Annotated in this window: 49 protein-coding genes, 1 tRNA gene and 2 pseudogenes (2 of these 52 running past the window's edge); 42 read left to right on the plus strand and 10 right to left on the minus strand. The window is 65.5% G+C overall.

Features of this window, described 5'->3' with window-relative positions:
* The 7 genes from fdx to M0765_RS21510 all read left to right on the plus strand — a co-directional run.
* A protein-coding gene (gene fdx, locus M0765_RS21480; protein ID WP_258505820.1) for an ISC system 2Fe-2S type ferredoxin crosses the window boundary here: on the plus strand, nucleotides 1-314 show its 3' portion. 25 nt of this gene lie to the left of the window's left edge; 314 of the gene's 339 nt are visible here — the last part of the coding sequence; the start codon falls outside the window, past its left edge; it ends in the stop codon at nucleotides 312-314.
* A gap of 12 nt (nucleotides 315-326) precedes the next feature.
* Nucleotides 327-1034: a DNA polymerase III subunit epsilon gene (dnaQ, locus tag M0765_RS21485; protein ID WP_126747249.1), complete on the plus strand. Its 708-nt coding sequence runs from the start codon at nucleotides 327-329 to the stop codon at nucleotides 1032-1034.
* Nucleotides 1035-1112: 78 nt separating this feature from the next.
* Nucleotides 1113-1187 (plus strand) — tRNA-Val (locus tag M0765_RS21490).
* A gap of 170 nt (nucleotides 1188-1357) precedes the next feature.
* Entirely contained in the window at nucleotides 1358-1468 is a 111-nt protein-coding gene (locus tag M0765_RS21495; protein WP_082517415.1) for a stereocilin, read from the plus strand.
* A gap of 32 nt (nucleotides 1469-1500) precedes the next feature.
* On the plus strand, nucleotides 1501-2604 hold the full coding sequence (locus M0765_RS21500; RefSeq protein ID WP_258505821.1) for an NAD(P)/FAD-dependent oxidoreductase: 1104 nt from the start codon (nucleotides 1501-1503) through the stop codon (nucleotides 2602-2604).
* Nucleotides 2605-2749: 145 nt separating this feature from the next.
* Complete coding sequence (locus M0765_RS21505) at nucleotides 2750-3046, plus strand: glycine zipper domain-containing protein (RefSeq protein WP_126747251.1); 297 nt, start codon at nucleotides 2750-2752, stop codon at nucleotides 3044-3046.
* A 48-nt stretch (nucleotides 3047-3094) separates the two neighbouring features.
* Nucleotides 3095-3820, plus strand: a complete 726-nt coding sequence (locus M0765_RS21510; RefSeq protein WP_258505822.1) for a phage holin family protein — start codon at nucleotides 3095-3097, stop codon at nucleotides 3818-3820.
* Nucleotides 3821-3860: 40 nt separating this feature from the next.
* Here the strand turns inward: M0765_RS21510 and M0765_RS21515 are convergent, their stop codons facing one another.
* Nucleotides 3861-4940 (minus strand): quinone-dependent dihydroorotate dehydrogenase, encoded by a 1080-nt coding sequence (locus M0765_RS21515; RefSeq protein ID WP_258505823.1) that lies wholly within the window; start codon nucleotides 4938-4940, stop codon nucleotides 3861-3863.
* A 40-nt stretch (nucleotides 4941-4980) separates the two neighbouring features.
* Here M0765_RS21515 and rpiA point away from each other — a divergent pair, with 40 nt between their 5' ends.
* Nucleotides 4981-5709 carry a ribose-5-phosphate isomerase RpiA gene (gene rpiA, locus M0765_RS21520; RefSeq protein ID WP_258505824.1) on the plus strand — a complete coding sequence of 243 codons (729 nt, stop codon included), beginning with the start codon at nucleotides 4981-4983 and terminating at the stop codon, nucleotides 5707-5709.
* A gap of 48 nt (nucleotides 5710-5757) precedes the next feature.
* On the opposite strand, the gene M0765_RS21525 is transcribed toward rpiA, so the two are convergent.
* The 5 genes from M0765_RS21525 to M0765_RS21545 form a co-directional block, all read right to left on the minus strand.
* Nucleotides 5758-6402 (minus strand): glutaredoxin family protein, encoded by a 645-nt coding sequence (locus tag M0765_RS21525; protein WP_258505825.1) that lies wholly within the window; start codon nucleotides 6400-6402, stop codon nucleotides 5758-5760.
* A 30-nt stretch (nucleotides 6403-6432) separates the two neighbouring features.
* Nucleotides 6433-8493, minus strand: a complete 2061-nt coding sequence (locus M0765_RS21530) for a M3 family metallopeptidase (RefSeq protein ID WP_258505826.1) — start codon at nucleotides 8491-8493, stop codon at nucleotides 6433-6435.
* Between the two features lie 5 nt (nucleotides 8494-8498).
* A complete protein-coding gene (gene folD, locus M0765_RS21535) occupies nucleotides 8499-9350 on the minus strand; it encodes a bifunctional methylenetetrahydrofolate dehydrogenase/methenyltetrahydrofolate cyclohydrolase FolD (protein WP_258505827.1) in 852 nt (283 codons plus the stop codon).
* 80 nt (nucleotides 9351-9430) lie between these two features.
* Nucleotides 9431-10063, minus strand: coding sequence for a response regulator transcription factor (locus M0765_RS21540; RefSeq protein ID WP_012747279.1), 633 nt, complete (start codon nucleotides 10061-10063; stop codon nucleotides 9431-9433).
* Nucleotides 10060-12600 carry a PAS domain-containing sensor histidine kinase gene (locus M0765_RS21545; RefSeq protein ID WP_258505829.1) on the minus strand — a complete coding sequence of 847 codons (2541 nt, stop codon included), beginning with the start codon at nucleotides 12598-12600 and terminating at the stop codon, nucleotides 10060-10062. The genes M0765_RS21540 and M0765_RS21545 overlap by 4 nt, the downstream gene beginning before the upstream one ends.
* 216 nt (nucleotides 12601-12816) lie before the next feature.
* Between M0765_RS21545 and aceE the strand changes: the two genes are divergently transcribed.
* From aceE to lpdA (M0765_RS21565), 4 genes are read left to right on the plus strand one after another with little or no spacing between them, the layout of a single operon-like run.
* Nucleotides 12817-15531, plus strand: a complete 2715-nt coding sequence (gene aceE / locus M0765_RS21550) for a pyruvate dehydrogenase (acetyl-transferring), homodimeric type (RefSeq protein WP_258505830.1) — start codon at nucleotides 12817-12819, stop codon at nucleotides 15529-15531.
* 53 nt (nucleotides 15532-15584) lie between these two features.
* The gene (gene aceF, locus M0765_RS21555; RefSeq protein ID WP_258505831.1) at nucleotides 15585-17267 is read left to right on the plus strand and encodes a dihydrolipoyllysine-residue acetyltransferase; all 1683 of its coding nucleotides are present in this window, start codon (nucleotides 15585-15587) and stop codon (nucleotides 17265-17267) included.
* Nucleotides 17264-17857 (plus strand): MFS transporter, encoded by a 594-nt coding sequence (locus tag M0765_RS21560; RefSeq protein WP_258505832.1) that lies wholly within the window; start codon nucleotides 17264-17266, stop codon nucleotides 17855-17857. The genes aceF and M0765_RS21560 overlap by 4 nt, the downstream gene beginning before the upstream one ends.
* Complete coding sequence (lpdA, locus tag M0765_RS21565) at nucleotides 17854-19677, plus strand: dihydrolipoyl dehydrogenase (protein WP_258505833.1); 1824 nt, start codon at nucleotides 17854-17856, stop codon at nucleotides 19675-19677. Before M0765_RS21560 ends, lpdA (M0765_RS21565) begins: the two co-directional genes overlap by 4 nt.
* 98 nt (nucleotides 19678-19775) lie before the next feature.
* Here lpdA (M0765_RS21565) and M0765_RS21570 read toward each other — a convergent pair whose 3' ends face one another.
* The gene (locus M0765_RS21570) at nucleotides 19776-20360 is read right to left on the minus strand and encodes a C40 family peptidase (RefSeq protein WP_258505834.1); all 585 of its coding nucleotides are present in this window, start codon (nucleotides 20358-20360) and stop codon (nucleotides 19776-19778) included.
* Nucleotides 20361-20634: 274 nt separating this feature from the next.
* On the opposite strand from M0765_RS21570, the pseudogene M0765_RS21575 reads away from it, so the two are divergent.
* Nucleotides 20635-21731, plus strand: a pseudogene (locus M0765_RS21575) (PQQ-dependent sugar dehydrogenase).
* 9 nt (nucleotides 21732-21740) lie between these two features.
* Here M0765_RS21575 and M0765_RS21580 read toward each other — a convergent pair.
* Nucleotides 21741-22547: an alpha/beta fold hydrolase gene (locus M0765_RS21580; protein WP_258505835.1), complete on the minus strand. Its 807-nt coding sequence runs from the start codon at nucleotides 22545-22547 to the stop codon at nucleotides 21741-21743.
* Between the two features lie 75 nt (nucleotides 22548-22622).
* On the opposite strand from M0765_RS21580, the gene M0765_RS21585 reads away from it, so the two are divergent.
* The 7 genes from M0765_RS21585 to M0765_RS21615 all read left to right on the plus strand — a co-directional run bounded on the left by M0765_RS21585 (nucleotide 22623) and on the right by M0765_RS21615 (nucleotide 32896).
* A complete protein-coding gene (locus M0765_RS21585) occupies nucleotides 22623-23225 on the plus strand; it encodes an isochorismatase family protein (RefSeq protein WP_258505836.1) in 603 nt (200 codons plus the stop codon).
* Between the two features lie 125 nt (nucleotides 23226-23350).
* Nucleotides 23351-25303: a propionate--CoA ligase gene (locus tag M0765_RS21590; RefSeq protein WP_258508382.1), complete on the plus strand. Its 1953-nt coding sequence runs from the start codon at nucleotides 23351-23353 to the stop codon at nucleotides 25301-25303.
* Nucleotides 25304-25481: 178 nt separating this feature from the next.
* Nucleotides 25482-28358 (plus strand): 2-oxoglutarate dehydrogenase E1 component, encoded by a 2877-nt coding sequence (locus M0765_RS21595; protein ID WP_258505837.1) that lies wholly within the window; start codon nucleotides 25482-25484, stop codon nucleotides 28356-28358.
* A 54-nt stretch (nucleotides 28359-28412) separates the two neighbouring features.
* Nucleotides 28413-29675, plus strand: coding sequence for a 2-oxoglutarate dehydrogenase complex dihydrolipoyllysine-residue succinyltransferase (gene odhB, locus M0765_RS21600; RefSeq protein WP_258505838.1), 1263 nt, complete (start codon nucleotides 28413-28415; stop codon nucleotides 29673-29675).
* A 14-nt stretch (nucleotides 29676-29689) separates the two neighbouring features.
* Nucleotides 29690-31120: a dihydrolipoyl dehydrogenase gene (gene lpdA, locus M0765_RS21605; protein WP_157613537.1), complete on the plus strand. Its 1431-nt coding sequence runs from the start codon at nucleotides 29690-29692 to the stop codon at nucleotides 31118-31120.
* Between the two features lie 4 nt (nucleotides 31121-31124).
* Nucleotides 31125-32225 carry a cell division protein ZapE gene (gene zapE / locus M0765_RS21610; protein WP_258505839.1) on the plus strand — a complete coding sequence of 367 codons (1101 nt, stop codon included), beginning with the start codon at nucleotides 31125-31127 and terminating at the stop codon, nucleotides 32223-32225.
* The gene (locus M0765_RS21615; protein WP_258505840.1) at nucleotides 32222-32896 is read left to right on the plus strand and encodes a hypothetical protein; all 675 of its coding nucleotides are present in this window, start codon (nucleotides 32222-32224) and stop codon (nucleotides 32894-32896) included. The genes zapE and M0765_RS21615 overlap by 4 nt, the downstream gene beginning before the upstream one ends.
* 37 nt (nucleotides 32897-32933) lie before the next feature.
* Here the strand turns inward: M0765_RS21615 and M0765_RS21620 are convergent, their stop codons facing one another.
* Nucleotides 32934-33704 carry a PP2C family protein-serine/threonine phosphatase gene (locus M0765_RS21620; protein ID WP_258505841.1) on the minus strand — a complete coding sequence of 257 codons (771 nt, stop codon included), beginning with the start codon at nucleotides 33702-33704 and terminating at the stop codon, nucleotides 32934-32936.
* 106 nt (nucleotides 33705-33810) lie between these two features.
* Here M0765_RS21620 and M0765_RS21625 point away from each other — a divergent pair, with 106 nt between their 5' ends.
* Together M0765_RS21625 and M0765_RS21630 are read left to right on the plus strand one after the other, a co-directional pair.
* On the plus strand, nucleotides 33811-34014 hold the full coding sequence (locus M0765_RS21625; RefSeq protein ID WP_126747274.1) for a DUF465 domain-containing protein: 204 nt from the start codon (nucleotides 33811-33813) through the stop codon (nucleotides 34012-34014).
* Nucleotides 34011-36077 carry an ATP-dependent DNA helicase gene (locus M0765_RS21630; RefSeq protein WP_258505843.1) on the plus strand — a complete coding sequence of 689 codons (2067 nt, stop codon included), beginning with the start codon at nucleotides 34011-34013 and terminating at the stop codon, nucleotides 36075-36077. Before M0765_RS21625 ends, M0765_RS21630 begins: the two co-directional genes overlap by 4 nt.
* Nucleotides 36078-36158: 81 nt before the next feature.
* Here the strand turns inward: M0765_RS21630 and M0765_RS21635 are convergent, their stop codons facing one another.
* Nucleotides 36159-36968: an outer membrane protein assembly factor BamD gene (locus tag M0765_RS21635; protein ID WP_126747276.1), complete on the minus strand. Its 810-nt coding sequence runs from the start codon at nucleotides 36966-36968 to the stop codon at nucleotides 36159-36161.
* 56 nt (nucleotides 36969-37024) lie between these two features.
* Here M0765_RS21635 and M0765_RS21640 point away from each other — a divergent pair, with 56 nt between their 5' ends.
* The 20 genes and pseudogenes from M0765_RS21640 to M0765_RS21735 all read left to right on the plus strand — a co-directional run.
* Entirely contained in the window at nucleotides 37025-38008 is a 984-nt protein-coding gene (locus M0765_RS21640) for an RluA family pseudouridine synthase (RefSeq protein ID WP_258508384.1), read from the plus strand.
* A 129-nt stretch (nucleotides 38009-38137) separates the two neighbouring features.
* A complete protein-coding gene (gene scpB, locus M0765_RS21645; protein WP_258505844.1) occupies nucleotides 38138-39076 on the plus strand; it encodes an SMC-Scp complex subunit ScpB in 939 nt (312 codons plus the stop codon).
* A gap of 232 nt (nucleotides 39077-39308) precedes the next feature.
* Nucleotides 39309-40877 (plus strand): pseudouridine synthase, encoded by a 1569-nt coding sequence (locus M0765_RS21650; protein WP_258505845.1) that lies wholly within the window; start codon nucleotides 39309-39311, stop codon nucleotides 40875-40877.
* A gap of 150 nt (nucleotides 40878-41027) precedes the next feature.
* The gene (ndk, locus tag M0765_RS21655) at nucleotides 41028-41453 is read left to right on the plus strand and encodes a nucleoside-diphosphate kinase (RefSeq protein WP_258505846.1); all 426 of its coding nucleotides are present in this window, start codon (nucleotides 41028-41030) and stop codon (nucleotides 41451-41453) included.
* A gap of 21 nt (nucleotides 41454-41474) precedes the next feature.
* Nucleotides 41475-42626: a 23S rRNA (adenine(2503)-C(2))-methyltransferase RlmN gene (rlmN, locus tag M0765_RS21660; RefSeq protein ID WP_258505847.1), complete on the plus strand. Its 1152-nt coding sequence runs from the start codon at nucleotides 41475-41477 to the stop codon at nucleotides 42624-42626.
* 4 nt (nucleotides 42627-42630) lie between these two features.
* The gene (gene pilW / locus M0765_RS21665) at nucleotides 42631-43485 is read left to right on the plus strand and encodes a type IV pilus biogenesis/stability protein PilW (protein ID WP_258505848.1); all 855 of its coding nucleotides are present in this window, start codon (nucleotides 42631-42633) and stop codon (nucleotides 43483-43485) included.
* A complete protein-coding gene (locus M0765_RS21670) occupies nucleotides 43478-44458 on the plus strand; it encodes a helix-turn-helix domain-containing protein (RefSeq protein ID WP_258505855.1) in 981 nt (326 codons plus the stop codon). Before pilW ends, M0765_RS21670 begins: the two co-directional genes overlap by 8 nt.
* Complete coding sequence (ispG, locus tag M0765_RS21675) at nucleotides 44455-45732, plus strand: flavodoxin-dependent (E)-4-hydroxy-3-methylbut-2-enyl-diphosphate synthase (protein ID WP_126747283.1); 1278 nt, start codon at nucleotides 44455-44457, stop codon at nucleotides 45730-45732. Before M0765_RS21670 ends, ispG begins: the two co-directional genes overlap by 4 nt.
* 15 nt (nucleotides 45733-45747) lie before the next feature.
* Entirely contained in the window at nucleotides 45748-47058 is a 1311-nt protein-coding gene (gene hisS, locus M0765_RS21680) for a histidine--tRNA ligase (protein ID WP_258505856.1), read from the plus strand.
* 5 nt (nucleotides 47059-47063) lie between these two features.
* Nucleotides 47064-47756: a YfgM family protein gene (locus tag M0765_RS21685; RefSeq protein ID WP_126747285.1), complete on the plus strand. Its 693-nt coding sequence runs from the start codon at nucleotides 47064-47066 to the stop codon at nucleotides 47754-47756.
* Nucleotides 47757-47768: 12 nt separating this feature from the next.
* Nucleotides 47769-48911, plus strand: a complete 1143-nt coding sequence (gene bamB / locus M0765_RS21690; protein WP_258505857.1) for an outer membrane protein assembly factor BamB — start codon at nucleotides 47769-47771, stop codon at nucleotides 48909-48911.
* A gap of 48 nt (nucleotides 48912-48959) precedes the next feature.
* Entirely contained in the window at nucleotides 48960-50303 is a 1344-nt protein-coding gene (der, locus tag M0765_RS21695; RefSeq protein WP_126747287.1) for a ribosome biogenesis GTPase Der, read from the plus strand.
* A gap of 164 nt (nucleotides 50304-50467) precedes the next feature.
* The gene (gene hfq / locus M0765_RS21700; protein WP_012747311.1) at nucleotides 50468-50713 is read left to right on the plus strand and encodes an RNA chaperone Hfq; all 246 of its coding nucleotides are present in this window, start codon (nucleotides 50468-50470) and stop codon (nucleotides 50711-50713) included.
* Between the two features lie 52 nt (nucleotides 50714-50765).
* On the plus strand, nucleotides 50766-51935 hold the full coding sequence (hflX, locus tag M0765_RS21705) for a GTPase HflX (protein ID WP_258505858.1): 1170 nt from the start codon (nucleotides 50766-50768) through the stop codon (nucleotides 51933-51935).
* 74 nt (nucleotides 51936-52009) lie between these two features.
* Nucleotides 52010-53374 carry an FtsH protease activity modulator HflK gene (gene hflK, locus M0765_RS21710; RefSeq protein ID WP_342456075.1) on the plus strand — a complete coding sequence of 455 codons (1365 nt, stop codon included), beginning with the start codon at nucleotides 52010-52012 and terminating at the stop codon, nucleotides 53372-53374.
* Nucleotides 53375-53390: 16 nt separating this feature from the next.
* Entirely contained in the window at nucleotides 53391-54293 is a 903-nt protein-coding gene (gene hflC, locus M0765_RS21715; protein WP_126747289.1) for a protease modulator HflC, read from the plus strand.
* A 19-nt stretch (nucleotides 54294-54312) separates the two neighbouring features.
* Nucleotides 54313-54501 carry a DUF2065 domain-containing protein gene (locus tag M0765_RS21720; protein WP_126747290.1) on the plus strand — a complete coding sequence of 63 codons (189 nt, stop codon included), beginning with the start codon at nucleotides 54313-54315 and terminating at the stop codon, nucleotides 54499-54501.
* Between the two features lie 43 nt (nucleotides 54502-54544).
* Nucleotides 54545-55706 (plus strand): annotated as a pseudogene (locus M0765_RS21725) (ATP phosphoribosyltransferase regulatory subunit).
* 23 nt (nucleotides 55707-55729) lie between these two features.
* Nucleotides 55730-57061 (plus strand): adenylosuccinate synthase, encoded by a 1332-nt coding sequence (locus M0765_RS21730; protein ID WP_258505860.1) that lies wholly within the window; start codon nucleotides 55730-55732, stop codon nucleotides 57059-57061.
* 18 nt (nucleotides 57062-57079) lie between these two features.
* Nucleotides 57080-57410, plus strand: the 5' portion of a protein-coding gene (locus tag M0765_RS21735) for a phosphoribosyltransferase (RefSeq protein WP_258505861.1). Its footprint extends 194 nt past the window's final position; 331 of the gene's 525 nt are visible here — the first part of the coding sequence; the start codon lies at nucleotides 57080-57082; its stop codon lies off the right edge, out of view.

A 57410-nucleotide genomic window follows, 5' to 3' on the forward strand; every position in this document is an offset into this window, starting at 1 on the left:
ATCCCGAGTACTGCCCGCAGGGTGCAGAAATCACCGCGCCGGCCGGCACCTCCATTTGCGAGGCGCTGCTCGACAATCACATCAACATCGAGCACGCATGCGAGATGAGCTGCGCCTGCACCACCTGCCACGTCATCGTGCGCCAGGGGTTCAGTTCGCTGAACGAAGCCGAAGAGGGCGAGGAAGACCTGCTCGACCGCGCCTGGGGCCTGGAGCCACAATCGCGCCTCAGCTGCCAGGCCATCCTGGCGCAGGAAGACGTGACGGTCGAGATTCCCAAATACTCGATCAACCACGCCAAAGAGAACCATTGAAGAAGGCACCGAATGTCGCGCCAGATCGTCCTCGACACTGAAACCACCGGCCTTTCCGCCGAGAACGGCGACCGCATCATCGAGCTCGGCTGCGTGGAGCTGTTCGCGCGCAAGCTCACGGGCAACGACCTGCACATCTACTTCAACCCCGAGCGCGAGAGCCATGAAGACGCGCTCAAGGTGCACGGTCTCACGACCGACTTCTTGCGCGACAAGCCGAAGTTCGCCACGCTGGCCAACGACATCGTCGAGTACCTGCGCGGCGCCGAGCTGATCATTCACAACGCAGCCTTCGACGTCGGCTTTCTCAACAAGGAACTCGAGCTGGCCGGCCTGCCGCCGCTGCGCACCTTCGTCGGCGAAGTGACCGACACGCTGGCCATGGCCAAGCAGGTGTACCCGGGCAAGCGCAATTCGCTCGATGCGCTGTGCGACCGTTTTGGCGTCGACCGCTCGAACCGCACCTTCCACGGCGCCAAGCTCGACGCGCAGCTGCTGGCCGACGTGTACATCAATCTCACGCGCGGCCAGGACGCGCTGCTGATCGACGTGTCGTCGAACGAACCGGCGCAGGGCACCACGGTGGTTGCCATCGACCTGAGCCAATTCGACCTGCCGGTGATCATGGCAGCCGAACAGGAGCTTGCGGCACACGAGGCCGTGTTGTCGCAACTCGACAAATCCAGCAACGGGCGCACGCTGTTTCGGCAAAACGCCTGAAATGCTGTGGCATAATCGAAGGCTTCGCGCAACGCGATTAATTCAAAGGCACTGAAACACGGCGCCAGAGAATTGACAGGGCGGTTAGCTCAGGGGTAGAGCACAGCATTCACACTGCTGGGGTCGGAGGTTCGAAGCCTCCACCGCCCACCAAATTCCCCACAACGAAATCAGCGACTTGGATTGTCCAAGTCGCTTTTTTTTTTGCGCGCCGCTTTCAGCCCGCCGCACGCAACTGTCGACTCGTGCTGACGCCAGCTCCCGCTTCGCGCCGGCTCAATTCCGTGGCGGAGCGCGTACACCCAGGGGGAAGGAGACCGATCATGGCCACTCACCCCGACATCCCGCCCGACCTGCCCGTGGAGCCCGACGAAGGGCCGAGCACGCCGCCGGACGATCCGACCGATCCCGAACCTCCTCCCACCACCTCGTGAATCTGGCGCGCGAGCCGCGATAAGCTCGCGCCATGGATGAACTTGATTGCGCCGTCATCGGCGGGGGTGTGGTGGGCCTGGCCGTGGCGCGCGCGTTGGCGCTCGCGGGCCGGGAAGTGGTGGTGCTCGAGGCGGAAGGCGCCATTGGCACTGGAACCAGTTCTCGTAACAGCGAGGTAATTCACGCGGGCATCTACTACCCGCAGGGCTCGCTCAAGGCGCGCCTGTGCGTCGAGGGCAAACAGGCACTTTATGAATACGCCGGGGAGCGCGGCTTGCCGCACAAGCGCTGCGGCAAGCTCATCGTGGCGACTTCGCCCGAGCAGGTGGCGCAACTCGAAGTCATTCGCGCCAAGGCTGCGGCCAATGGCGTCGACGACCTCGTGCTGCTGACTGCGGACGAGGCCCTTGCCATGGAGCCGCAGCTGCATTGCGTGGCCGCATTGCACTCGCCGAGCACCGGCATTGTCGACAGCCACGCGCTGATGCTGAGCCTGCTGGGCGACCTGGAGAACGCAGGTGGAATGCTGGCACTGAAATCGCCCATTGCACGCGCGGAATGTGGCGCGGACGCTATCGTGCTGGTAGCGGCAGACGGCACTGCGCTGCGCTGCAGCACCGTCATCAATGCGGCGGGGCTCAACGCGCCCGAGCTGGCCAGGCGGTTCGAAGGCCTGCCCGGGGCGGCCATACCGACGGCGTACTTTGCCAAGGGCAACTACTTCACCCTGTCTGGACGTGCGCCTTTCACTCGGTTGATCTACCCGGTGCCCGAGCCCGGCGGCTTGGGGGTGCACCTGACGCTCGACCTGGGCGGGCAGGCCAAGTTCGGGCCCGATGTGCAATGGGTGGAGTCCGCCGACGACCTGGTGGTGGACCCGGCGCGCGGCGACGGCTTTTACGCTGAGGTGCGCAAATACTGGCCCGCGCTGCCCGACGGGGGATTGATCCCGGGCTATGCGGGCATGCGCCCCAAGATCTCGGGGCCGGACGAGCCGGCGCGCGATTTCATGATCGAGGGACCGGAATCGCATGGGGTAAGGGGCTTGGTCAACCTCTTCGGCATCGAATCGCCGGGGCTCACAAGCAGCCTTGCCATCGGAGGCTACGTGGCTCGCTTGCTTGAAAGCGCCTGAGGGATGCCGCGCAGCCCCTTTGTGTGCAGAAGTCTGAAGAACTGCCGCGCATGAGGGGCTTTTGTGCCTGTAACATGACACCACGCCATTTGCTGGCGTGAAGCCGCCGGCGCGGTGCCGGTGTCATCACGGAGGAAAGATTCCAATGAGTGCATCCAACAACATCGAGGCAGCAGCCGAAGACATCGCGAGCGACGTGCGCGGCGTGCTGGCCAGCAAGGACCTGGATTCGGTTCCCCACATCAAGGCGCTGCGCCAGCGCATCGACACCAAGCTTGCCATTGCACGCGAGCTTGCGGCGGAGAAGAGCAAGATCGCAGCCCAGAAGGCTCGCGAGGCGGCCAACACCGCCAACGCCTACGCCCACGACGAACCGTGGCAGATTGCCGGCGCAGCGCTGGCAGTCGGTGTGCTGGTGGGTTTGCTGCTTGGCCGCCGCTGACCTGAGCACACACCGCCGCGTTGTCCGTCGCCGAGCAGGAGCCGGCGCATGAGCTTGCTGTCCCTGTTCGGGCTCAATGCCCGTTTGCGGCGGCTTCGCATTGCCGCGGCCGAAGGCGCGCTGGCGGCCGAAGACCGTGTGCAGCTCTTGCGCATGGCCTGGGAGGACGAGAAGCAGCGCCTCAAGCTGATGCTCGTGCTGGTGGTGGCCGTGCTCGGGCTGACCACGGTGGCGGTGGCGTTGCTGTCGATGGCGGTGGTGGTGCACTTCTGGGACACGCCGCATCGCGTTGCGGCTGCGTGGGCGGTGGCGGCTGTGTGGATCGTGCTCTGGCTGGCCGCCGCGCTGGGTCTGTTTCTGACGCTTCGCAATGCCTCGAACAGCTTCATGCCGGCGCGCCATGAATTCGAACGCGACTGGACCTGGGTTCAGGACCGTTTCGGTCTCGGCAAGGACCCCGACCAGGACGAAGAGGCGCCGCGTCCCCCGCGGCCCGCCACGCGCGAAGAGCTGCTGGCCCGCATGGACCGTCAGCGCGAACGCATTGCCACCATGCAGGGCGGCCCGCGCAAGTCGCAGCCCGCCGGTGCGGCAGCAGCGGCTCCAGAAGCACCGCCCGCGGACGAAACGGCCTCCGCCGCTGCGCTGCGCATTGCGCGGGAGCATCCGGTGGCGACGGGTGTCGTCGCTGCGGTGGCGCTGGTGGTGATTCGTCCCAAGCGGCTGTTGCGCTGGGCAGCGGTCGTTGCGCCGGTGCTCTGGCGCATGCGTTGAAAACCGGCGCTGAAAACCAGCGCTGAAAACGCGCGAGCGCTCAGGCAGCGCTGCGAGCTTGCAGCAACGCCTGAGCCGCTTCGCGCACGAGGGCCGGGCCGCGGTAGATGAGGCCGGTGTAGATCTGCACCACGTCGGCGCCCGCGGAAATCTTGGCCTTGGCATCGGCTCCACTCAGGATGCCGCCCACCCCGATGATCGGAAAACCTGTTCCCAGGGCCGCGCGCAACTGGGCGATCACGCGGTTGCTCGCCTCGCGCACGGGGGCACCCGAAAGTCCGCCGGCTTCGTCGGCATGCGGCAGGCCCGCAACAGCGTCGCGTGCCAGGGTGGTGTTGGTGGCAATCACGCCGTCCATGCCGTGGCGCTGCAGCGTGGCGGCGATGACCGCAACCTGGCTTTCGTCGAGATCGGGCGCGATCTTCACGAACAGCGGAACGCGCTTGCCGCCGCGGTCGGCAAGCACCTGCCGCCGCTCGGCGATGGCACCCAGCAACGCGTCGAGCGCTTCGTCGCTCTGCAGCGTACGCAAGTTGGCCGTGTTGGGGCTCGAGATATTGATGGTCACGTAGTCGGCATGCGCATACACGCCGTCCAGGCAGGCCACATAGTCGTCCACCGCCCGCTCGATGGGGGTGCTGGCGTTCTTGCCGATGTTGAGGCCGAGCAGCATCGGCTTCTTGCCCGAGTTGCCGCCGTTCTTGCGGAAGCGCGCCTTCTGCACGTTGGCCAGAAAGGCGTCGAGTCCCTCGTTGTTGAACCCGAGCCGGTTGATCAGCGCGTCGCGCTGCGGCAGGCGGAATATGCGCGGCTTCGGGTTGCCCGGCTGTGCCTTCGGCGTGACGGTGCCGACCTCGACAAAGCCGAAGCCCATGGCCGCGAAAGCGTCGATGCAGCGGGCGTTCTTGTCGAGCCCGGCCGCCAGGCCGACGCGATTCGGGAATTGCAGCCCCGCGAGGGTGACCGAGTCTTCGACGCGCGAAGCCGCGTACGCGCAGGCCAGCGGCGTGTTCTGGGTGCGGGCCAGGCCGTCGAGGGTGAGTTCGTGGGCATGTTCCGGGTCGAAGCCGAACAGAAAGGGCCGGGCCAGGCCGTAGAGCGAAGAGGGGAGCAGGGGCATCGGATAATTCTCGACTTCAATGAGCCAAGGATTCTCCGCGATGACTGCACCCGTTTCCCCTTCTTCCGCTCCCGGCGCCGGCGCCACCAGCGCAATCTCCCAGGACGAGCTCAAGGCCCAGGTTGGCCGGGCTGCGCTGGCCTATGTGGTGAAGGGCGAAATCGTCGGCGTGGGCACCGGCTCGACCGTGAACAAGTTCATCGACGCCCTGGCCACCATCAAGGACGAGATCAAGGGCGCGGTGTCGAGCTCGGTCGCCTCGACCGAACGCCTGCGCGCGCTGGGCATTCCGGTGTTCGACAGCAACGAGGTCGAGGAACTCGGCGTCTACATCGACGGTGCGGACGAAATCGATCATCGCGGCTTCATGGTGAAGGGCGGCGGTGCGGCGCTCACACGCGAAAAGATCGTGGCGGCGCAGTCGCGGCGCTTTGTGTGCATTGCCGACGAATCCAAGCTGGTCGACACGCTCGGCGCCTTTCCGCTGCCGGTGGAGGTGATTCCGATGGCGGCGCGCCGCGTCATGCGGCAGTTCGAAGCCATGGGCGGCATTGCGCAGGTGCGGGAAAAAGACGGCGTGGCGCTGGTGACCGACAACGGCCAGCACATCGTCGACGTCACCGGGCTGCGGATCAGCGACCCGCTTGCCTTCGAATCCGAGGTGAGCCAGTGGCCGGGCGTGGTCACCGTCGGCGTGTTCGCTCACCAGAAGGCCGACGTGTGCCTGCTGGGCACGCCCTCGGGCGTGCAAACGATGACGTTCGAGTGAAGAGAAAAGCGGCTGCCGGCGTCAACCGGCGGCCCGCTCAGGAACCGCTCAGAACTTGATGCCTGCCGGGTTGCTGGGAGTCGGCCCGCTGGGAGCAGGCGCAGGCTGCTGCGGAGCAGGAGCGGCCGGCGCGGGTTCGCGCGCCACGGGTGCCGCCTGCACCGCAACCAGCGGTCGGGCCGGCGGGTTGCGGTACGTCGCCGGCAGGCTGTTGCTCTTCGGATAGCCCGCGGCGTCGAGGTACTGCGACCATTCGGTGTCGGAAAAGCCCTTGAGCTGCTGCGAGCCGATCGTCAGCAACGGCAGCGAGGCCTGGCTGCTCATCCGCTGCAGCGCCTCGACGTCCTGGTTGCTCTTGACGGTGCGTTCTTCAAAAGGAATGCCGCGCGTGGTGAGCAGCGAGCGGGCGGCGCCGCACGGCGCGCATTCTTCACCGGTGTACAGCGTCACGGGATAGCGCTGTGCCACCTGGCGCAGTTCATACGGCAAGCCGGCATTGGCCGGCGGCGTGATGCCGGCTTGCGGGCCTGCGGCGGGCTCGGTGCTGGCGGTGGGGGCCCGGTCCGAGAAAGTGACCTTGCCGTTCTTGTCGACGTTGCGATAGATCGGCTGGGCCATGGCACCTGCTGCAACGAGCAGCAGGGCGAGGCCGGACAGGCAATGCAAGGAGGTTTTCTTTTGGATCGAATGCATTGCCTGAGTATCGCAAGCTTCAGGCCCGCTTCAAACGGGCTGGGCCTGGGCCATGCCCTGGTGTCGCAGCAGCGCATCAAGCTGCGGCTCGCGGCCGCGGAAAGCCTTGAACGAATCCATGGCGCTGCGGCTGCCGCCCGCTTCGAGGATGGCCTGGCGATACCTGCGGCCGGTCTCGATGTTCGGCTGGCCGTCGGCGCCCACGGTTTCCTCGAAGGCGGCGTAGGCGTCGGCGCTCAGCACCTCGGCCCACTTGTAGCTGTAGTAGCCGGCCGCGTAGCCGCCCGAGAAGATGTGGCTGAAGGTGTTGGGCGTGCGGCTGAAAGGCGGCGCAGGCATCACGGCCACTTCGGCGCGTACCTTGCCCAGCAGCGCGAGCACGCCGCCCGGCTGCGCACTGGCGGCCTGGTATTCGGTGTGCAGCAGCATGTCGAACAGCGAGAACTCGATCTGGCGCAAGGTCTGCAGGCCGCTCTGGAAGTTCTTGGCGGCGGTCATCTTGTCGAACAGCGCGCGCGGCAGCGGCTCGCCGGTATCGACGTGGGCGGTCATGTGCCTGAGCACGTCCCATTCCCAGCAGAAGTTTTCCATGAACTGGCTCGGCAGCTCGACGGCATCCCATTCGACGCCGCTGATGCCGGACACGTCGCGCTCGTTCACCTGCGTGAGCATGTGGTGCAGGCCGTGGCCGAATTCGTGGAAGAGGGTGGTCACGTCGTCGTGCGTGAGGAGCGGCGGCTTGCCGTCCACACCGCTCGCAAAGTTGCACACCAGCTGCGCCACCGGCGTTTGCAGTGTGCCGTCGTCGGGTCGCAGCCAGCGTGCGCGCACGTCGTCCATCCACGCACCGCCGCGCTTGGCGGCACGGGCCGAGGGGTCGAGATAGAACTGGCCGACCTTCTGCACGCCGCCAGCCGTCTGGCGTTCGATGCGATAGAACTCCACGCTCGGGTGCCAGGTGGGGGCGTTGTCGCGCCGGATGGAAACCTCGAACAGCGTTTCGACGATCTTGAACAGGCCGGCCATCACCTTGGGTGCCGGAAAGTACTGCTTCACCTCCTGCTCGCTGAAGGCGTACCGCGCCTCCTTCAGCTTTTCGCCGATGTAGCTCCAGTCCCAGGCTTGCGGATCGGCAATGCCCAGTTGCTCTGATGCGAACACGCGCAGGTCGGCCAGATCGCGCTCGCCATAGGGCTTGGCCTTGGCCGCGAGGTCACGCAGGAACTTGACCACCTGCTCGGGCGATTCAGCCATCTTGGGCACGACCGAGAGTTCGCCGAAATTCCTGTAGCCGAGCAGCCTGGCTTCTTCTTCGCGCAGCGCGAGGATCTCGTTGATGAGCGCGGTGTTGTCGAAGGCCGGGTCGCCGAGCTCGCTGGCGCGCGTGACATACGCGCGGTAGAGCGTTTCGCGCAGCGCGCTGCTCTTGGCAAACTGCATCACGGGCAGGTAGCAGGGCATCTTGAGCGTGAGCTTGTAGCCTTGCTTGCCCTCGGCTTCGGCGGCCGCGCGGGCGGCGCCAATCACGTCTTCAGGCACGCCCTCGAGCTCGCCAAGCGCTGCGTAGTACGAGAAAGCGTCGGTGGCGTCGAGCGCGTTCTCGCTGAATTTCTGGCTCAGCTCGGCCTGGCGCTCCTGGATGTCGGCAAAGCGCTTCTTTGCATCGCCTTGCAGTTCCGCGCCGCCAAGCACAAAGTTGCGCACGGCATTGCGGTGCGCCTGGCGCTGCTCGGGGTTGAGGGTGGCCACGTCGATGGCCTTGTACTTGGCGTACAGGCGCTCATCGGAACCCAGGCGGGTCCAGAAAGCGGTGACGCGGGGCATGGCCTCGTTGTAGGCGGCGCGCAGCTCCGGCGTATCGGCCACGGCGTTGAGATGGCCCACGGCGCCCCAGGCGCGGCTGAAGCGTTCGGACGCCACGTCGAGCACCTTCGAAATCGCATTCCAGTCGGCCGGAAAGTCGGCCGCCGTGATGGTTTGCAGCGCCGCCTCGGCATCGGCCAGCAAGATGTCGACCGCGGGCGCGACGTGCTCGGGCTTGATGCGGTCGAACAGCGGGAGATCGGCGAAGTCGAGGAGGGGGTTGGTCATGGAAATCACTTTGCGGCGCGTTCCGCAGCTTCAAGGGTGTTGGCGAGCAGCATTGCGCGCGTCATGGGGCCCACGCCGCCGGGCACGGGGGTGATCCAGCTGGCCACTTCCTTGACGCTGTCGAAATCCACGTCGCCGGCCAGCTTGCCGTCTTCCTTGCGGTTCATGCCCACGTCGATCACCACGGCGCCCGGCTTCACCATGTCGGCCGTCAGCAGGTTGCGCTTGCCCACGGCGGCGACGATCACGTCGGCCTGCCGGGTGATGGCGGCCAGGTCTTGCGTGGCGCTGTGGCAGATGGTGACGGTGGCGTTCTTGGCCAGCAGCATCATGGCCATCGGCTTGCCGACGATGTTGCTGCGGCCGATGACCACCGCGTGCTTGCCGCGCAGGTCGTAGCCGATGGATTCGAGCATCTTCATGCAACCGTGCGGCGTGCAGGGCCAGAAGCCCGGCTGGCCGACCATCAGCGCGCCGGCGCTGGCCACATGGAACCCGTCGACGTCCTTGGCCGGAGAGATGGCTTCGATGACGCGGTGGCTGTCCATGTGCTTGGGCAGCGGCAGTTGCACAAGAATGCCGTGCACCTGCGGGTCGTCGTTGAGCGCCTCGATGCGGGCCAGCAGCTCGGGCTCGGTCATGCTGGCGGAATGGCGCTCAAGATGGGCGGTGAGCCCGGTCTGGCTGCTGTCGTTGACCTTGTGCTTCACGTAGACCTGGCTCGCCGGATCTTCACCCACCAGGATGATGGTCAGCGTGGGTTCCACGCCGCGTGCCTTCAGTGCGGCAATGCGGCCGGCAACATCGGCGCGGATTTTCTGGGCCAGCGCGTTGCCATCGATCAATTGAGCGGTCATCGGTTTCGATTTTCCAAGTAAAAACGCCCGCTTGCGCAGGCGTGGGGAACATTCGTCGCTATCGGGGAGATAGCTGGTTTTCAGGCTTTGGCTGCGGGCGCCGCCTGTCCGAGCGCGATCTTGAGCAGATCGGCCACGGTGTTGGCGTTGAGCTTTTCCATGATGTTGGCGCGGTGTGCCTCGACGGTCTTGATGCTGATGCCCAGGTCGTCGGCAATCTGCTTGTTCAGGCGGCCGGCGACGATGCGCTCGAGCACCTGGGCTTCGCGGCCGGTGAGCTTGGACAGCAGCGCATCGCGGCTGGCCGACTGCTGGTGCTGGGTGAAGGCGCCGCGCGCGTGCTCGAGCATGCGCTCGACCAGCGTGACGAGTTCTTCGTCGTTGAAAGGCTTCTGGATGAAATCCATGGCGCCCTTCTTCATGCTGTCGACCGCCATCGGCACGTCGCCGTGGCCGGTGATGACCACGATAGGCAGCGGGGAGCGCCGCTCGATCAGCCGGTCCTGCAGTTCGAGGCCGGTCATGCCGGCCATGCGAATGTCGACGATCAGACAGGCGACTTCGCGCGGGTCGTATCGGGAAAGAAAAGACTCGGCTGAATCGAAGCAGCGAACCCTGTAGTCCTTGCCCTCGAGCAGCCATTGCAGCGAATCTCGTACGGCCTCGTCGTCATCGACGACATAGACAGTGCCCTTCTTCGGAATCAAACTCATGCAGGTACCTTTGCCTCGTCGCTTGCTACGGAACTGGGAGCGTCCAACACCGGAATCCAGAAGGAAAAGCGGCATCCGATCACATCCGGGCCATTGTAGATGTTCTCCGCCTGCATCCGTCCACGGTGCGACTCGACGATGGTGCGGCACAGATTCAGCCCGATACCCATGCCTTCGGGCTTGGTGGAGAAGAAGGCCTCGTAGAGCCGGTCCATCACTTCGGGCGCCAGGCCCTTGCCGGTGTCCTGCACCGAAAATTCGATGGCGTTGTGGCCCTCGATCACCTTGGGCAGCACGCGCAGTTCCACGCTACGGCGCGCGAGCGGGCGCTCTGCAATGTCGATGGCTTCGGCCGCGTTCTTCAGCAGGTTGACCATCACCTGCTCGATCAGGATGGGGTCCACCCGCACCACAGGCAGCCGCGCCGCCACATAGTGGTTGAGCCGCACATTGCGCCGCCGCAGCTCGATGCCCGCCAGTTCGACCGCCTCGCTCACCATGGTGGCCACGTCGGCGGGCGTGCGATTGGGTTCGCTGCGCTTCACGAAGGAGCGGATGCGCTGGATGATCTGGCCCGCGCGCTGCGCCTGCTTGGAGGTTTTTTCGAGCGCTGCGAGCAGCGCCTCGGTGTCGATCGACTGCCCCTTGATGCGGGACATCATCCCGTTGCAGTAGTTGGTGATGGCCGTCAGCGGCTGGTTGAGCTCATGCGCCACGCTGGAGGCCATTTCGCCCATCGTGATCAGGCGGCTTGCGGCCTGGGCGCGGTCGGCCTGCGCGGCCGCCTGTTCCTCGGCGTCGCGCCGCGGTGTGATGTCGGTGGCAATCACCAGTTGGGCAAGCCGGCCGTCGACCCAGGTGAGATAGCGCGAACGCACTTCGAGCCACTTGCCCAGGTGCGGCACGAAGATCTCGTTGTTGGCGGTCTGGGCGGCGGTCAGGGTATCGATCGGCAGGCCGGCGTAGGGGTCGACGTCGTCCAGGCCCTCGTCGTGCGCATTGGAGGCCGGCACACCGGCCTGCGCCACCATGCCCAGGTGGCCCACGGTGTCGGAACCGAACCAGAGCCGGTACAGCTTGTTGGCGAACAGCAGCTCCTCACTGCCGATGGGCGCCACCGACACCGCGGCGTCCAGCGCCTCCAGCACCGTGGTGAAGCGCTCGTACGAAGCCGACAGCTGCTCGCGGATGCGCGTGGGCTCCGTGATGTCGGTCATCGAGGTCATCCAGCCCGTCTGGTGGCCGCGCGCATCGATCAGCGGCGACACATAAAGGCGCGCGTTGAACACGCTGCCGTTCTTGCGCTTCACGCGCACCTGGAAGCCGCCGGGCAGGGCGCGCCCGTGCAGCTCTTCCTCGAGCCGCTCGTTCATGACTTCGCGGTCCGACTCCAGCCAGTAGGGGAAGGGCGGCGTCTGGCCCACCAGTTCGGCTTCGCTCCAGCCCGTCATCGCGCAGAAAGCGGCGTTCACGTAGGTGATGCGCCCCTGCAGGTCGAGCACGCGCATGCCGGTGAGCATGGAGTTTTCCATCGCACGCCGGAAGTTGGTTTCGGCAACCAGCCGCTGCTGCGCCTGCTGGCGCCGCCGGGTGTGCCGCCAGGTACCGATCAGCATCCAGCTGGTGAGCACGCTGAGCGCGCAGACCAGCCAGAACAAGCCGTTGCCGACCACCCCCTGCGAGGTGCGGTAGGCCTGGGCGCGCAGCACCAGCGCATTGCCGACGGGCGACACCGGCACTTCGTATTCGTTGGTTCTTTCGGACCAGGGCAGCAGGCGCGTGCCGCCTTCCCTGGGGCTCACGGTGTTGCCCGCAATCGGATTGCCCTTGGCGTCGAGCAGCGACACCGCATAGCGCGCCTGCACTTCCGATGGCATGCCGTAGCGCAGCAGGCCGTCGATTGAAAACTCGCCCAGCACCACGCCCGCGAACAGGCCCTGGTCGAAAAGCGGAATGTGCAGCTGCAGCATGGCCGTGGGATCGCCGCCGGCCATGGGTTGGGAGAAAACCGGTTGGCGCAGCTCTCGCGCCAGCGCGTAGTTGCTCTCGATATCGCCGGGCCGCAGCACGTCGCCGATGAGGTGCTGCTGCGCGGGGTGCACGCTCGGCGCGGAGTAGCCAGCCTTGAAGCGGCGGCGGTCGTCGATCCACGTGACCGTCTGCAGTTCGGGGAACTGGCTCACCAGCGATTCCGCGCGGCTCGCGAACTCGACGGGATCGATTTCGCGGTTCGAGGCGTCCCGTGCGATGCGCATGAGCTGTTCCTGCCGCTCCAGGAGGCGCAGGCGCATGCGCTGCTGGGCGTATTCGACGTCCCGCCGCACCGACTCCTGCTCGCGCTCGACTTCTTCGGTGCGCAAGTACCAGAAAGCCGAAACGATGGCGGCAAGAAACAGCAGCACCGCCGCAATCGGCGCGAGCATGGCGACGGCGTCCTGCAGCACCGGCGTTTGCCGGCGCCACCAGCGGCGCCACCAGGACAGAGGGGACGCATTCACGGCGCTGCGGGCCACCGCCAGCGGAGAGGAAAGAGGCATCTTCCGAGTTTAGGGGATGCTCCCCCGCGAAGCGCGCCAAACGCCCGGTGCCATTGGTTCCGGCGCGGCTGCAGCCAGAACAACCCCAATCATAAATATCACATTAAGAAATGGATATGCGCCATTTGAAATAGAAGCATTTCTATGCGAAACTCGCCCGCGTTTATCGAAGACCGCACTTAAATTACAGCCACAGCCCTAATAGGAGAGACAAGCATGTCGGCAAATCCCGAGAACCTGTTCGGCTCGGCCGCGAACGACGCGGACGCCCAGGAGACCCGTGAATGGATGGATGCACTGTCCTCCGTTATTCAGAGCGAGGGGCCTGAGCGGGCTCACTTCCTTCTAGAGCAGTTGCTCGAGCATGCGCGGCAGCACAGCATCGACAAGCCTTTCTCGGCCAACACTGCCTACGTCAACACCCTGGAACCCGACCAGGAAGAGCGTTGCCCCGGCAACCTCGAGATCGAAGAGCGCCTGCGCGCCTACATGCGATGGAACGCCATGGCCATGGTGGTCAAGGCCAACCGCCATCATCCGCCCGAAGGCGGCGACCTGGGCGGCCACATCGGCTCCTTCGCCTCGCTGGCCAACATGTTCGGTGCCGGCTTCAACCACTTCTGGCACGCCGAGAGCGAAAACCACGGTGGCGACTGCCTGTACATCCAGGGCCACGTGTCGCCCGGCATCTATGCCCGCGCCTACCTGGAAGGCCGCCTGACCGAAGAGCAGCTGCTCAACTTCCGCCAGGAAGTCGACGGCAAGGGCCTGTCGAGCTACCCGCATCCGAAGCTGATGCCCGAGTTCTGGCAGTTCCCGACCGTGTCGATGGGCCTCGGCCCGCTGATGGCTATCTACCAGGCCCGCTTTCTCAAGTACCTGCATGCCCGCGGCATTGCCAACACCGAGAACCGCAAGGTCTGGGTGTTCTGCGGCGACGGCGAAATGGACGAAGTCGAATCGCTGGGCGCCATCGGCCTGGCCGCGCGCGAGGGCCTCGACAACCTGATCTTCGTCATCAACTGCAACCTGCAGCGCCTGGACGGCCCGGTGCGCGGCAACGGCAAGATCATCCAGGAGCTCGAAGGCGAATTCCGCGGCTCGGGCTGGAACGTCATCAAGCTGATCTGGGGCAGCAACTGGGATCCGCTCTTGGCGCGCGACAAGGACGGGGCGCTGCGCAAGATCATGATGGAGACCAACGACGGCGACTACCAGGCCTTCAAGGCCAATGACGGCGCCTACGTTCGCAAGCACTTCTTCGGCCGCGATCCGCGCACGCTCGAAATGGTGTCCAAGATGAGCGACGACGACATCTGGCAGCTGCGCCGCGGCGGCCACGATTCGCAAAAGGTCTACGCGGCCTTCGACGCGGCCGTGAAGCACAAGGGCCAGCCCACGGTGCTCCTGATCAAGACGGTCAAGGGCTTCGGCATGGGCAAGATCGGCGAAGGCAAGAACAACGTCCACCAGACGAAGAAGCTCAGCGACGAGGACATCATGGCCTTCCGCGACCGCTTCAATATTCCGATTCCGGACAGCAAGATTGCGGACCTGCCGTTCTACAAGCCGGCCGACGACACGCCGGAAATGAAGTACCTGCATGAGCGCCGCAAGGCCCTCGGCGGCTACCTGCCGCACCGCCGCACCAAGGCCGATGAAAGCTTCACGGTGCCTTCGCTCGACACCTTCAAGTCGGTGATGGAACCCACGGCCGAAGGCCGCGAGATCTCGACCACGCAGGCCTACGTGCGCTTCTTGACGCAGCTCTTGCGCGACAAGGCGCTGGGCCCGCGCGTCGTTCCGATTCTTGTGGACGAAGCGCGCACCTTCGGCATGGAAGGGTTGTTCCGCCAGATCGGCATCTACAACCCTGCTGGCCAGCAGTACACCCCGGTCGACAAGGACCAGGTCATGTACTACAAGGAAGACAAGGCCGGCCAGATCCTGCAGGAAGGTATCAACGAAGCGGGCGGCATGTCCAGCTGGATTGCCGCGGCCACCTCGTACAGCACCAACAACCGCATCATGGTGCCGTTCTACGTGTACTACTCGATGTTCGGCTTCCAGCGCATCGGCGACCTGGCCTGGGCGGCCGGCGACATGCAGGCGCGCGGCTTCCTGCTGGGCGGCACGTCGGGGCGCACCACGCTCAACGGCGAAGGCCTGCAGCACGAAGATGGCCATAGCCACATCCTGGCCAACACCATTCCCAACTGCGTGAGCTACGACCCGACCTTCGCGCACGAAGTGGGCGTGATCCTGCACCATGGCCTCAAGCGCATGGTCGAGAAGCAGGACAACGTCTATTACTACCTGACGCTGCTCAACGAGAACTACGCGATGCCCGGCCTGCAGCCCGGCACCGAAGAGCAGATCATCAAGGGCATGTACCTGTCGAAGCAGGGCCCCGCGCTCAAGGCCAAGGCACCCACGGTGCAGCTGCTGGGCAGCGGCACCATCCTGCGCGAAAGCTTTGCCGCGCAAGAGCTGCTCGAGAAGGATTGGGGCGTGTCCGCCTCGGTGTGGAGCTGCCCGAGCTTCAACGAGCTGACGCGCGACGGCCAGGACGCCGACCGCTGGAACCTGCTGCACCCGGACCAGACGCCGCGCGTGCCCTTCGTGGCCGAGCAACTCGCGCCTACCGCAGGCCCGGTGATCGCGTCGACCGACTACATGAAGGCCTACGCGGAGCAGATCCGTCCCTTCATTCCGAAGGGCCGCAACTACAAGGTGCTGGGCACCGACGGCTTCGGCCGCAGCGACTTCCGCAACAAGCTGCGCGAGCACTTCGAGATCAACCGCCACTACATCGTGGTGGCCGCGCTCAAGGCGTTGAGCGAAGATGGCACCGTGCCCGTAGCCAAGGTGGTGGAAGCGATCAAGAAGTACGGCATCAATGTCGACAAGGTCAACCCGCTTTACGCCTGAACATCAACAACAACCAACGAACGAACGGCGCCTCACGGCGGGAGACGAACGATATGGCAGCAGTGGAAGTGAAGGTGCCGGACATCGGCGATTTCGATGAAGTCGCGGTGATCGAGGTGCTTGTGAAGGTGGGCGACACGGTCAAGGCCGAGCAGTCGCTGATCACCGTCGAATCGGACAAGGCGTCGATGGAAATTCCGTCGTCGACCGCCGGTGTGGTGAAGGAAATCAAGGTCGAGGTCGGCGGAAAGGTGAAAGAGGGCTCCGTGGTCCTCGTGCTCGAGGCCGAAGGTGCTGCCGCTGCACCGGCGCCTGCAGCGGCTCCGGCTCCTGCGGCTGCCGCCCCGGCGCCCGCAGCCGCGGCGCCTGCTCCGGCTGCCGCGCCTGCGGCTTCGGGTCCCATCGAGATCAAGGTGCCCGACATCGGCGATTTCAAGGATGTCGCGGTCATCGAGTTGCTGGTGAAACCCGGCGACACGATCGCGGCCGACCAGTCGCTCATCACCGTCGAATCGGACAAGGCCTCGATGGAAATTCCGTCGTCGGCTGCGGGCGTGCTCAAGGAACTCAAGGTCAAGGTGGGCGATACGGTCAATATCGGTGACCTGATTGCCGTGCTGGAAGGCTCGGCGGCCGCCAGCCCCTCACCCCAACCCTCTCCCCAGAGGGGCGAGGGAGCCAGTCCGGCCTCGGCAGCTGCTCCGGTTTCCTCCCCCCCTCCCGCCCCTGCGGGAGAGGGCCGGGGTGAGGGTGCACCCGCACCGGCACCGCACGAACCCACTGTGGCGCCCACCGGCAAGCTGCCGCATGCGTCCCCCTCGGTGCGCAAGTTCGCCCGCGAACTCGGCGTGCCGCTCGAAGAGGTCAAGGGCTCCGGTCCCAAGGGCCGCATCACCCAGGAAGACGTCCAGAGCTTCACCAAGGCCGTGATGAGCGGCCAGGCCAGCACGAAGGCATCCGCAGCCAAGGCACCCGCCGGTGGCGGCAGCGCGGACGGCGCGGCACTGGGCCTCATTCCGTGGCCCAAGGTCGACTTCGCGAAGTTCGGTGCGGTCGAGCGCAAGGACCTGTCGCGCATCAAGAAGCTCAGCGGTGCCAACCTGCACCGCAACTGGGTGATGATTCCGCACGTCACCAACAACGACGAAGCCGACATCACCGAGCTCGAAGCCTTCCGCGTCTCCACCAACAAGGAAAACGAAAAGTCGGGCATCAAGGTCACGATGCTCGCCTTCGTGATCAAGGCGGTGGTTGCGGCGCTCAAGAAGTTCCCTGACTTCAACGCCAGCCTCGACGGCGACCAGCTCGTCTACAAGCAGTACTACAACATCGGCTTTGCGGCCGACACGCCCAACGGGCTCGTAGTGCCGGTGCTGAAGGATGCGGACAAGAAGGGCATCCTGCAGATCAGCGCCGAAATGGGCGAGCTCGCCAAGAAGGCGCGCGACGGCAAGCTCGGCTCGGCCGACATGCAGGGCGGCTGCTTCTCGATCAGCTCGCTCGGCGGCATCGGCGGCACGCATTTCACGCCCATCATCAACGCCCCCGAAGTGGCCATCCTCGGCCTCTCCAAGGGCCAGATGAAGCCGGTGTGGGACGGCAAGCAGTTTGTGCCGCGCCTGACGCTGCCGCTGTCGCTGTCCTACGACCACCGCGTGATCGATGGTGCCCTGGCTGCGCGCTTCAACGCCTACCTGGGCCAGGTGCTCGCGGACTATCGCCGAATCCTGCTATGACCACGGTAGTGGCCGTCCGCAAAGGCGGCCAGGTTGCGATGGTGGCGGATTCCCTGGTGACCTTCGGCGACACGCGGCTCTCGCACCGCGCCGAGGCGAACCAGAAGATCTTCACCATCGACGATGCGGCGGGGCAGAGCCTCTTTGCCGTGGCCGGGGCTGCTGCGCACTTCCTGGTGCTGCAGCATGCGCTGGCCGCGCAGCCGCGCGAGGCGCTGCTGTTCGGCAGCAAGCACGAGATCTTCCGCACCTTCACGCTGCTGCACCCGGTGCTCAAGGACTCGTTCTTCATGCAGACCAAGGAAGACGAGCACGAGCCCTACGAGTCGAGCCAGTTCACGATGCTGATGGCGAATGCCAGCGGCATCTATGGCATCTACAGCTACCGCGAGGTCTTCGAGTTCAAGCAGTTCTGGGCCATTGGCTCGGGGCGCAGCTTTGCACTTGGCGCCATGCACGCGGCCTACGACATGAAGTCGCGCACCTCGCGCGACGTGGCGGAGGCGGGAATTGCCGCCGCCTGCGAATTCGATCGCAATTCGGCCCCACCGGTCGACGTTCTCACACTCAAACTGAAAGTGTCCAAATGAGCGAACAACAAATCAAGGTGCCGGACATCGGCGACTTCGACGAAGTCGCGGTCATCGAGGTGCTGGTCAACGTCGGCGACACGGTCAAGGCCGAGCAGTCGCTGATCACGGTCGAGTCGGACAAGGCCTCGATGGAAATCCCATCGTCGGCCGCCGGCGTGGTGAAGTCGCTCGCCGTCAAGGTGGGCGACAAGGTCAAGGAAGGCTCCGTGGTGCTGACGCTGGAGGTGGACGGTGCCGCAGCGCCCGCGCCCGCAGCAGCCGCTCCTGCGCCAGCCGCCGCGGCGCCCGCTCCCAAGGCGGCTCCGGCACCCGCGCCGGCCGCAGCGCCCGCCGCTTCCACCTACGGTGGCAAGGTCGATGTCGAGTGCGACGTTGTCGTGCTCGGCGCCGGCCCTGGCGGCTATTCGGCCGCATTCCGCGCTGCCGACCTCGGCCTGAAGGTGGTGCTGATCGAGCGCTATGCCACGCTGGGCGGCGTGTGCCTGAACGTGGGCTGCATTCCGTCGAAGGCATTGCTGCATGTTGCGTCGGTCATGGACGAGGTCAAGCACTTCGCCGACCTGGGCGTGAGCTTTGCCGCGCCCACGGTCGACCGCGCCAAGCTGCTCGGCCACAAGAACAAGGTGGTGGGCAAGCTCACCGGCGGCCTCACGGCCATGGCCAAGATGCGCAAGGTGACGGTGCTGCGCGGCGTCGGCAACTTCATCGACCCCTACCACCTGGAAGTGGACGAGACGTCCGGCACCAGCTGGGACACCACCGGCAAGAAGCAGACCGTCAAGTTCCGCAACGCCATCATCGCGGCCGGTTCGCAGGCCGTGAGCCTGCCGTTCATGCCGAAGAACGACCCGCGCGTGGTCGACTCCACCGGCGCGCTCGAAATGGGCACGGATCCCAAGCGCATGCTGATCCTGGGCGGCGGCATCATCGGCCTGGAGATGGGTACGGTGTATTCGACGCTGGGCGCGCGCCTCGACGTGGTCGAAATGCTCGACGGACTGATGCAGGGCGCCGACCGCGACCTGGTCAAGGTGTGGCAGAAGATGAATGCGCCGCGCTTCGACAACATCATGCTCAAGACCAAGACTGTCGGCGCCGAAGCCACGAAAGAGGGCATCAAGGTCACCTTCGAAGGCGAGAACGCACCGAAGGAACCGCAGGTGTACGACCTGGTGCTGCAGGCCGTGGGCCGCAGCCCCAACGGCAAGAAGATCGGCGCCGAGAAGGCGGGCGTGGCGGTGAGCGACCGCGGCTTCATTCCGGTCGATATCCAGATGCGCACCAACGTGCCCCACATCTTCGCCATCGGCGACATCGTGGGCCAACCCATGCTGGCGCACAAGGCGGTGCACGAGGCGCACGTGGCGGCCGAGGTGATTGCCGGTGAGCAGAAGGGCGACAAGGAGCTTTCGAGCGCCGCCTTCAATGCCCGGGTGATCCCGAGCGTGGCCTACACCGACCCGGAGGTGGCATGGGTCGGCCTCACGGAAGACCAGGCCAAGGCTGAAGGCATCAAGATCAAGAAGGGCCACTTCCCGTGGAGCGCTTCGGGCCGCGCCATTGCGAATGGCCGCGACGAGGGCTTCACCAAGCTGCTGTTCGATGCCGAGACGCACCGCATCCTCGGCGGCGGCATCGTGGGCACGCACGCCGGCGACATGCTCGGCGAAATTGCGCTGGCCATTGAAATGGGCGCCGACGAGATCGACATCGGCAAGACCATTCACCCGCACCCGACCCTGGGCGAAAGCATCGGCATGGCGGCCGAGGTGGCGCACGGTACCTGTACCGACCTGCCGCCGGCAAAGAAGGCCTGACGAGTCGATTGAGCCGGTTGAGCCGCTCCGGATAATCGGAGCGGACACAAAAATCCCGCCGCGGCGGGATTTTTTTATGGCCTTGAAGGGCGGGCGGATCAGTCGCCGGAGCGGGTCGCGGCGGTGGCCGCGGCCTTGACCTCTTCATTGGGCGCGCCGCCAAGCACGCGGCGGGCTCCGTCGAAGCGGCGGCTCCAGTAGCTGCCGTTCATGTCTTCCACCCGCACCTGGGCGCCCGTGCGCGGCGAATGGATGAACTTGCCTTCGCCGACATAGATGCCGACATGGCTGAAGGCGCGGCGCATGGTGTTGAAGAAAACGAGATCGCCGGGCTTGAGCTGGCTGCGGTCGATCTTTTCGGTGGCGGCGGCTTGTTCTTCGGCACGGCGGGGCAGCAGGTGGCCGACCGTCTGGTTGTACATGGCGCGAACGAAGCCGCTGCAATCGAAGCCTGATTCCGCCGAGTTGCCGCCACGGCGATATGGAACGCCAAGGAAGCCGATGGCGGTAACCACCAGATCGGAAGTCCGTTCGGTGACGGTTTGGCGAACCTGCTGAAGTTGTCCGATCAGGCCCTTGTCGGCAAGGAGGCGGGCCAGTTCGTCATCGGTTCGGTCCTGTTGAGGAGCGGCCTGGACGGCGACGGCAAACAGGAGGGAAGCGGGTAGGACGAAAAAACGCATGGCGCGTAGGATATTGATGACGCGCGGTTATGTCAACCTCATCTGAATTGGCGAATGTATCTCCAAATGATTGATTTGCTTGAAATTTTTCGATTCGGCTGAAGAAAAAATGTAACGGCGGACCTTTATGAACCATAAGCGATTGCCCGCAAATGAACCTTCGCCCCAAAGGTGAATCGGCCAATGGATCGTGTTTGATCGACAAAATCCCGCAACAACGCTCCAACTTCCCGCAAAATTCATGAATCTGCAAATTGGATCGAACTTTCGGCCTATGGGCCGCGCAGCTGTTTTGGCGGGGTTGGCGTTCGCGGGCACCGTTGTAGCGCAGATACGCCCTGAGACCATTTCGTCAGGTCTCGAGAATCCATGGGGCGTTGCCTTCTTGTCGGATGGCCGGTTCGCGGTGACCGAGCGAGCCGGTCGTTTGCGGGTGATTGCCGCGGACGGAAAAATCAGCCCCCGGTGACCGGGCTGCCCGCGATTGCGGCCGGCGGCCAGGGTGGCCTGCTCGACGTGCTGGCGGATTCAGGCTTCGAAAAGAACCGCACGCTGTACTTCTGTTTTTCCGAACCCCAGGCAGGGGGCTCGGCCAACGGTACTGCGCTGGCACGCGCACAGCTTTCTGAAGACGGCGCGAAGCTGGAGAACCTGCGCATCATCTTCAGCCAGCAACCCAAGGTGGCCAGCCGCAACCACTTCGGCTGCCGCATCGTCGAGGCGCGAGACGGCACGCTGTTTCTCACGCTCGGCGACCGATACAGCCGCAAGGAAGACGCGCAGAAGCTCGACAGCCATATCGGGAAGGTCGTGCGCATCGCAAAGGATGGAACCGTGCCCAAGGACAACCCGTTCGTCGGCAGGGCGGGTGCGCTGCCCGAGATCTGGAGCTACGGCCACCGCAATGGCCAAGGCGCGGCGCTTGCGCCCGATGGCCGTTTCTGGATGACGGAGCATGGTCCGCAAGGCGGCGACGAAATCAATGTGCCGCAGGCCGGCCGCAACTACGGCTGGCCGGTGATCACCTATGGCGAAAACTACGGCGGCGGCAAGATCGGCGACGGCCTCACCTCCAAGGACGGCCTGGAGCAGCCGCTGCACTACTGGGTGCCGTCGATTGCGCCATCGGGCATGACGTTTCTGACCAGCGACCGCTATGGCGCAGCGTGGAAGGGCAACCTGTTCGTCGGGTCGCTCAAGTTCGGCTACCTCGACCGCATCGAACTGAAGGACGGCAAAGTGGCTGCCGAGCACAAGCTCCTGGCCGACGGCAGGGCACGCATTCGCGACGTGAAGCAGGGGCCGGACGGTTTGCTCTATGTGCTGACCGACGAATCCGACGGCAAGCTGCTGCGCCTGCGGCCGAATTGAGTTTGCTCTTCAGCCGGGGCAGCCCGGCAGAGGCAGCGTGGGCAGCATGCGGCGCCAGAGCCGCATCCACTCGGGCCAGTCATGGCCGCCCTCGGTCGTGAACACGCGGCCCTCCGGCAGCGCCGCGGCCAGCAGCCGGTGGCTGAAGGCAAAGCGGTCGTCGATGCCATAGCCCAGGTAAAGCGGCGGGCGCGCGCCGAACGTGGCGCTGTGGCCGACGTAGCCGCGCAGCCATTGCCAAAGCTGCGTTTCGCTCGGCGTTCGCGGGTCGCTGCCTGGCGGAGCGTCCAGCGGCCCGGTCCAGCGGGCCACGCCGCCTGCATTGGCGATGTCCAGGCTGAGCGCGCGTTCCCCCAGATAAGGCGCGATGGCCACCAGGCCGGCCAGTTCGCCGGGGTGGGTTTGCGCATAGAGCAGCCCACCGAAACCGCCGACGGAAATGCCGACGATCCAGATCGACTTGTAGCCCTTGCTGCGTGCCGGTGCCATCACGTCCTTGCTCAGTCGGTCGAGAATGGTCTTGTTGTTGTAATAGCCGAGGTGCGCATCGACCAGCATGGCGTCCACCGCAAGCCTGTTGTCGCCCAGTGCCTTGACGAAACCTTCGCGCGTGAATTCGTTCGGGTGCGAATAGGCGCCGGGCAGCAGCACCAGCAGCGTGTCCGCGTTCGACGTGCAGCTGCTCTTTTCGAGCGTGCTCTCCAGCGGCGTGTTGGCCGTTCGCATGCCGCCGCAGCCGGAGACCAGGAGCACGGCGCAAAAACTCAGCAGCAAGAGAGGGCGCCGCGCCGAAAGGCGCCAGTAAAAGATCCGCATCCAGCGGAGTCTAGGTGCACGGCTTTTCGGTGGTACGGTCTAGCCCAATCAATTTTCATCTGAAAGAATCAGTTCATGCTGCTCGACGCCTCGCAATCCCAACTCGTGCTGATCGACTACCAGGCGCAACTGATGCCTGCGATCTTCGAGGCCGATGCCGTGTCGCAGAACGCCGTGCGCCTGGGCAAGATGGCGCGCCTGCTCGAGGTGCCGGTCTGGGGCACCGAGCACAACCCGTCGAAGCTTGGCGAAACCGTGCCCGACATTCGCGCGCTGTACCAGCGAACCTTGCCCAAGATGCATTTCAGCGGCATGGAGGAGGGGCTTGGCGAATGGCTGCGCGTGCCGCCAAAGGCACCGCAGGGCAATGCCCGCAGCCTGCCGAAGCACCTGCAGAAGCCTGCTGCCGCAGCCGAAGAGCGCAACACCATCGTGGTTGCCGGCTGCGAGGCGCATGTGTGCCTGCTGCAGACCGCACTCGATCTGCTGGAAGACGAATTCGAAGTTTGGGTGGTGACCGACGCCTGCAGCTCTCGCACCGAGCGCAATCGCGACGCGGCCTTCGACCGGTTGGCCGGCGCGGGCGCCGAACTGGTGACCACCGAGATGGTCGGGTTCGAGTGGCTGCGCACGGCCGAGCACCCGGCATTCCCCGAGCTGCTGAAGATCATTCGATAACGACTTTGCGTTCGGCCCCGAGCGCGCCGGGGCCGGGGCGACGCGGGCGACACCTGATTGTCCGGCGCGTCAGCTTGCTGCAAGATCGATCTCCATAATTATGAATTCAGTTTTAGGCGGCGCTGATCGCCGGAACTGATTTCCATAACCAGGAGACATCGCAGATGAGCCGCTACGAAGAGTTCTATCGCCAGTCGGTGGATGCGCCGGAGGCGTTCTGGGCCGAGCAGGCCAGGCTGATCGATTGGAAGACGCCGCCGGTCCAGGTTTTGGACGCCAGCCAGCCGCCATTTGCCCGCTGGTTCGTGGGTGGAACCACCAACCTGTGCCACAACGCGGTCGACCGGCACCTGGCCGCACGTGGAGACCAACCCGCGTTGATCTTCGTGTCGACCGAAACCGGCACTGAAAGAACCTACAGCTTCCGCGAACTGCACGCCGAGGTGCAGCGCACCGCGGCCAGCCTGGTCGAGTTGGGAGTGGGCAAGGGTGACCGGGTGCTCATCTATATGCCGATGATCCCGGAAGCCGCGTTCGCCATGCTGGCGTGTGCGCGGATCGGCGCGATCCATTGCGTGGTTTTCGGCGGCTTTGCCAGCGGCTCGCTGGCGGCGCGCATCGAGGACGCAGAACCCAAGGTGGTGGTGAGCGCCGATGCCGGCTCGCGCGGCGGCAAGGTCATTGCGTACAAGCCGCTGCTCGACGAGGCCATCCGGATTTCGAAGCACAAGCCGGCGGCCGTGCTGCTGACCGATCGCGGCCTGGCCCCCATGACGCTCACCGCCGGCCGCGACCATCTGGCTGCCGAGCTGAACCTGAAGCACGGCGGCACCGAGGTGCCGTGCACCTGGCTGGCCGCTACCGACATCAGCTACACCATTTATACGAGCGGCACCACCGGCAAGCCGAAGGGCGTGCAGCGCGATGTCGGCGGCTACGCGGTGGCGCTGGCCGCCAGCATGAAGCACATCTTTGACGGACGGCCGGGCGAAACCTATTTTTCGACCAGCGACATCGGCTGGGTGGTGGGGCATAGCTACATCGTCTACGGGCCGCTGATCGGCGGCATGGCCACCCTGATGTACGAGGGCCTGCCCACGCAGGGCATCGACAAGCAGCCCGACGGCGGCATCTGGTGGCGCCTGGTCGAAAAGTACAAGGTGACGGTGATGTTCAGCGCGCCCACCGCGGTGCGCGTGCTCAAGAAGCAAGACCCGGCGCTGCTGAAAAAGTACGACCTGTCGAGCCTGCGCGCGCTGTTCCTGGCGGGCGAACCGCTCGACGAGCCCACCGCGCGGTGGATTGCCGACGGACTGGGCGTGCCGATCATCGACAACTATTGGCAGACCGAATCTGGCTGGCCGATCATCACCATTGCCAACGGCGTCGAGAAAAAGCCGAGCAAGTTTGGCAGCCCCGGCGTGCCGATGTACGGCTTTCGCGTGAAGATCCTGCACGAGTCCACCGGCGAGGAGCTGACCGGCGCCAACGAGAAGGGCGTGGTCGTGATCGAAGGCCCTACGCCGCCGGGCTTCATGCAAACCGTGTGGAAAGACGACAAGCGCTTCGTCGACACCTATTGGAAATCCATACCCGACAAGATGGTCTATTCGACCTTCGACTGGGGCATTCGCGACGAAGACGGCTACTTCTACATCCTCGGCCGCACCGACGACGTGATCAACGTGGCCGGCCACCGCCTCGGCACGCGCGAGATCGAGGAAAGCATCTCGGGCCACGCAGGCGTGGCCGAGGTGGCGGTGGTCGGCGTGGCCGACGCGCTCAAGGGGCAGGTGGCCATGGCGTTTGTCGTTCCCCGGGACGGCGGGGCGGTTACCAATGCCGATGCGGCGCTGAAGCTCGAGGGCGAGATCATGAAAGTGGTGGCCGACCAGCTCGGCGCACTGGCACGGCCGGCGCGCGTGCGCTTTGTGAACGGGCTGCCCAAAACCCGCAGCGGCAAGCTGCTGCGGCGGGCCATCCAGGCCGTGTGCGAGCAGCGCGACCCGGGCGACCTGACCACCATCGACGACCCCGCCACGCTGCAGCAGATCAAACAACTACTTTCTTCTGACTGAATGAGCAAGGCCTATCTTGCGAAGTTGCGCCGAGCCGTCATATGTCTGACGTGGCACAATGCCAAGGTACTCAGGCCCTTCCCCAGCCACAGTCGCATCCGCCAACCGGTTCAGCCGTGTCGCGGAAGGTTTCTTAACCAGCTAGTGCTTCCTTCAGGGAAGCGAAGGTCAGCGGAATATGAGCGATTCATCTACGCCATCGGCGTACACCGCCTATCAAGGCAACACCTACCTCTTCGGCGGCAATGCGCCCTATGTCGAGGAGATGTACGAAAACTACCTTGCCAACCCTGGCAGCGTGCCTGACAACTGGCGCTCGTATTTCGACGCGCTGCAGAACGTACCCGCCGTCGACGGCACCAATGCGCGCGACGTGCCGCACCAGCCGGTCATCAACGCCTTTGCCGAGCGTGCCAAGCAGGGCACCACCCGCGTGGTCCAGGCCAGCGGCGCAGACTCCGAACTCGGCCGCAAGCGCACCGCCGTCCAGCAGCTGATTGCCGCCTACCGCAATGTCGGCGCCCGCTGGGCCGACCTCGACCCCCTCAAGCGCGCCGAGCGCCCGGCCATTCCGGAACTCGAGCCCTCGTTCTACGGCTTTACCGACGCCGACCTCGAGACGGTGTTCAACACCAGCAACACCTTCTTCGGCAAAGAGACCATGTCGCTGCGCGACCTGCTCAATGCCCTGCGTGAAACGTACTGCGGCACCATGGGCGCCGAGTACATGTACACCACCGACCAGAACCACAAGCGCTGGTGGCAGCAAAAGCTCGAAAGCGCCCGCACCAACCCCAAGCTGACGGCCGAGCAGAAGAAGCACGTGCTGAACCGCCTGACCGCGGCCGAAGGCCTCGAGCGCTTCCTGCACACCAAGTACGTGGGCCAGAAGCGCTTTTCGCTCGAAGGCGGCGAGAGCTTCATCGTCTCGATGGACGAGCTCATCAACCAGGCCGGCATCAAGGGCGTGCAGGAAATCGTGATCGGCATGGCCCACCGCGGTCGCCTGAATGTGCTGGTCAATTCGCTGGGCAAGCTGCCGGCCGACCTGTTCGCCGAGTTCGACCACACCGCCCCTGAAGACCTGCCGAGTGGCGACGTCAAGTACCACCAGGGCTTCAGCTCGGACGTGACCACCCCCGGCGGCCCGGTGCACCTGAGCCTTGCGTTCAACCCCTCGCACCTTGAAATTGTGAACCCCGTGGTCGAAGGCTCCGTGCGTTCGCGCATGGACCGCCGCGCCGACCCGCAGGGCAAGCAGGTGCTGCCAGTGCTGGTGCACGGCGACGCGGCCTTCGCGGGCCAGGGCGTGGTGATGGAAACGCTGGCGCTGGCGGAAACGCGCGGCTACTTCACCGGCGGCACGGTGCACATCGTCATCAACAACCAGATCGGCTTCACCACCAGCGACCCGCGCGACAGCCGCTCGACGCTGTATTGCTCGGACATCGTCAAGATGATCGAGGCGCCGGTGCTGCACGTGAACGGCGACGACCCGGAAGCCGTGGTGCTGGCAACCCAGCTCGCCCTTGAATTCCGCATGGAGTTCCAGAAGGACGTGGTCGTGGACATCGTCTGCTTCCGCAAGCTGGGCCACAACGAGCAGGACACCCCCTCGCTCACGCAGCCGCTCATGTACAAGAAGATCGCCCAGCACCCCGGCACGCGCAAGCTGTACGCCGACAAGCTGGCCGCTCAGGGCCTTGGCGACACGCTCGGCGACGACATGGTCAAGGCGCAGCGTGCCGCCTTCGACGAAGGCAAGAACACCATCGACCCGGTGCTCACCAACTTCAAGAGCAAGTACGCGGTCGACTGGAGCCCTTACCTCAACAAGAAGTGGACCGACGCCGGCGACACGGCCATTCCGTCCAGCGAGTGGAAGCGCCTGGCCGAGAAGATCACCACGGTGCCGGCCGGCTTCACGGTGCACCCGCTCGTGAAGAAGGTGCTGGACGACCGCGCCGCCATGGGCCGCGGCGACGTGAACGTCGACTGGGGCATGGGCGAGCACATGGCGTTTGCCTCGCTGGTGGCCAGCGGCTACCCGGTTCGCCTGTCGGGCGAAGACTGCGGCCGTGGCACGTTCACGCACCGCCACGCCGTGCTGCACGACCAAAACCGCGAGAAGTTCGACGAAGGCACCTACACGCCGCTGCAGAACGTGGCTGAAAACCAGGCACCGTTCGTCGTCATCGACTCCATCCTGTCGGAAGAAGCCGTGCTCGCGTTCGAATACGGCTACGCCTCGAACGACCCCAACACGCTCGTTATCTGGGAAGCCCAGTTCGGGGACTTCGTGAACGGCGCGCAAGTGGTGATCGACCAGTTCATCGCCTCGGGCGAAGTGAAGTGGGGCCGCGTGAACGGCCTGACCATGATGCTGCCGCACGGCTACGAAGGCCAGGGCCCCGAGCACAGCTCGGCACGCCTGGAGCGCTTCATGCAGCTGAGCGCGGACACCAACATGCAGGTGGTGCAGCCGACCACGGCCAGCCAGATCTTCCACGTGCTGCGCCGCCAGATGGTGCGCAACCTGCGCAAGCCGCTGGTCATCCTCACGCCCAAGTCGCTGCTGCGCAACAAGGATGCAACGTCGCCGCTGTCCGAGTTCACCAAGGGCAGCTTCCAGACGGTCATTCCCGACAGCAAGGGCCTGAAGGCGGAGAAGGTCAAGCGCCTGATCGCGTGCTCGGGCAAGGTCTACTACGACCTGTCCAAGAAGCGCGAAGAGCAGGGCAACGACGACGTGGCCATCATCCGCGTCGAGCAGCTCTATCCGTTCCCGCACAAGGCCTTTGCCGCCGAGATCAAGAAGTACCCGAATCTCGTCGACGTGGTCTGGTGCCAGGACGAGCCGCAGAACCAGGGTGCCTGGTTCTTCGTGCAGCACTACATCCACGAAAACATGCAGGAAGGCCAGAAGCTCGGCTACTCCGGCCGTGCCGCGTCGGCATCGCCAGCGGTCGGCTACTCGCACCTGCACCAGGAACAGCAGAAGGCGCTGGTCGATGGCGCATTTGGCAAGCTCAAGGGCTTCGTGCTGACCAAGTAATCAAAAGCCTCTTTTCACACGAACACCTCAAGAACAAAACGGAGCTCACTCCAAATGTCTATCGTAGAAGTCAAAGTCCCCCAGCTTTCCGAATCCGTGGCCGAAGCCACCATGCTCACCTGGAAGAAGAAGGCCGGCGAAGCCGTCGCCGTCGATGAAATCCTGATCGAGATCGAAACCGACAAGGTTGTGCTCGAAGTGCCCGCGCCCTCGGCCGGCGTGCTGGCTGAAATCGTGCAGCCCGATGGCGCCACCGTGGTGGCCGACCAGCTGATCGCGAAGATCGACACCGAAGGCAAGGGCGCGGCCGCCGCACCCGCGGCAGCGCCCGCTGCAGCTCCGGCGCCCGCCGCTGCACCGGCCCCTGCGGCCGCTGCCGCAGCCGCCGGCGGTTCGAAGTCGGACGTTGCCATGCCCGCCGCCGCCAAGCTGCTGGCCGACAACAACCTGAAGACCAGCGACGTGGCCGGCACCGGCAAGGACGGCCGCGTGACCAAGGGCGACGTGCTCGGCGCCGTGGCTTCGGGTGCCAAGCCCGCCGCCACCGTGGCCGCACCGGCCGCCAAGCCTGCGCTGCCGCAAGTTTCCGCACCCAGCGGCGCGGCCGACCTGGGCGAACGCCCAGAGCAGCGCGTGCCGATGAGCCGCCTGCGCGCCCGCATTGCCGAGCGCCTGCTGCAATCGCAATCGACCAATGCCATCCTGACGACGTTCAACGAAGTGAACATGGCGCCCGTGATGGAACTGCGCAAGCGCTTCCAGGACAGCTTCACCAAGGAACACGGCGTGAAGCTCGGCTTCATGAGCTTCTTCGTGAAGGCCGCGGTGCATGCGCTGAAGAAGTACCCGGTGATCAACGCATCGGTCGACGGCAACGACATCCTGTACCACGGCTACTTCGACATCGGTATTGCCGTCGGTTCGCCGCGCGGCCTGGTGGTGCCCATCCTGCGCAATGCCGACCAGATGAGCTTTGCCGACATCGAGAAGAAGATCGCCGAATATGGCAAGAAGGCGCAAGACGGCAAGCTCGGCATCGAAGAGATGACCGGCGGCACGTTCTCCATCTCGAACGGCGGCACCTTCGGCTCGATGCTTTCGACCCCGATCATCAACCCGCCCCAGTCCGCGATCCTCGGCGTGCACGCCACCAAGGACCGCGCTGTGGTCGAGAACGGCCAGATCGTCATCCGCCCGATGAACTACCTTGCCATGAGCTATGACCACCGCATCATCGACGGCCGCGAAGCCGTGCTGGGCCTGGTCGCCATGAAGGAAGCGCTGGAAGATCCGTCGCGTCTGTTGTTCGACATCTGAGGAGACTGAATCAGATGGCAAACAAACAATTCGACGTCATCGTCATCGGCGGCGGTCCCGGCGGCTACATTGCCGCCATTCGCGCCGCGCAACTCGGCTTCAACGTCGCGTGTATCGACGAGTGGAAGAACGGCAAGGGCGGCCCGGCACCGGGCGGAACCTGCACCAACGTCGGCTGCATTCCGTCGAAGGCGCTGCTGCAATCGTCGGAGCACTTCGAGCAGGCTGGCCACCACTTTGCCGACCACGGCATCAAGGTCGAGGGCCTGGGCCTCGACATCGACAAGATGCTGGCCCGCAAGGACCAGGTCGTGAAGCAGAACAACGACGGCATCCTGTACCTGTTCAAGAAGAACAAGATCAGCTTCTTCCATGGCCGCGGCTCGTTCGTGAAAACCGACGAAACCGGCTATGAGATCAAGGTGGCGGGCGCCGCCGAAGAATCGATCAGCGGCAAGCACATCATCGTGGCCACGGGCTCCAACGCCCGCGCATTGCCCGGCACGCCTTTCGACGAAGAGAACATTCTCTCGAACGACGGCGCGCTGCGCATCGGCGCGGTGCCGAAGAAGCTGGGCCTGATCGGCTCAGGCGTCATTGGCCTGGAGATGGGCTCGGTGTGGCGCCGTCTTGGCGCCGAAGTCACGGTGCTGGAAGCGCTGCCGACGTTCCTCGGCGCGGTCGACGAGCAGATCGCCAAGGAAGCCAAGAAGGCCTTCGACAAGCAGAAGCTCAAGATCGAACTCGGCGTCAAGGTCGGCGAGATCAAGTCGTCGAAGAAGGGCGTGAGCGTTGCCTGGACTAACGCCAAGGGCGAAGCCCAGACGCTGGAAGTCGACAAGCTGATCGTTTCGATCGGCCGCGTGCCCAACACCATCGGCCTGAACGCCGAAGCCGTAGGCCTGAAACTGGACGAGCGCGGCGCCATTGCCGTGGACGACGACTGCAAGACGAGCCTGCCCAACGTGTGGGCCATCGGCGACGTGGTTCGCGGCCCGATGCTCGCGCACAAGGCCGAGGAAGAGGGCGTTGCGGTTGCTGAGCGCATTGCGGGCCAGCACGGCCACGTCAACTTCAACACGGTTCCGTGGGTCATCTACACCAGCCCCGAGATCGCGTGGGTCGGCCAGACCGAGCAGCAGCTCAAGGCCGCGGGCCGCGCCTACAAGGCCGGCACCTTCCCGTTCCTGGCAAACGGCCGCGCACGCGCACTGGGCGACACGACCGGCATGGTCAAGTTCCTGGCCGATGCCGCAACGGACGAGATCCTCGGCGTGCACATCGTGGGCCCGCAAGCCAGCGAGCTGATCTCCGAAGCCGTGGTGGCCATGGAGTTCAAGGCCAGTGCCGAAGACATCGCACGCATCTGCCACGCGCACCCGTCGCTGTCGGAAGCCACGAAGGAAGCGGCACTTGCCGTGGACAAGCGTACGCTGAATTTCTGATCCATTGACCAGCGTCAAAGAGGCCTATGAGGCGGAACTCGCGGTGCGCGGGTTCCAGAGCGATCCCGCGCAACTGCGCGCCGTGGAGGCGCTGGATCGCTGCGCGCGGGAGTGGGCCGGCTACAAGGCCCAGCGCTCCAACGCGCTGAAGAAGTTCATCAACCGGCCGGAGCTCCCGCGCGGCGTCTACATGTATGGCGGCGTCGGGCGGGGCAAGAGCTTCCTGATGGACTTGTTCTTCAACGCCGTGCCGCTGCGTCGCAAGACGCGCCTGCACTTTCACGAGTTCATGCGCGAGGTGCACCGCGAGCTGCGCGAGCTGCAGGGCACGGTCAATCCGCTCGACGAGCTTGGACTGCGTATTTCCAAGCGCTACAAGCTGATCTGCTTCGACGAGTTCCACGTCGCGGACATCACCGATGCGATGATTCTTCATCGGCTGCTGGTGTCGCTGTTCGAGAACGGCGTGGGCTTTGTCACCACCTCCAATTTCAGGCCCGACGACCTCTACCCCGGCGGGTTGCATCGCGACCGCATCCTGCCCGCGATTGCACTGCTGAACGAAAAGCTCGAAGTATTGAGCGTGGACAACGGCACCGACTACCGGCGCCGTACGCTCGAGCAATTGCGCATGTACCTCACGCCCAACGATGCGGCGGCCGAGAAGGAAATGCGCAAGGCTTTCGACAAGCTGGCCGAAACAGCCGACGAAAACCCGATCCTTCACATCGAGCAGCGCGAGATCCGGGCAAGGCGCAAGGCAGGCGGCGTGGTCTGGTTCGACTTCAAGACGCTCTGCGGCGGACCGCGCTCGCAGAACGACTATCTCGAAATAGCCAGCCAGTTCCACACGGTGCTGCTCTCCGACGTGCCGCACATGCCGGTGCGCATGGCTTCCGAAGCACGCCGTTTCACCTGGCTGGTCGACGTCTTGTACGACCGGCGCGTCAAGCTCATCATGTCGGCTGAGGTGCCGCCGGAGGCGTTGTATACCGAGGGTCCGCTGGCGCATGAATTCCCGCGCACGGTTTCAAGGCTCACCGAAATGCAATCGAGCGAATTCCTCTCCTTGGAGCGCCGGATCGTCGACACTCGACTGACATGAAAAATATCGTTTTTGCCGTGCTGATGAGCTTGGGCAGCCTGCCGGTCTGGGCGCAGTCCAATGCGGCCGCGGGCACTGCCGACTTCGAAGCCGAACGCAGCAGGCTGGCCGCCGAGCGCGCAGCCATCGAGGCACGCTTCGAAAAGGAGCGCGCCGCCTGCTATCAAAAGTTCGCGGTCGAAGATTGCCTGCGCGACAGCCGCAGGCGCCGCCGCACCGAAACCGATCACATCAAGCGCCAGGAAACGGCCATCAACGACATCGAGCGCCAGCGCCGCGGTGCCGCCGAGCTCGAAAAGCTCGACCAGAAGGCCGCCACGCGGCGCCCGCAAGACACGCCCGAGAAGCAGGACGAGTCCCGCCAAGCGCAAAAAGACCGCGAGCAGCGCGCTGCCGACCACGCGGCAAGCCGTGCCGCCACCGCCGCCGAGGCGGACGAGCGCCGTCGCCAGCTCGAGGCCAAGCAGAGAGCGAACGCCGAAGACCAGGCCAAGGCCGCCCAGCGCCGCGCCGAAGCACCGGCGGAGGTCGAGCGCTTCGAGAGCAAGCAGCAGAAGGCCGCGGAGCGCCGGGCCAGCCGCGAACGGCAGAACGCCGATCGGAGCAAGCCGCGCGGTGCGCCTTTGCCCCCACCACCACCGGCATCGCCGGCGTCGTCTCCTTCTCGTTAGGCGCCGGGGCCGAGCGAGCACCGCTCGGCGTCGCAGGTCAGGCTTCGGCTGGCAGCGCTTCGAGTTTCAACACCGCAATGGAGATGTTGTCGCCCGTACCCCGGGCGCGGCGGCGCGCCTCGCCCACGAGTATTTCAACCGCGTCGCGCGGCGGCTCCGCATACAGCACGCTGGCCAGTTCCTCGGGGCTGAAGTAATGCCAGAGCCCGTCGCTGCACGCCATGAGCAGGTCGCCAGGCTGCATTGCCGGAATGTAGTGCGGCTCGATCGGCGGCGGAGTCGTTGTCATGCCCAGGCAGCCCAGGAGAATGTTGCCCTTGGGATGGACGTTGGCCTCGGCTTCGCTGATTTCGCCGCGGTCGATGAGCACCTGCACATACGAGTGGTCGCGCGTGCGCGTGACGAGCTCGCCGTCCTGGAAGTGATAGATGCGGGAGTCGCCGGCATGAATCCACGCGCAGTCGCCCCTGGGGTTCATGAGAAAGGCCGCCAGCGTGCTGTGCGGCTCCTGCTCGCTCGACAGCGCAGTGAGCTTGATGACCGTGTGCGCGTCTTCCAGCAGTTGCCGCAGCACGGCCGTGGAACTGTCGCGATCGGGGTGGTAGCGGGTGAAGAGCTGGCGCGCCGTCATCAGCACCTGGTCGGACGCCTTGCGCCCGCCGCTGCGCCCGCCCATGCCGTCGGCAATGACTCCCAGCATGCAGCCCGGCACGCGCGGGTGGCTCATCATCAGCACCTGGTCCTGCTGGTAGGGGCGGTCTCCCTTGTGGAGGCCTGTGGCGGCGGCAAGTCGAAAGCCTAGGGTCATGAGCGCAATGCGCCGATGGCGCGCTTTCTGTCTTCTCGTGGATTCGTGTCAGGACGTATTATCGAGCGAACACGAGTGCGCGCGGAATACGCTCGCATCGCCCACGTTGGACTCCAATCTCCACTCCCTTTCCCGCCAATTGATCGAGTTGCGCATCGAACATGCCGACCTTGATGCCACCATCGACCGCCTGGCCGAGGCCTTGCCGCAAGACGAACTCCTGCTGCGGCGCCTGAAGAAGCGCCGCCTCGGGTTGCGCGACCAGATCGTGCGGCTCGAAAACCTGCTCGATCCGAGAGAACCCGCGTGACCGACACACTCGAGGACAAGGTGCGCGACGCCTTCGCGCACGGCGGTGCGCTTTCCCGTGCCGCCGATCAGTTTCGCGAACGCTCGGGACAAACCGAAATGGCGCTGGCCGTGGCGCGCACCATCGAAGACGGCGGCGTGCTGGTGGTGGAGGCCGGCACCGGCGTCGGCAAGACCTTTTCGTATCTGGTGCCGGCGTTGCTGAGCGGCGAACGCGTGCTGCTGTCGACCGCGACCAAGACCCTGCAAGACCAGCTGTTCGGCCGCGACTTGCCGCGCCTGGTCGAAGCGCTCGAACTGCCGGTGCGAACGGCGCTGCTCAAGGGCCGCGCGAGCTACCTGTGCCTGCACCGGCTCGACCTTGCGCGCCACGACGCGTCGCTGCCCGAACGCGGCAGCCTGCGCACGCTCGCCAAGATCGAGCAGTGGTCCAAGGCCACGCGAACCGGCGACCTGGCCGAGTTGCCCGGTCTGGACGAGCGCTCGCCGCTCATTCCGCTGATTACTTCCACGCGCGAGAACTGCCTGGGCGCGCAGTGTCCGCAGTTCAAGCCCTGCCACGTGAACCTGGCACGGCGCGAGGCGCTGGCCGCCGATGTGGTGGTCATCAACCACCACTTGTTCTTTGCGGATCTCGCGGTGCGCGAGACCGGCATGGCGGAACTGTTGCCCACCGTGAGCGTGGTGGTGTTCGACGAGGCCCATCAGCTCAACGAAACCGGCGTGCAGTTTCTCGGGGCGCAACTCGGCAGCGGCCAGGCGCTCGATTTCGCGCGCGATCTGCTCGGCGCGGGCTTGCAGCATGCGCGCGGGCTGGTCGACTGGCAGCAACTCGCGGCGGCCGTGGAGCGTGCGGCGCGCGAACTGCGCCTTGCAGTCGGCAAGCAGTGGCCCGGGACCAAGCTGCGCTGGGTGGGGCCTGCGCCGGAGGGCATCGATCCCGGCATCTGGCAGGGCGCGCTCGACGACTTCCAGCATGCATTCGAAATGGCGGCCGAAGGGCTCGATACCGTCAGCGAGATATCACCCGACTTCGTGCGCCTGTACGAGCGGGCGCAGCAGCTCGCCAAGCGCGCGGCGCGTTTCGCGCTGCCTTGCGAGGTCGAGTCGGTGCGCTGGGTCGACGTAGGCACGCAATTGCGCCTGGTCGAATCGCCGCTCGACATTGCCGAGGCAATGCGCACGCGCGTGCTCAAGATCAGCCACGGTGAGCCTGAACTCGATGCCTATGGCGAAGAACAGGAAGACAGCCGCCCGGCGCCGGAAGACAGCGGGCGCGCCTGGATCTTCACTTCCGCCACGCTGGGCGACGAGCCCACGCTGCGCTGGTTCACCGAGCCGTGCGGGCTGGGCGATGCCGAAGTGTTGCGCGTGCAGAGCCCATTCGACTATGCCGCCCAAGCGGGGCTCTATGTGCCGCGTGCCTTTCCGAAGCCCAACGATGCTTCTCACAGCGCACGGGTTGCGCAACTGGCTGCGCGGGGCGCCAGCGAACTCGGCGGGCGCACGCTGGTGCTGACGACCACGCTGCGTGCCTTGCGCACCATCGGCGACGAGATGAAGCAGCAGTTCGAGCGACTCGAAGCCGACGTACGGCCCGAGGTGCTGGTGCAGGGCGAACTGCCCAAGCGCGTGCTCATGGACCGCTTCCGCGAAGGCGCGCAAGGCGGCCGTGCGGGTTGCGTGCTGGTGGCCTCGGCATCGTTCTGGGAGGGCTTCGACGCACCGGGCGACGCCCTGCAGCTGGTGGTGATCGACAAGCTGCCGTTTCCTCCGCCCAACGATCCGCTCGTCGAAGCGAGGTCGCAGCGGCTCGAAGCGCAGGGCCGCAGTTCGTTCAGCGACTACTCGCTGCCTGAGGCGGCCGTGGCGCTCAAGCAGGGCGCGGGGCGGTTGATTCGGCGCGAAACGGATTGCGGCGTGCTTGCGATCTGCGACACCCGCCTGGTGGCGATGGGCTACGGCCGGCGATTGTTGTCCGCGTTGCCGCCGATGCGCAGGCTGGAGAGCGAAGCGGATTTCGAGGCCGCCATCAGCGACCTGAAGAATTCGCTCTCGGCCTGAGAGGCGAGGAGGCCGGAGGGGCAGGGGCCTGCCCTCGTCCAGACGAAGAAAAAGCCCCGAAGGGCTTTGTTCTTTATCGACTTACCAGACCTTCCACCACGGATCGTCCTTGCCTTTGAAACCGCGGGCCAGGTACTCGCTTTGCGGGTAGTTGGTGGTCAGCACGCGCTGGGCATCGTCGCGCAGGTCCTTCATGCCGAGCGCGTCGTAGGAGCGAACGATGATGTACAGCGCTTCCTCGAGTGCGGGCACTTCGCGGTAGTCGGACAGCGCAAGCTGCGCCCGGTTGATGGCCGCGAGGTAAGCGCCGCGCGAGTAGTAGTAGCGCGCCACGTGCACTTCGTACTGCGCGAGCGAGTTCACGATGTAGTTCATGCGCTGGCGCGCGTCGGGCGCGTAGCGCGATGCGGGGAAGCGCGTCACGAGCTCCTTGAACGACTCGAACGATTCCTTGGCCGCCTTCTGGTCGCGTTCGGACAGGTCTTGCCGTGTCAGGAACGAGAACATGCCCAGGTCGTCGTTGAAGTTGATCACGCCCTTGAGGTACAGCGCGTAGTCGAGCGCAGGGCTCGCCGGGTGCAGCTTCATGAAGCGGTCGAGCGTGGAAACGGCGTTGGCCTTTTCACCCGCCTTGTATTGCGCGTAGGCCTTCTCGAGCTGGGCTTGCTGTGCGAGCGGCGTACCGGCGGCGCGGCCTTCGAGCTTCTCGTACAGGGGCACGGCCTTGTCGTAGGCACCGGAGCCGGCTTCGTCCTTGGCTTCGGCATAAATGCGGTTGGGGCTCCAGCTCGCCGTCTTGTCGGCGGTGGGGGTGGAGGAGCAGCCGGCTGCAAGCAGCGCTGCTGCGCTGAGCGCGATCCAAGAGGGGACCGATAATTTGGCGCGAAACATCACATACGGCTTTCGTGAAACAGTTGCCTTCAATTATATCGACCGACCCTCTCGACCTGGTGCCTGAAACAGCCGAGGCCGACGAGAGCGCCGACCCGGTCGAATCCAGCGAGCTGCGGCCCTTTGCCATGGGGGCCGCCGAGCACGGCCAGCGGCTGGACCGCGCGCTGGCCGTCCTGGTGCCGGAATTTTCTCGCAACTATCTGCAACAGCTGATCGAAGCCGGGGCCGTGGAGCTGGAAGGGCGCACGGTGCTGAAGCCGTCCGCCACGGTGCGCGCCGGGCAGGCCGGCCGCATCGAACTGCGGCCCACGCCGCAAAGCCAGGCGTTCCGGCCCGAGACCATGGACATCGTGACGGTGCACGAGGACGAGCACCTGCGAATCATCGACAAGCCGGCGGGCCTGGTGGTGCACCCGGCGCCGGGCCATTGGAGCGGCACCCTCCTGAACGGGCTGCTGGCGCTCGACCCCAAGGCCTCGCTGCTGCCGCGCGCCGGCATCGTGCACCGGCTCGACCGCGACACCAGCGGGCTGATGGTGGTGGCGCGGACTCGGGCTGCCATGGACGCCATGGTGGCGCTGATTGCCGCACGCGAGGTCAAGCGGCAATACCTGGCCGTCGGGCACAAGCCCTGGGCCGGTGCAGCCGCCCGGCAGGTCGACGCGCCCATTGGCCGCGATCCGCGCAACCGTTTGCGCATGGCGGTGGTCGATCTGGAGCGCCACGCGGGCAAGACAGCCCGTACCCTCATCGAGCGGCTGGACAGCAATGCGCAGGGCTGTGCCGTGCGGTGCACGCTCGAAACCGGCCGAACCCACCAGATTCGAGTGCACATGGCGTCCATCGGACATCCGCTGGTTGGCGACGCGCTCTATGGAGGCGCGCCCGCCGCCGGGCTGGAGCGGCAGGCGCTGCACGCCTTCAGGCTGGCGTTCATGCACCCGGTCACGCAGGCGCCGCTGGAGTTTCGCTCCCTTCCGCCGGCCGATCTTGTTCATGCGCTGCAGACCTGGGGGCTGGATTACAATCGCGCCTGACGGCCCGAGGGCCGCGCCGGCCACTCGATGCCGGCCTTGCGTTGCACTCGCCGCGTGCCGGCAACGCCTACTCCTTCCATCCCTGTGAGCCAGCGTCCAACAGACGCCTTTTCCCGGATAACGCGAACCATGAATACGGCGGATGCCAAGCGCATTCTAGAAACCGCCTTGATCTGTTCGAGCCAGCCGCTGCCAGTGCGCGACATGCGCGTGCTGTTCGACGATGAGCTGGGCGTGGACACCATCAAGGTGCTGTTGCTTGAACTGCAGGAAGACTGGGCGCAACGCGGCCTGGAGCTGGTGAACGTCGCCAGCGGCTGGCGCTTTCAGAGCCGGCCCGAGATGCGCGACCACCTCGATCGCCTGCACCCAGAGAAGCCGCCGCGCTACACGCGGGCCGCCCTCGAAACGCTGGCCATCATTGCCTACCGCCAGCCGGTCACGCGCGGCGACATGGAAGACATTCGCGGCGTCACCATCAATTCCCTCATCTTGAAGCAGCTCGAGGATCGTGGCTGGGTCGAGGTGATCGGACACCGCGAAACCGTCGGCCGGCCGGCGCTGTACGCCACCACGCGGCAGTTTCTCGACGATCTCGGGCTCGCCTCGCTGGACCAGTTGCCGCTGATCGAGACACCGGCCCAGCAGGCGGCATTGGTCGATGCGCTGGACCAGGCCTCGGGCAACCAGCCCGGCCTGCCGATGGAAATTGCGGGCGAATCCGATGCCGACGCGTCCGCTGCGACGGACGCGGCGCTCGAAGCAGAATTGACCCTGCCCGGTGCCGAGAGTCCCGAGGCAACGGAAAATCAGGCGCAAGAAGAGTCGCAGCCCGCCGAGGCGCACGCCGAAGTGCTCGATGCGACCGAAGCCATCGAAGCCATCGAAGCCATCGAAGCGGTCGATGCCGCTGCCGCGCAATTTGCCGAAGATGCGGCTTCGCCCGAAGAGCCTTCGGAAATCCCCAGCCCCGACGAAGCCGAGCCTTCCGTTGCGCTCGAATCCGAAGAAGTCCCGTCGCCCGACGAGACCGATCCCCACGCTGTTTCTCCCGGAAAAACCTCATGAGCCCCTCCGACTCCGACGACGCGGCAATCGTGCCGGTCCAGCCCGAATCAGAAAAAAAGAGTCGGTCACGGAAGTGTCCAGCCCTTCTTCGGATGCCGATGCTGATGCATCCGCTCCAGTTGCCGGCGAGAGTGAAGCTCCCAAGAAAAAGCGTGCCCCGCGTCGCAAGAAGACCGTAGAGCCGGCTGCGGAGGGCGAAGCCGCGGCAGCACCCGCGGAAAGCCCTGAGCCGGTGATCGAAGCCGTCGCTGAGTCGGCCCCCGTAGCGGCTCCCGTTTCGGCGCCAACCCCTGCCGCTCCCGTCAAGGCTCCCGCCCCGGTTGAAGCAGCTGAACAGCGCGAAGAGCGCCGTGAAGAGGAGGGCGCTCGAGGCCAGTACGACGACGAAGAAGAGGAAGACGAGCCCGACGAGGAAGAAGACGACCTCGACCGCGCACGCCGTGCCGCCGAGCGCGAGCAGCGCAATGCGCTGCCGCCCGAGCCGATCCGTTTCGCGGACGTCATTTCCGGTCAGTTCGACGCCGACGAGGAAAGCCCCGAAGTCCCGCCGCTCAAGCGCGTGCTGTTGCCGGAGGCCGACTCGCCCAAGCTGCACAAAGTGCTGGCCCAGGCCGGCCTGGGCTCGCGGCTCGAAATGGAAGCGCTGATTCTCCAGGGCCGCATCTCGGTCAATAACGAGCCGGCCCACATCGGCCAGCGCATCCAGTACGGCGACCAGGTCAAGATCAACGGCAAGCCCATTCGCTACCGCATCGCGCCGCCTCCGCCGCGCGTCATCGCCTATCACAAGCCCGTAGGGGAGGTCGTCACGCACGACGACCCGCAGAACCGCCCGACGGTGTTCCGCAAGCTGCCGCGGCTGCAACAGGGCAAGTGGCAATCGGTCGGGCGGCTCGACCTGAACACCGAAGGCCTGCTGCTGTTCAGCAGCTCCGGCGATCTGGCCAACCAGCTGATGCATCCCCGCTTTGGCCTGGAGCGCGAGTACGCCGTGCGCGTGCTCGGTGCGCTCAGCGCCGAAGAAAAGAAGAAACTGCTCGAAGGCGTGCGCCTGGACGACGGCATGGCCCAGTTCGGCACCATCGAAGAGGGCGGCGGCGAAGGTTCGAACTGCTGGTACCGGGTCACCATTTCCGAAGGCCGCAATCGCGAAGTGCGGCGCCTGTTCGAATCGGTCGGCCACGCGGTCAGCCGCCTGATCCGCATCCGCTACGGTGCCATGGTGCTTCCGCGCGGGCTGAAGCGCGGTGCCTGGATGGAGCTCGACGAGCGCGACATCAGCGCTTTGTTCCAGGCCTCCGGCGGCGGCGCGCCGCGCCCGCAGCAGCAACGCGGGCCGGGCGGGCAAGACGGTGCCGGAGGCGGCCGCAACGGGCGCAACAAGAAGCGCCGCGGCAACAACCGCAACGCCGGCGGCGCACAGCAGCAGCCCCGCGACATGCGCGACGACGGCCGCGAAGCGCCCATTCCGAACCCGCTCGGCGACGGCCGGCCGCCGCGCGGTGAGCGCGGGGGGCGTGGCAACCGGGGCGGTGGCGGCGGCGGTAACGCAGGCATGCCGCCGCAAGGGCGCCGCGGCAACAACAACAATCGTGGCAACCGCCAGGGTGAGGAGCGTCCGCCAAGCGGCGCGAACCAGCCCGATCCGATGAAGACCTCGCTCGGCTACATCGGCGCCGACAGCTTCTCGCGCCAGCGCAAGGAGCAGCGCCAGGGCCCTGGCCGCCGTGGCGGCGGTCCGGCAGGCGGCGGCTTCGGCGGGCAGGGCGGCCCGGGTGGCAATCGCCGCCGCGGACGCTGAAACCCAGCCGCCAGCGCAGCCTTTCGCGGGGTTTTCACCAAGGCCCCGGGCTGCGCCGGTTAAAATCAGAGGCTTTGTCGCCGTAGAGTGCAACATATTCGTTGCAGCCGTGACAAAACACTTCAAAATCAAAGCTCAGGAAGCACTTCAATGGCTATCGAACGTACCCTCTCCATCATCAAGCCCGACGCCGTTGCAAAGAACGTCATCGGCAAGATCGTTTCCCGCTTCGAAGCTGCCGGCCTCAAGATCGTCGCCGCCAAGCTGGTGCACCTCTCGCGCAATGAAGCCGAGCAGTTCTACTCGGTCCACAAGGAGCGTCCTTTCTTCAAGGACCTCGTCGAGTTCATGATCTCCGGCCCCGTGTTCGTGCAAGTGCTCGAAGGCGAGAACGCAATTGCCAAGAACCGCGACCTGATGGGCGCCACCGACCCCAAGAAGGCAGCCGCCGGCACCATTCGCGCCGACTTCGCCGACAGCATCGACGCCAACGCCGTGCACGGTTCGGACGCTCCCGAAACCGCAGCGAACGAAGTGGCCTTCTTCTTCGCCGGCCTCAACGTCTACGCACGCTGAAGCCGTATCCCGGCTGATTTCATGACCACGGCCAACCTGCTCGAATTCGATCTCGAGGGGCTGGCTGCGTTCTGCGAAAAGCTCGGCGAGAAGCGATTCCGCGCCACGCAGCTGTTCCGCTGGATCCACCAGCGTGGCGCCAGCGACTTTGCCCAGATGACCGATCTGGCCAAGTCGCTGCGCGAGAAGCTCGCCACAACCGCTCGCGTCGAGGCCCTCGCGGTTCTCACGCAGCACGAATCCAAGGACGGCACGATCAAGTGGCTGTTCGACGTCGGCGACGGCAATGCCGTCGAAGCCGTATTCATTCCCGAAGACGACCGCGGCACGCTGTGCGTGTCGTCTCAAGCCGGCTGCGCGGTGGGTTGCCGCTTTTGCTCCACGGGGCACCAGGGCTTCAGCCGCAACCTGAGCACGGGCGAAATCGTCGCCCAGCTGTGGTTTGCCGAGCACTTCCTGCGCAAGCACCTGAAGCGCGACGAGCGCGTCATTTCCAACGTGGTGATGATGGGCATGGGCGAGCCGCTGCAGAACTACTCGGCGCTGGTGCCGGCGCTGCGCACCATGCTCGACGACAACGCCTATGGGCTGTCGCGCCGCCGCGTGACCGTGTCGACTTCCGGCGTGGTGCCGATGATCGACCGCCTGGGCGCCGATTGCCCGGTGGCCATGGCCGTGTCGCTGCACGCGCCCAACGACGCGCTGCGCGACGATCTGGTGCCGCTCAATCGCAAGTACCCCATTGCAGAACTGATCGAGGCCTGCAAGCGCTACCTGGCGCATGCGCCGCGCGACTTCATCACCTTCGAGTACTGCATGCTCGACGGCGTGAACGACCAGCCCGAGCACGCGCGGCAACTGGTGGAACTCGTTCGCACGCATGGCATTTCGTGCAAGTTCAACCTGATTCCGTTCAATCCGTTTCCGGCCTCGGGCCTGCTGCGTTCGCCGCAGCCGCGGGTGCTGGCGTTTGCCAAGACACTGAGCGAGGCCGGCCTTGTGACCACCGTGCGCAAGACGCGCGGCGACGACATCGACGCGGCCTGCGGACAGCTGGCCGGCGACGTGAAGGACCGCACGCGCGCCGCCGAACGCATGGCCCAGCGCCGTGCCGTGTCGGAGCGGCCTGTTGTTTTGCATCCGGTTCGAAAGACCACCCCCCAGGAGCACTGATTCAATGAGCATGGCCTTTCCGATGACCACCGCAAGCGCGCAGCGGCTGCTGGCTGCAAGCTTTGCCGGTGTGGCCGTGGCGTTTCTGCTCGGGGGCTGCGTCAACACGCGGACCACCACCACCAGCCTGGCCGACACCAGCTCGGGCAAGGGCGCGGAGATTGTTACCGAGTCGGATGAGAGCAGCCGCCAGCGCCGCGCGCGGCTGCGGCTGGAGTTGGCCTCGGGCTACTTCGAGCATGGCCAGAACACGGTCGCACTCGACGAAATCAAGCAGGCGCTGGTCGCCGACCCCAACTACGCGGATGCCTACAGCCTGCGGGGCCTCGTCTACATGCGACTCGACGATGCCGGCATGGCCGAAGACAGCTTCCGCCGCGCCATTGCCATCAACCCGCGCGATCCCAATGTGCGGCACAACTACGGCTGGCTGCTATGCCAGCAGAACCGCTATGGCGACGCGGCCCAGCAGTTCAGCGCCGCGCTCGCGGTGCCGAGCTACACCGACCGCGCCAAGACGCTCATGACCCAAGGCGTCTGCGAGCTCAGGGCCGGACAGCGTCCGGAGGCGGAGCGCAGCCTGATGCAGGCCTACGAGATCGATGCCGGGAATCCGGTGGTCGGATTCAACCTGGCCTCACTGCTGGCGCAACGCGAGGAATGGTCGCGTGCGCAGTTCTACATTCGCCGGGTCAACAACAGTCCTTCGGCCAGCGCCGAAACGCTGTGGCTCGGCATCAAGATCGAACGACGGCTCAACAACCGCGAGGCAGTTGCGCAGTTGGGAGGGCAACTGCAACGGCGCTTTCCGCAGTCCCGGGAGGCAATAGCGTACGAGCGCGGGAATTTCAATGACTGAACGGGTTTCGGAGTTCGGCACTTCCGCGGCACTGCCGCTCGAGGAAGGCGACATCACGCACAAGACGGCCGGCGACATGCTTCGCGAGGCGCGCGAGGCCCATGGCCTGCATATCGAAATGGTGGCCGCGGCTCTGAAGGTGCCGCCGCAGAAGCTCATGGCGCTGGAGGCGGACGATATCGATTCGCTGCCCGACCCGGTATTTGCGCGCGCCCTGGCAAGCAGCGTCTGCCGCGCCTTGCGCATCGATGCCGCTCCCGTGCTGGCAAAGCTGCCGGGAGCGCAGCGCGCACCGCTGGCAACGGCCGACCGCACGCTCAAGAGCAACATCGTTTCCGGCACGCCGCGTTGGAACGGCAGCCGCTCCAACGGTCTTCCGTCTCGCGCATTGCTGATCGTCGTCGCTTTGCTGCTGGTGGGGGCAGCGGTGCTGTTCTGGCTGCCGCAGTCGGCTTTCGACCAGGTCGGTGCCGCCGTCTCGCGCTGGACGGCGCGTGGCGAAACCGAAACAGGTTCGGTCACCGAGGCGCCTGCGGTTGCAGCGGCGCCAGGCGGAGCCTCCGTGGTCGAGAACACGCCGGTGTCGCCCGTACCGCCTGCGGCAACTGGCCCCGCGACCGCGGCGGCGCCCGGAACGCCGGTCGCACCTGCCGCACCGGGTGCGCCATCCGCTACGGCCTTGCCCGCGGCCAACGCGGCCGCAACAGTTGCAGCACCTGCTGCCAGTGGTGTGCAACCCCTTGTCTTCGTCGCGCGCGAAGACTGCTGGATCACTGTGACAGAGGCCGGCGGCAAGCAGTTGCTGCGCCGCATCGTGCAAGCGGGCGAAACCGTCGGATTGTCTGGCGCGCTGCCGCTGTCGGTGGTGGTCGGGCGCGCATCGGCGGTCGATGTGCAAGTGCGCGGAAAGCCCTACGATCTGAAGCCGGTCACGCGCGGTGGCGGCGTGGCGCGTTTCGAGGTGACATCTTGAGCGACTGCACTCCTCAACCCATTGAATCGGCAGCGCCGAAGGCGCGCCGCTCGCGCCAGGCCCAGGTGGTCTGGGGCGCGCGCACCGTCACGGTGGGCGGCGACGCTCCCGTGCGGGTGCAGTCCATGACCAACACCGACACGGTCGACGCCATCGGCACGGCCATCCAGGTGAAGGAGCTCGCCACCGCGGGTTCGGAGATGGTGCGCATCACCGTCAACACGCCCGAGGCCGCGGCCCAGGTGCCCTACATCCGCGAGCAGCTCGACCGCATGGGCATCGACGTGCCGCTGATCGGCGACTTTCACTACAACGGGCACCGCCTGTTGACCGACTATCCGGCCTGCGCCGAGGCTCTGAGTAAATATCGCATCAACCCCGGCAACGTGGGCAAGGGCGACAAGCGCGACCGTCAGTTCGGCCAGATGATCGATGCGGCCATGCGGTGGAACAAGCCCGTGCGTATCGGCGTGAACTGGGGCAGCCTCGACCAGGAACTGCTTGCCAGCCTGATGGACATCAACAGCCAGCGCGCCGAACCGTGGGATGCGAAGCAGGTGATGTACGAGGCGCTGATCACCTCGGCCATCGAATCCGCCAAGCTGGCCGAGTCGATGGGCATGGCCGGCAACCAGGTCATCCTGTCGTGCAAGGTGAGCGGCGTGCAAGACCTGATCTCGGTCTACCGCGAACTTGCCCGTCGCTGCGAATACCCGCTGCACCTTGGCCTTACCGAAGCCGGCATGGGCACCAAGGGCACTGTGGCCTCGGCCACGGCGCTTTCGATCCTGCTGCAAGAGGGCATCGGCGACACGATTCGCGTGTCGCTCACGCCGCAGCCTGGCGAGTCGCGCACGCAAGAGGTGCTGATCGCCAACGAAATCCTGCAAGCCCTGGGCCTGCGTGTGTTCGTGCCGAGCGTGACGGCCTGCCCGGGCTGCGGCCGCACCACGAGCACCACCTTCCAGGAACTCGCCAAGCAGATCGACGACTACCTGCGCATGCAGATGCCGGTGTGGCGCAAGAAATATCCGGGCGTCGAAACCATGAAGGTCGCCGTTATGGGCTGCATCGTGAACGGCCCCGGCGAGAGCAAGCACGCCGACATCGGCATCAGCCTGCCCGGCACCGGCGAAGCACCCGCGGCACCGGTCTTCATCGACGGCGAAAAGGCCCTCACGCTGCGCGGCGACAATATCGCCAACGAGTTCCATCAGCTCGTCGAAAACTACATCGAAAAGCGCTTTGGCGGCGAGCACGCCGCCGTGGCCTGACACCTCCGCAGACTCATGGCTGAAAAATTGAATGCCGTCAAAGGCATGAACGACATATTGCCGCCCGAATCGGCGCGCTGGGAGTGGCTGGAGGCCACCGTGCGCGACCTGATGGGGCGCTTTGCATACCGCAACGTGCGCACGCCGATCCTGGAGCGCACGGCTCTGTTCGTGCGCGGGATCGGCGAGGTCACCGACATCGTCGAGAAGGAGATGTACTCCTTTGAAGATCGCGCCGACAAGCACGGCAAGTTCGAACATTTGACCATGCGCCCCGAGAACACGGCCGGACTGGTGCGCGCCGTAATCGAGCACAACATGCTGTACGAAGGCCCCAAGCGGCTCTGGTACACCGGGCCGATGTTCCGCCGCGAGAACGTGCAGCGCGGGCGGTTCCGGCAGTTCCACCAGATCGGCGCGGAAGCCCTGGGCTTTGCAGGCCCTGACGTCGACGCGGAGCTGATCCTGCTGGCCAACGCGCTGTGGAAGGCCATCGGCTTGACCGACGTGCGGCTCGAACTCAACAGCCTGGGCCAACCCGCCGAGCGCGCGCTGCACCGCGCCCAGCTCATAGCCCATTTCGAGAAGCATGCCGACAAGCTCGACGAGGACGGCAAGCGGCGCCTGCACAGCAATCCGCTGCGCATTCTCGACACCAAGAATCCGGCGATGAAGGACGTGGTCGAATCGGCACCGAAGCTGATCGACTTTCTCGGGGCTGAATCGCTTGCGCACTTCGAGGGACTGCAAGCCATCCTTAAGGCCAACGACATCGCATTCACGATCAACCCGCGTCTGGTGCGCGGGCTCGACTACTACAACCTCAGCGTGTTCGAGTTCGTGACCGACCGGCTGGGGTCGCAGGGCACAGTGTGTGCAGGCGGCCGCTACGACGACCTGATTGCGCAGATCGGCGGCAAGCCGGCGCCGGCCGTGGGATGGGCAATGGGCATCGAACGGGTGCTCGATCTGCTGAAGGAGCAGGGCGCCGAGGTTGCTGCGCCGGCGCCCGATGCCTATGCCGTGGTGCCCGACGCCGCGTCGATGCCCGTGGTGTTGCGTACCCTGCAGCAGTTGCGCGAGTCGGGTGTCAGCGTGCAGATGCATGCGGCCACTGCGGACGGGCTCAGCAGCTTCAAGGCGCAGATGAAGAAAGCCGACGCCAGCGGCGCTACCTACGCGCTGATTTTCGGCGCCGATGAACTTGCGCGCGGGGAAGTGACTCTCAAGTCGTTGCGCGACGGAAGCGGTGCGCAGAGCGCCCGCGCTCTTGCCGAAGTGGCCACCTGGGCCGCCACCCTACAATCGCCGGCTCCCAACACCTGATACGCATGGCAACCCATCTCGATCTCGACGAACAGGAACAGCTCGACCAGCTCAAGCATTTCTGGAACACCTACGGCACCCTGATCACTTGGGTGGTATTGCTTGTGGCCGGAGCCTTCGTGGCGTGGAACGGCTGGCAGTATTTCCAGCGCAGCAAGGCGGCGCAAGCCGCGGCGCTCTACGACGAGGTCGAGCGCAGCGCGCAGTCCGGCGACGTGGAACGCATCCAGCGCGTGCTGGCCGACATGAAGGAACGCTTCGCCAAGACGGCCTATGCGCAGCAGGCCGGCCTTCTTGCCGCCAAGGCGCTGTACGAGAAGGGCAATCTGGACGCTTCGCGCGCAGCCCTCGGCTGGGTCGCCGAAAGCGCTGTCGATCCGGGCTACAAGGCGGTTGCCAAGCTCCGGCTGGCGGCCGAACTGCTCGACAGCAAGTCGTACGACGAAGCGCTGAAGCAACTCTCTGGCGATGTGCCCAAGGAATTCGAGCCTCTCGTGGCAGATCGCAAGGGCGATATCTACATGGCCCAGGGCAAGCGCAACGAAGCGCAAGCCGAATACCGCAAGGCCTGGACCGGTCTTGGCGCGACGTCCGACTACCGGCGTCTCGTCGAATTCAAGCTCAATGCCTCCGGCGTCGATCCGAAAAGCCTGGCACCCGTGATCACGGTCACGCCGGCAGCCCCCCAAAAATCCTGATCGCATCGCATTATGAATTTCAAGCGTTTCATGCCTGAGTCGTCTGTCCTGCGTGCGGGTTCGGCTATTGTTTTGGTAGCAATGCTGGCGGCCTGCTCGGGCACCAGCAAGCCCAAGCCCGCCGAACTGCCGCCAAACCCGGGCCTGTTCGGGGTCCGGCAGGCCTGGAGCGTGCGCATCCCGGCCGTGAGCTTCCCGCTCGCGGTCGATGTCAGCGGCGACATCGTGACCGTGGCAGGTACCGACGGCACCGTGGTGGCCATCGATGCCCGTGCCGGGCGCGAAACCTGGCGCGGCAACGTCGGCGCCAAGCTGGCGGCAGGCGTCGGCAGCGACGGGTCGCTGGCCGCCGTCGTCACCGCCGACAATGAACTGGTCGCCATCGAAGCCGGCAAGGTCCTCTGGAAGCAGCGCCTCTCGGCCCAGGCCTTTACCGCACCGCTGGTGGCTGGCCGGCGTGTCTTCGTGCAAACAGCCGACCGCAGCATCAGCGCCTGGGACGGCCAGAGCGGCCGCCGCCTGTGGCTGCAGCAGCGCACCGCCGAAAACCTCGTGCTCAAGAAATCGGGCGTGCTGATTGCGGTGGGCGATACGTTGGTGTCGGGCATCGGCGGCCGCCTGGTCGGCATGAACCCGGGCAACGGCACCTCGCGCTGGGAAGCGCCGATTGCCGCGCCGCGCGGCACCAACGACGTCGAGCGCCTGGTCGACCTGACCGGTAGCGTGAGCCGTGTCGGCGACACCGTGTGCGCCCGGGCTTATTACGCCAACGTCGGATGCGTCGACACCGTTCGCGGCCAGCTGCTCTGGACCAAGCCGGCTTCCGGCGCCGAGGGCGTGAGCGGTGACGAAAGCTTTGTGTACGGCACCGAATCGGACGGCAGCGTCACGGCCTGGCGCCGCGCCGACGGCGAGCGCGCCTGGCAGTCGACCCGCTTCAGGAACCGCGTCCTGACCGGCCCGCTGGCCGTGGGACGTTCGCTCGTCATCGGCGAAAGCACCGGAACGCTGCACTTTGTCTCGCGCGAAGACGGCGCACTGCTCAATCGCGTCACGCCCGACGGCTCCGCCATTGGCGTAACCCCGGTGATGGCCGGCAATACGGTTGTCGTCGTGACGGCCAACGGCGGTGTGTTTGGCTATCGCCCTGAATAACTTTCTCGAAGGCCCGCCCATGAAAACCGCGCCAATGAAAGGCCGGCCATGAAGCCGGTCGTGGCCCTGGTCGGGCGTCCCAACGTCGGCAAGTCGACCCTTTTCAACCGCCTCACGCAGACGCGCGACGCCATCGTTGCCGACTTTGCGGGGCTCACGCGCGACCGCCACTACGGCAACGGCCGCCTGGGCAAGCACGAGTTCATCGTGATCGACACCGGCGGCTTCGAGCCCGATGCCGGCAGCGGCATCTACAAGGAAATGGCCAAGCAGACGCGGCAGGCCGTGGCTGAGGCCGACGTGGTGATCTTCGTGGTCGACGCGCGCGAAGGCCTTTCGGCGCAAGACCACGACATTGCCAACGAATTGCGCAGGCTGGGCAAGCCGTGCGTGCTGGCGGCCAACAAGGCCGAAGGCATGCATGACGGCACCAAGCTCGTCGATTTCTACGAGCTGGGCTTTGGCGACGTGCACGGCGTTTCCGCGGCGCACGGGCAGGGCATGCGCGACCTGGTCGAACTGGCGCTCGCGCCGCTCAACCTGCCCGATCCCGAAGACGACACCGACGAAGACGACGTCAACAAGCCGATCAAGCTTGCAGTGGCCGGGCGGCCGAACGTGGGCAAGTCCACGCTGATCAACACCTGGCTTGGCGAAGAGCGCCTGGTGGCCTTCGACATGCCGGGCACCACGCGCGACGCCATTTCGGTGCCGTTCGAGCGCAATGGCCAGCGCTTCGAGCTCATCGACACGGCTGGCCTGCGCCGCAAGGGCAAGGTGTTCGAGGCGATCGAGAAGTTCTCGGTGGTCAAGACGCTGCAGGCCATCGAATCGGCCAACGTCGTGCTGCTGCTGCTCGATGCCACGCAGGGCGTGACCGACCAGGACGCGCACATTGCCGGCTACATCCTCGAGAGCGGGCGGGCGGTGGTGATTGCCATCAACAAGTGGGACGCGGTCGACAGCTATCAGCGCGAGCAGATTCAGCGCCAGATCGAAACCCGCCTGCCGTTCCTCAAGTTCGCATCGCTGCATTTCATCTCGGCCATCAAGCGCCAGGGTCTCGGCCCGGTGTGGCAGGCGATTGCGCAGGCCCACAAGTCGGCCACCCGCAAGATGTCCACGCCTGTGCTGACCCGGCTGCTGCTGGAGGCGGTGCAGTTCCAGTCGCCCAAGCGCGCGGGCATGTTCCGCCCCAAGTTGCGTTATGCGCACCAAGGCGGCATGAATCCGCCGGTGATCATCATCCACGGCAATTCGCTGGAGCACGTGACCGAGGCGTACAAGCGCTTTCTCGAAGGGCGCTTCCGCAAGGAATTCGACCTCGTGGGCACGCCCTTGCGCATCCAGTTCAAAAGCTCGCAGAATCCCTTTGCGGACAAGGACGACTGAGCGCGCTTGCCGACCGATGGCAGCCAATGAGCTGCGGCTGCGCCGGAAGTTCCGCCTTTTGAGAGACGTTATTTTTCAAAGGCTTTTGACCCCGCCTGCTGCGGCGCAGAAACGCTGTGTTAAGGTCATCTCTCCAACAACTACTCTTGAACACGGAGAATATCGTGAGCAATAAAGGGCAACTTCTACAAGACCCGTTTCTGAACACCCTGCGTCGCGAGCATGTGCCGGTCTCCATTTATTTGGTGAACGGTATCAAGCTGCAGGGCCAGATCGAGTCTTTCGACCAGTACGTCGTGTTGCTTCGCAACACGGTGACACAAATGGTCTACAAGCACGCCATTTCCACTATCGTGCCGGGTCGTGCCGTCAACTTCTCGGCTGCCGAGAACGACGACGCTGCAGCCTGATCGCGCGGAGCGCGGCGGTATCCCCGCCGCGCTTTTTCCATATTGATCCCGCTTGTCTGAACTGAACTCCCGCCAGGAAGGCGCCGCCGTTCTCGTCGGCGTCGATTTCGGGCTGCCCCATTTCGACAGCGAACTCGAGGAACTCGGCCTGCTTGCGCAGACCGCGGGCCTGGAACCTGTCGCCCGACTCATCTGCAAGCGCAAGGCGCCCGACGCAGCGCTCTTCGTCGGAAGCGGCAAAGCCGATGAAATCAAGGAACTGGCTGCGATGCACCAGGCCAGCGAGGTCATCTTCGACCAGTCGCTGAGCCCCGCGCAGCAGCGCAATCTCGAGCGTCAGCTCGATGTGGCGGTGTACGACCGCACCTTCCTCATTCTCGAAATCTTCGCGCAGCGGGCCCGCTCCCATGAGGGCAAGCTGCAGGTCGAACTGGCGCGGCTGCAATATCTCAGCACGCGCCTGGTTCGCCGCTGGTCCCACCTGGAGCGCCAGACGGGCGGTGCGGGTGTGCGCGGCGGCCCCGGCGAAAAGCAGATCGAACTCGACCGCCGGATGATCAGCGAATCGATCAAGCGCACGCGCGATCGCCTCGCCAAGGTGCAGAAGCAGCGCGGAACGCAGCGCCGCCAGCGTGAGCGCCGCGAGACCTTCAACATCTCGCTCGTGGGCTACACCAATGCAGGCAAGTCTTCGCTGTTCAACGCGCTGGTGAAGGCCCGCGCGTATGCGGCCGACCAGCTTTTTGCAACGCTCGACACCACCACGCGCAACCTGTACCTGGGCGACGCCCGCCGGCAGGTTTCCATTTCGGACACCGTCGGCTTCATTCGCGACCTGCCTCACGGCCTGGTCGACGCGTTCAAGGCCACCTTGCAAGAGGCGGTCGATGCCGACTTGCTGCTACACGTGGTCGATGCCTCCAACCCGCATTTCCCCGAGCAGATGGCCGAGGTTCAATCGGTTCTCCGCGACATCGGGGCCGATGCCGTTCCGCAGCTTCTGGTGTTCAACAAGCTCGATGCTCTTGAAACCGCGCAACATCCGCTGCATCTGCAGGACGAGATAGAAATCGACGGCGTGCAGGTTCCGCGTATCTTCCTGAGCGCGCGAAGCGGCGAGGGCGTTCCCCTGCTGCGGGCCGAGCTGGCCCGCCGGTCGGGTTCCGTGGGCGATACGATGACCCCAGAGGCCGACACTGAATTGCACGATACCGCCAATTGATTGGGCACAATCCCGCCACTGACAAGAGAACGAAGCGAATGAATGCAAAGCCAGCGTGGAGAGGGTTTCTGGGCATGTTCAACCTGAACGATGGCCGGTGGGGGCGTGGCGATGAGCCCGCATCCAACGGCGACCGCCCGACCGGCAACCGACCTCCCGACGCAGACCCACCGGGCGCCCTGACGCCCCCGCCTTCGGGCAACAGCAACCAGAACAACGGCAACCGCCCTCGCGGGCAGGGCCCCAACCAGGGGCCGCCGGATCTGGACGAACTCTGGCGCGACCTCAATCGCAAGCTGGGCGGCTTCTTCGGCGGCAAGGGCGGCGGCAATCGCCCGAGCGGCAACGATGGCGGCGGCAACGGCTACAGGCCCGACATGAAGAATGCGGGCTTCGGCATCGGCCTCGTGGCCATCGTGGCCGTTCTCATCTGGCTGGGTACCGGCTTCTTCATCGTGAACGAAGGCCAGCAGGCCGTGGTTACCCAGTTCGGCCGCTACAAGGCGACCGTGGGTGCGGGCTTCAACTGGCGCCTGCCTTACCCGATCCAGCGCCACGAAGTGGTCGTGGTCACGCAGATCCGTTCCACCGACGTGGGCCGCGACGCCATCGTGCGCTCGACCGGCCTGCGCGAGTCGGCCATGCTGACCGAGGACGAGAACATCGTCGAAATCAAGTTTGCCGTGCAGTACCGCCTGAGCGACGCACGCGCCTACCTGTACGAAAGCAAGTCGCCCACCGAAACCGTAGTGCAGGTGGCCGAAACCGCCGTGCGCGAGGTGGTCGGCAAGATGAAGATGGATGCGGCCTTGGCCGAGGAGCGCGACCAGATCGCGCCCCGCGTGCGTACGCTGATGCAGACCATCCTCGACCGCTACAAGGTCGGTGTCGAGGTGGTCAACATCAACTTGCAGCAGGGCGGCGTGCGACCGCCGGAGCAGGTGCAAGCCGCGTTCGATGACGTGCTCAAGGCCGGACAGGAACGCGAGCGCGCCAAGAACGAAGCCCAGGCCTATGCCAACGACGTGGTGCCGCGTGCAACGGGTACCGCATCGCGCCTGAAGGAAGAGTCCGAGGCGTACAAGGCGCGCATCGTCGCGCAGGCGCAAGGTGATGCCGGCCGCTTCGCCGCCGTGCTGGCCGAATACCAGAAGGCACCGCAGGTCACGCGCGACCGCATGTACACCGACGCCATGCAGCAGATCTACGCCAGCACCACCAAGGTGCTGGTCGACACCAAGCAAGGCTCCAACCTGCTGTACCTGCCGCTCGACAAGCTCATGCAGGCGAGCGGCAACAACCAGGCAACGCCCGTCGATGCAGCCAGCCCCAGCGTGGCCGGTACCGCGCCCGCCCAGTCCTCGGTGATTCCCGTGGCCCCCGCCGCCGGCGACAACCGCGCCCGCGACGGCCGTTCGCGCGACCGCGACGTGCGTTGAAAAGGCTAAGAAGAACATGAACAGAATCGGATTCATCGCCTCGTCGATCCTCGTGCTGCTGGTGCTGCTGAGCTCGACCCTCTTCGTGGTCGACCAGCGCCAGTTCGGCGTGGTGTACGCCCTGGGGCAGATCAAGCAGGTCATTACCGAGCCGGGCCTGCATTTCAAGCTGCCGCCGCCGCTGCAGAACGTCTCGTACATCGATAAGCGGCTGCTCACGCTGTCCAGCCTCGACACCGAGCCCATGCTCACGGCCGAGAAGCAGCGCGTGGTGATCGACTGGTATGTGCGCTGGCGCATCACCGATCCGCAGGCCTACATCCGCAACGTCGGCCTCGACGAGAGCGCGGGCGCCACGCAGCTCAATCGCGTGGTTCGCAACGCCTTCCAGGAAAACATCAACAAGCGCACCGTGCGCGACCTGATCTCCGTGCGCCGCGAAGCCCTCATGGCCGACGTGCAGCGCGAAGTGTTGGCCGTGGTGAAGGGCGCCAAGCCCTGGGGCGTGGACGTGATCGACGTGCGCATCACGCGTGTCGACTATGTGGAAGCAATCACCGAATCGGTCTACCGCCGCATGGAGGCCGAGCGCAAGCGCGTTGCCAACGAACTGCGTTCTACCGGTTTTGCCGAAGGCGAAAAGATCCGCGCCGACGCCGACCGCCAGCGCGAAGTGATCGTGGCCAATGCATACCGCGACGCCCAGAAGATCAAGGGCGAGGGCGATGCCCAGGCTGCCGCCGCCTACAGCGAGGCCTTTGGCCGCGATGCGCAGTTCGCCCAGTTCTACCGCAGCCTAGAAGCCTACAAGCAGAGCTTCAACAAGAAGAGCGACGTGATGGTGCTCGACCCGTCGTCCGACTTCTTCCGCGCCATGCAGAGCGCCGGCACGCCAGCAGGCAACGCGCCGCGCCGCTGATCCGGCGACCGGCTTCGTCGTGAGCGCCGAGATCTTCTGGAGCGCGCTGGCGCTCGTGCTGGTGATCGAAGGCATCCTGCCTTTCGTGTCGCCGGGCGGGTGGCGGCGCGGCTTCGGCCAGCTGATGCAGCTGCGCGACGGACAGCTGCGTTTCTTCGGACTTTGCAGCATCTTGCTGGGTTTGCTCCTCCTTTGGGTTTTGGGGTAGCTCGGCCCGGTAGAATCCCGGTTTAACCACGCCCCCGATCCCCATGTCCGCCTGGGTCCTCCCGGATCACATTGCCGATGTGCTGCCTTCCGAGGCGCGCCACATCGAAGAACTTCGACGCCAGCTGCTCGATACCGCCCGTGGCTATGGCTACGAGCTGGTGATGCCGCCGCTGCTCGAGCACCTCGAGTCGTTGCTGTCGGGCACCGGCGAGGCGCTCGACCTCCAAACCTTCAAGCTCGTCGACCAGCTCTCCGGCCGCAGCATGGGCCTGCGTGCCGACACCACCGCCCCAGGTGGCGCGCATCGACGCCCACTTGCTGAACCGCGAGGGCGTGGCCCGCCTGTGCTACTGCGGCCCTGTGCTCCATACCCGCCCGGATCGGCCGCACGCCACGCGCGAGCCGCTGCAGTTCGGCGCTGAAATCTACGGCCATGCCGGGCTCGAAGCCGACACCGAAACCCTGCTGCTGGCACTCGACTGCCTTCAGGCGGCCGGCATCGGCAATGGCCTGATCGTCGACCTGGCGGACGCACGCATCGTGCGGGCGCTGTTTGCCGGCGTGCCGGTCGATGCCTCGGTGCTGGCGCGCGTGCATGCGGCCCTCGTCGCCAAGGATGCAAGCGAGCTGCATGCGCTCACGCGCAACTTCCCGGCGCCATCTCGCGACGGCTTGCGCGCCCTGGTCCAGCTGTATGGCGATGCGTCGGTGCTCGACGAGGCCGCCAAGGCCCTCAAGGGCACTCCCGCCGTGAGCGCGGCGCTCGCCGGACTGAAGCAGCTTGCTGACAGCCTGCAGGGCGATTCGGGGCGGCAGATCAGCTTCGACCTGGCCGACTTGCGCGGCTATGCCTACTACAGCGGCATGCGCTTCGGCATCTATGTGCCGGGCGCGGCCGATGCGCTGGTGCGCGGCGGCCGCTACGACGAAGTCGGTGCCGTGTTCGGCCGCAACCGCCCCGCGGTCGGCTTCAGCCTCGACGTGCGCGAGCTCGTCGGCGTGCTGCCGGCACAGCCGCTGCGCGCTGCCATCCGTGCACCGTGGAGCGATGCCGCCGGCCTGCGCCAGGCCATTGCGGGGCTGCGCAAGGCCGGCGAAACCGTGGTCTGCGTACTGCCCGGCCACGGCAGCGAAATCGATGAATTCCATTGCGACCGTGAGCTCGTCGAGCAAGCAGGGCAGTGGCAAGTCCGAGCCATCTGAATTTTTGAAGTAATGGAACGAGCATGAGCGTAACCACCGGAAGAAACGTGGTCGTCGTCGGTACCCAGTGGGGCGACGAAGGCAAGGGCAAGCTGGTCGACTGGCTGACGGAAAGCGCCCAGGGCGTGGTCCGCTTCCAGGGCGGCCACAACGCGGGCCACACGCTGGTCATCAACGGTGTGAAAACCGCGTTGCACCTGATCCCGAGCGGCATCATGCGCCCGGGCGTCAAGTGCTACATCGGCAACGGCGTGGTGCTGTCGGCGGCCAAGCTCTTCGAGGAAATCGAAGGCCTGGAGAAAGCCGGCGTCGAAGTGCGTTCGCGCCTGCGCATCAGCGAGGCCTGCCCGCTGATCCTGCCGTTCCATGCCGCGCTCGACATCGCGCGCGAGACCTACCGCGAAAAGGGTGGCGTCGAGAAGATCGGCACCACCGGCCGCGGCATCGGCCCGGCCTACGAAGACAAGATTGCCCGCCGTGCGCTGCGCGTGCAAGACCTGAAGCACCCCGAACGCTTTGCCACCAAGCTGCGCGTGCTGCTCGACTTGCACAACCATGTGCTGACCCAGGTGCTCGGCGCGCCCGCCATCGACTTCGACCTGGTGTTCGACGAGGCCATGCGCCATGCGGCACTGCTCAAGCCGATGATGGCCGACGTGTCGCGCGAACTGAACGACGCGCACAAGGCCGGCGCCAACCTGCTGTTCGAAGGCGCGCAAGGCACGCTGCTCGACGTCGACCACGGCACCTACCCGTACGTCACCTCGAGCAACTGCGTGGCCGGCAATGCCGCCGCCGGTTCGGGCGTGGGCCCGGGCATGCTGCACTACATCCTGGGCATCACCAAGGCCTACTGCACGCGCGTGGGCGGCGGTCCGTTCCCAACCGAGCTCGACTGGGCGACGCCGGGCACGCCCGGCTATCACATGAGCACCGTGGGCGCCGAAAAGGGTGTGACCACCGGCCGCAGCCGCCGCTGCGGCTGGTTCGATGCCGCGCTGCTCAAGCGCTCGGCGCAGGTCAACGGCCTGTCGGGCCTGTGCATCACCAAGCTCGACGTACTGGACGGCCTCGAAAAGCTCGAGCTGTGCACCGGCTACGAACTCGACGGCGAGATCACCGACATCCTGCCGATGGGCGCGGACGAAATCGAACGCTGCACGCCCATCTACGAAACCCTCGAAGGCTGGAGCGAAAGCACCGTCGGCGTCACGCAGTACGACAAGCTGCCCGTCAATGCGCGGCTCTACCTGCAGCGCATCGAGCAGATCACGGGCGTGCCGATCCATATGGTGTCGACCAGCCCCGACCGCGATCACACGATCATGATGCGCCACCCTTATCTCGCCGACTGAACAGGAACGAACCAGACCATGTTGACCGAAGACGGCAAACATCTCTACGTCAGCTACGACGAGTACCACAACCTGATCGAGAAGCTCGCGATCAAGGTGCATCAGTCGGGCTGGGAGTTCGACACCATTCTTTGCCTTGCGCGCGGCGGCATGCGTCCGGGCGACGTGCTTTCGCGCATCTTCGACAAGCCGCTCGCCATCATGTCGACCAGCTCGTACCGCGCCGACGCCGGCACGGTGCAGGGCCACCTCGACATCGCCCGCTACATCACCACGCCCAAGGGCGAGATCGCCGGCAAGGTGCTGCTTGTGGACGACCTCGCCGATTCGGGTCACACGCTGCACGCGG

This window comes from Variovorax sp. S12S4 (assembly GCF_023195515.1).
Taxonomy (GTDB): domain Bacteria; phylum Pseudomonadota; class Gammaproteobacteria; order Burkholderiales; family Burkholderiaceae_C; genus Variovorax.

Excerpts from the sequence above, each read along its gene's own strand:
- M0765_RS21495 (WP_082517415.1), top strand. The coding sequence starts at position 1,358 with ATGGCCACTCACCCCGACATCCCGCCCGACCTGCCCGTGGAGCCCGAC.
- pilW (WP_258505848.1), top strand. The coding sequence starts at position 42,631 with ATGAGCATGGCCTTTCCGATGACCACCGCAAGCGCGCAGCGGCTGCTG.
- M0765_RS21500 (WP_258505821.1), top strand. The coding sequence starts at position 1,501 with ATGGATGAACTTGATTGCGCCGTCATCGGCGGGGGTGTGGTGGGCCTG.
- M0765_RS21525 (WP_258505825.1), bottom strand. The coding sequence starts at position 6,402 with ATGCATTCGATCCAAAAGAAAACCTCCTTGCATTGCCTGTCCGGCCTC.
- M0765_RS21635 (WP_126747276.1), bottom strand. The coding sequence starts at position 36,968 with ATGTTTCGCGCCAAATTATCGGTCCCCTCTTGGATCGCGCTCAGCGCA.
- bamB (WP_258505857.1), top strand. The coding sequence starts at position 47,769 with ATGAATTTCAAGCGTTTCATGCCTGAGTCGTCTGTCCTGCGTGCGGGT.
- M0765_RS21580 (WP_258505835.1), bottom strand. The coding sequence starts at position 22,547 with ATGCGGATCTTTTACTGGCGCCTTTCGGCGCGGCGCCCTCTCTTGCTG.
- hflC (WP_126747289.1), top strand. The coding sequence starts at position 53,391 with ATGAACAGAATCGGATTCATCGCCTCGTCGATCCTCGTGCTGCTGGTG.
- dnaQ (WP_126747249.1), top strand. The coding sequence starts at position 327 with ATGTCGCGCCAGATCGTCCTCGACACTGAAACCACCGGCCTTTCCGCC.
- M0765_RS21685 (WP_126747285.1), top strand. The coding sequence starts at position 47,064 with ATGGCAACCCATCTCGATCTCGACGAACAGGAACAGCTCGACCAGCTC.
- lpdA (WP_258505833.1), top strand. The coding sequence starts at position 17,854 with ATGAGCGAACAACAAATCAAGGTGCCGGACATCGGCGACTTCGACGAA.
- M0765_RS21515 (WP_258505823.1), bottom strand. The coding sequence starts at position 4,940 with ATGCCCCTGCTCCCCTCTTCGCTCTACGGCCTGGCCCGGCCCTTTCTG.
- rpiA (WP_258505824.1), top strand. The coding sequence starts at position 4,981 with ATGACTGCACCCGTTTCCCCTTCTTCCGCTCCCGGCGCCGGCGCCACC.
- odhB (WP_258505838.1), top strand. The coding sequence starts at position 28,413 with ATGTCTATCGTAGAAGTCAAAGTCCCCCAGCTTTCCGAATCCGTGGCC.
- aceF (WP_258505831.1), top strand. The coding sequence starts at position 15,585 with ATGGCAGCAGTGGAAGTGAAGGTGCCGGACATCGGCGATTTCGATGAA.
- M0765_RS21570 (WP_258505834.1), bottom strand. The coding sequence starts at position 20,360 with ATGCGTTTTTTCGTCCTACCCGCTTCCCTCCTGTTTGCCGTCGCCGTC.
- M0765_RS21585 (WP_258505836.1), top strand. The coding sequence starts at position 22,623 with ATGCTGCTCGACGCCTCGCAATCCCAACTCGTGCTGATCGACTACCAG.
- ndk (WP_258505846.1), top strand. The coding sequence starts at position 41,028 with ATGGCTATCGAACGTACCCTCTCCATCATCAAGCCCGACGCCGTTGCA.
- M0765_RS21545 (WP_258505829.1), bottom strand. The coding sequence starts at position 12,600 with ATGCCTCTTTCCTCTCCGCTGGCGGTGGCCCGCAGCGCCGTGAATGCG.
- M0765_RS21620 (WP_258505841.1), bottom strand. The coding sequence starts at position 33,704 with ATGACCCTAGGCTTTCGACTTGCCGCCGCCACAGGCCTCCACAAGGGA.
- M0765_RS21560 (WP_258505832.1), top strand. The coding sequence starts at position 17,264 with ATGACCACGGTAGTGGCCGTCCGCAAAGGCGGCCAGGTTGCGATGGTG.
- M0765_RS21615 (WP_258505840.1), top strand. The coding sequence starts at position 32,222 with ATGAAAAATATCGTTTTTGCCGTGCTGATGAGCTTGGGCAGCCTGCCG.
- der (WP_126747287.1), top strand. The coding sequence starts at position 48,960 with ATGAAGCCGGTCGTGGCCCTGGTCGGGCGTCCCAACGTCGGCAAGTCG.
- M0765_RS21510 (WP_258505822.1), top strand. The coding sequence starts at position 3,095 with ATGAGCTTGCTGTCCCTGTTCGGGCTCAATGCCCGTTTGCGGCGGCTT.
- lpdA (WP_157613537.1), top strand. The coding sequence starts at position 29,690 with ATGGCAAACAAACAATTCGACGTCATCGTCATCGGCGGCGGTCCCGGC.
- M0765_RS21530 (WP_258505826.1), bottom strand. The coding sequence starts at position 8,493 with ATGACCAACCCCCTCCTCGACTTCGCCGATCTCCCGCTGTTCGACCGC.
- aceE (WP_258505830.1), top strand. The coding sequence starts at position 12,817 with ATGTCGGCAAATCCCGAGAACCTGTTCGGCTCGGCCGCGAACGACGCG.
- rlmN (WP_258505847.1), top strand. The coding sequence starts at position 41,475 with ATGACCACGGCCAACCTGCTCGAATTCGATCTCGAGGGGCTGGCTGCG.
- hflK (WP_342456075.1), top strand. The coding sequence starts at position 52,010 with ATGTTCAACCTGAACGATGGCCGGTGGGGGCGTGGCGATGAGCCCGCA.
- M0765_RS21595 (WP_258505837.1), top strand. The coding sequence starts at position 25,482 with ATGAGCGATTCATCTACGCCATCGGCGTACACCGCCTATCAAGGCAAC.
- folD (WP_258505827.1), bottom strand. The coding sequence starts at position 9,350 with ATGACCGCTCAATTGATCGATGGCAACGCGCTGGCCCAGAAAATCCGC.
- M0765_RS21505 (WP_126747251.1), top strand. The coding sequence starts at position 2,750 with ATGAGTGCATCCAACAACATCGAGGCAGCAGCCGAAGACATCGCGAGC.
- scpB (WP_258505844.1), top strand. The coding sequence starts at position 38,138 with ATGAATACGGCGGATGCCAAGCGCATTCTAGAAACCGCCTTGATCTGT.
- hisS (WP_258505856.1), top strand. The coding sequence starts at position 45,748 with ATGGCTGAAAAATTGAATGCCGTCAAAGGCATGAACGACATATTGCCG.
- M0765_RS21670 (WP_258505855.1), top strand. The coding sequence starts at position 43,478 with ATGACTGAACGGGTTTCGGAGTTCGGCACTTCCGCGGCACTGCCGCTC.
- M0765_RS21730 (WP_258505860.1), top strand. The coding sequence starts at position 55,730 with ATGAGCGTAACCACCGGAAGAAACGTGGTCGTCGTCGGTACCCAGTGG.
- M0765_RS21540 (WP_012747279.1), bottom strand. The coding sequence starts at position 10,063 with ATGAGTTTGATTCCGAAGAAGGGCACTGTCTATGTCGTCGATGACGAC.